General features: G+C 60.7%; 56 protein-coding genes, 1 pseudogene and 2 riboswitches (2 of these 59 cut by a window edge). Of the genes and pseudogenes, 24 read left to right on the top strand and 33 right to left on the bottom strand.

Annotated features, from left to right (window positions below):
* From KF821_03465 to KF821_03445, 5 genes are all read right to left on the bottom strand, one after another.
* Nucleotides 1-512 carry the start of a M23 family metallopeptidase gene (locus KF821_03465; protein ID MBX3004870.1) on the bottom strand. The gene continues 604 nt to the left of window position 1, outside the view, so the window shows 512 of its 1116 coding nt (coding positions 1-512); its start codon is at nt 510-512; its stop codon lies off the left edge, out of view.
* Nucleotides 509-2269, bottom strand: coding sequence for a PD40 domain-containing protein (locus KF821_03460; protein MBX3004869.1), 1761 nt, complete (start codon nt 2267-2269; stop codon nt 509-511). Before KF821_03460 ends, KF821_03465 begins: the two co-directional genes overlap by 4 nt.
* A gap of 37 nt (nt 2270-2306) precedes the next feature.
* Nucleotides 2307-2717 (bottom strand): hypothetical protein, encoded by a 411-nt coding sequence (locus KF821_03455; GenBank protein MBX3004868.1) that lies wholly within the window; start codon nt 2715-2717, stop codon nt 2307-2309.
* 68 nt (nt 2718-2785) lie between these two features.
* Complete coding sequence (locus KF821_03450; GenBank protein MBX3004867.1) at nt 2786-4849, bottom strand: heavy metal translocating P-type ATPase; 2064 nt, start codon at nt 4847-4849, stop codon at nt 2786-2788.
* A 21-nt stretch (nt 4850-4870) separates the two neighbouring features.
* The gene (locus KF821_03445; protein ID MBX3004866.1) at nt 4871-5326 is read right to left on the bottom strand and encodes a hypothetical protein; all 456 of its coding nucleotides are present in this window, start codon (nt 5324-5326) and stop codon (nt 4871-4873) included.
* Nucleotides 5327-5522: 196 nt separating this feature from the next.
* Here KF821_03445 and KF821_03440 point away from each other — a divergent pair, with 196 nt between their 5' ends.
* A complete protein-coding gene (locus KF821_03440; GenBank protein MBX3004865.1) occupies nt 5523-6758 on the top strand; it encodes a cystathionine gamma-synthase in 1236 nt (411 codons plus the stop codon).
* Nucleotides 6703-7053, top strand: coding sequence for a hypothetical protein (locus KF821_03435; protein ID MBX3004864.1), 351 nt, complete (start codon nt 6703-6705; stop codon nt 7051-7053). The genes KF821_03440 and KF821_03435 overlap by 56 nt, the downstream gene beginning before the upstream one ends.
* 284 nt (nt 7054-7337) lie before the next feature.
* On the opposite strand, the gene KF821_03430 is transcribed toward KF821_03435, so the two are convergent.
* The 6 genes from KF821_03430 to KF821_03405 form a co-directional block, all read right to left on the bottom strand.
* Entirely contained in the window at nt 7338-8174 is an 837-nt protein-coding gene (locus KF821_03430; protein MBX3004863.1) for a ParB N-terminal domain-containing protein, read from the bottom strand.
* 116 nt (nt 8175-8290) lie between these two features.
* The gene (locus KF821_03425; protein MBX3004862.1) at nt 8291-9697 is read right to left on the bottom strand and encodes a cystathionine beta-synthase; all 1407 of its coding nucleotides are present in this window, start codon (nt 9695-9697) and stop codon (nt 8291-8293) included.
* A gap of 85 nt (nt 9698-9782) precedes the next feature.
* Complete coding sequence (gene mltG, locus KF821_03420) at nt 9783-10895, bottom strand: endolytic transglycosylase MltG (GenBank protein MBX3004861.1); 1113 nt, start codon at nt 10893-10895, stop codon at nt 9783-9785.
* A gap of 19 nt (nt 10896-10914) precedes the next feature.
* Entirely contained in the window at nt 10915-11337 is a 423-nt protein-coding gene (ruvX, locus tag KF821_03415) for a Holliday junction resolvase RuvX (protein MBX3004860.1), read from the bottom strand.
* Nucleotides 11338-11438: 101 nt separating this feature from the next.
* Nucleotides 11439-11828: a hypothetical protein gene (locus KF821_03410; GenBank protein ID MBX3004859.1), complete on the bottom strand. Its 390-nt coding sequence runs from the start codon at nt 11826-11828 to the stop codon at nt 11439-11441.
* An 86-nt stretch (nt 11829-11914) separates the two neighbouring features.
* Nucleotides 11915-13042, bottom strand: a complete 1128-nt coding sequence (locus tag KF821_03405; GenBank protein ID MBX3004858.1) for an aminotransferase class V-fold PLP-dependent enzyme — start codon at nt 13040-13042, stop codon at nt 11915-11917.
* 95 nt (nt 13043-13137) lie between these two features.
* Here KF821_03405 and KF821_03400 point away from each other — a divergent pair, with 95 nt between their 5' ends.
* On the top strand, nt 13138-15477 hold the full coding sequence (locus KF821_03400) for a transglycosylase domain-containing protein (GenBank protein ID MBX3004857.1): 2340 nt from the start codon (nt 13138-13140) through the stop codon (nt 15475-15477).
* Between the two features lie 307 nt (nt 15478-15784).
* Here KF821_03400 and KF821_03395 read toward each other — a convergent pair whose 3' ends face one another.
* The 3 genes and pseudogenes from KF821_03395 to KF821_03385 all read right to left on the bottom strand — a co-directional run bounded on the left by KF821_03395 (nt 15785) and on the right by KF821_03385 (nt 20304).
* On the bottom strand, nt 15785-17782 hold the full coding sequence (locus KF821_03395) for an ABC transporter ATP-binding protein (protein MBX3004856.1): 1998 nt from the start codon (nt 17780-17782) through the stop codon (nt 15785-15787).
* 26 nt (nt 17783-17808) lie between these two features.
* Nucleotides 17809-19638, bottom strand: a pseudogene (locus tag KF821_03390) (ABC transporter ATP-binding protein).
* 198 nt (nt 19639-19836) lie between these two features.
* Complete coding sequence (locus tag KF821_03385) at nt 19837-20304, bottom strand: MarR family transcriptional regulator (protein ID MBX3004855.1); 468 nt, start codon at nt 20302-20304, stop codon at nt 19837-19839.
* Nucleotides 20305-20431: 127 nt separating this feature from the next.
* On the opposite strand from KF821_03385, the gene KF821_03380 reads away from it, so the two are divergent.
* Nucleotides 20432-20845: an META domain-containing protein gene (locus KF821_03380; protein MBX3004854.1), complete on the top strand. Its 414-nt coding sequence runs from the start codon at nt 20432-20434 to the stop codon at nt 20843-20845.
* Nucleotides 20846-20914: 69 nt separating this feature from the next.
* On the opposite strand, the gene KF821_03375 is transcribed toward KF821_03380, so the two are convergent.
* The 9 genes from KF821_03375 to KF821_03335 form a co-directional block, all read right to left on the bottom strand.
* Nucleotides 20915-21499, bottom strand: coding sequence for a hypothetical protein (locus KF821_03375; GenBank protein MBX3004853.1), 585 nt, complete (start codon nt 21497-21499; stop codon nt 20915-20917).
* A 135-nt stretch (nt 21500-21634) separates the two neighbouring features.
* The gene (locus KF821_03370; GenBank protein ID MBX3004852.1) at nt 21635-22843 is read right to left on the bottom strand and encodes a hypothetical protein; all 1209 of its coding nucleotides are present in this window, start codon (nt 22841-22843) and stop codon (nt 21635-21637) included.
* Nucleotides 22840-23691 carry a serine/threonine protein kinase gene (locus KF821_03365; protein ID MBX3004851.1) on the bottom strand — a complete coding sequence of 284 codons (852 nt, stop codon included), beginning with the start codon at nt 23689-23691 and terminating at the stop codon, nt 22840-22842. The genes KF821_03370 and KF821_03365 overlap by 4 nt, the downstream gene beginning before the upstream one ends.
* On the bottom strand, nt 23669-24361 hold the full coding sequence (locus KF821_03360; GenBank protein ID MBX3004850.1) for a MarR family transcriptional regulator: 693 nt from the start codon (nt 24359-24361) through the stop codon (nt 23669-23671). Before KF821_03360 ends, KF821_03365 begins: the two co-directional genes overlap by 23 nt.
* Nucleotides 24358-25818: an aminomethyl-transferring glycine dehydrogenase subunit GcvPB gene (gene gcvPB, locus KF821_03355; GenBank protein MBX3004849.1), complete on the bottom strand. Its 1461-nt coding sequence runs from the start codon at nt 25816-25818 to the stop codon at nt 24358-24360. Before gcvPB ends, KF821_03360 begins: the two co-directional genes overlap by 4 nt.
* Entirely contained in the window at nt 25811-27118 is a 1308-nt protein-coding gene (gcvPA, locus tag KF821_03350; protein ID MBX3004848.1) for an aminomethyl-transferring glycine dehydrogenase subunit GcvPA, read from the bottom strand. The genes gcvPB and gcvPA overlap by 8 nt, the downstream gene beginning before the upstream one ends.
* A 35-nt stretch (nt 27119-27153) precedes the next feature.
* Nucleotides 27154-27546 carry a glycine cleavage system protein GcvH gene (gcvH, locus tag KF821_03345; protein ID MBX3004847.1) on the bottom strand — a complete coding sequence of 131 codons (393 nt, stop codon included), beginning with the start codon at nt 27544-27546 and terminating at the stop codon, nt 27154-27156.
* 43 nt (nt 27547-27589) lie between these two features.
* Nucleotides 27590-27721, bottom strand: a riboswitch (glycine riboswitch).
* A 9-nt stretch (nt 27722-27730) separates the two neighbouring features.
* Nucleotides 27731-27823, bottom strand: a riboswitch (glycine riboswitch).
* Between the two features lie 82 nt (nt 27824-27905).
* A complete protein-coding gene (locus KF821_03340) occupies nt 27906-28298 on the bottom strand; it encodes a hypothetical protein (protein ID MBX3004846.1) in 393 nt (130 codons plus the stop codon).
* 65 nt (nt 28299-28363) lie between these two features.
* Nucleotides 28364-28681 carry a DUF4870 domain-containing protein gene (locus KF821_03335; GenBank protein MBX3004845.1) on the bottom strand — a complete coding sequence of 106 codons (318 nt, stop codon included), beginning with the start codon at nt 28679-28681 and terminating at the stop codon, nt 28364-28366.
* Between the two features lie 135 nt (nt 28682-28816).
* Between KF821_03335 and fmt the strand changes: the two genes are divergently transcribed.
* The 4 genes from fmt to KF821_03315 all read left to right on the top strand — a co-directional run bounded on the left by fmt (nt 28817) and on the right by KF821_03315 (nt 32673).
* The gene (gene fmt / locus KF821_03330; protein ID MBX3004844.1) at nt 28817-29752 is read left to right on the top strand and encodes a methionyl-tRNA formyltransferase; all 936 of its coding nucleotides are present in this window, start codon (nt 28817-28819) and stop codon (nt 29750-29752) included.
* Between the two features lie 78 nt (nt 29753-29830).
* Entirely contained in the window at nt 29831-30463 is a 633-nt protein-coding gene (locus KF821_03325) for an aquaporin (protein ID MBX3004843.1), read from the top strand.
* A 246-nt stretch (nt 30464-30709) separates the two neighbouring features.
* Nucleotides 30710-31375 (top strand): histidine phosphatase family protein, encoded by a 666-nt coding sequence (locus KF821_03320; GenBank protein ID MBX3004842.1) that lies wholly within the window; start codon nt 30710-30712, stop codon nt 31373-31375.
* A 371-nt stretch (nt 31376-31746) separates the two neighbouring features.
* On the top strand, nt 31747-32673 hold the full coding sequence (locus KF821_03315) for an SPFH domain-containing protein (protein ID MBX3004841.1): 927 nt from the start codon (nt 31747-31749) through the stop codon (nt 32671-32673).
* Nucleotides 32674-33119: 446 nt separating this feature from the next.
* Here the strand turns inward: KF821_03315 and KF821_03310 are convergent, their stop codons facing one another.
* From KF821_03310 to KF821_03295, 4 genes are read right to left on the bottom strand one after another with little or no spacing between them, the layout of a single operon-like run.
* A complete protein-coding gene (locus KF821_03310; GenBank protein MBX3004840.1) occupies nt 33120-33950 on the bottom strand; it encodes an ABC transporter permease in 831 nt (276 codons plus the stop codon).
* On the bottom strand, nt 33947-34696 hold the full coding sequence (locus KF821_03305; protein ID MBX3004839.1) for an NAD(P)H-binding protein: 750 nt from the start codon (nt 34694-34696) through the stop codon (nt 33947-33949). The genes KF821_03310 and KF821_03305 overlap by 4 nt, the downstream gene beginning before the upstream one ends.
* Entirely contained in the window at nt 34677-35474 is a 798-nt protein-coding gene (locus KF821_03300) for an ATP-binding cassette domain-containing protein (GenBank protein MBX3004838.1), read from the bottom strand. Before KF821_03300 ends, KF821_03305 begins: the two co-directional genes overlap by 20 nt.
* A 5-nt stretch (nt 35475-35479) precedes the next feature.
* Nucleotides 35480-35938 (bottom strand): MarR family transcriptional regulator, encoded by a 459-nt coding sequence (locus KF821_03295; protein MBX3004837.1) that lies wholly within the window; start codon nt 35936-35938, stop codon nt 35480-35482.
* A gap of 133 nt (nt 35939-36071) precedes the next feature.
* On the opposite strand from KF821_03295, the gene KF821_03290 reads away from it, so the two are divergent.
* The 4 genes from KF821_03290 to KF821_03275 all read left to right on the top strand — a co-directional run bounded on the left by KF821_03290 (nt 36072) and on the right by KF821_03275 (nt 40273).
* Entirely contained in the window at nt 36072-36749 is a 678-nt protein-coding gene (locus KF821_03290; protein ID MBX3004836.1) for a class I SAM-dependent methyltransferase, read from the top strand.
* 91 nt (nt 36750-36840) lie between these two features.
* A complete protein-coding gene (locus KF821_03285) occupies nt 36841-38823 on the top strand; it encodes an AMP-binding protein (GenBank protein MBX3004835.1) in 1983 nt (660 codons plus the stop codon).
* A gap of 58 nt (nt 38824-38881) precedes the next feature.
* Nucleotides 38882-39397 carry an SET domain-containing protein-lysine N-methyltransferase gene (locus KF821_03280; protein ID MBX3004834.1) on the top strand — a complete coding sequence of 172 codons (516 nt, stop codon included), beginning with the start codon at nt 38882-38884 and terminating at the stop codon, nt 39395-39397.
* A gap of 36 nt (nt 39398-39433) precedes the next feature.
* The gene (locus KF821_03275) at nt 39434-40273 is read left to right on the top strand and encodes an EamA family transporter (GenBank protein ID MBX3004833.1); all 840 of its coding nucleotides are present in this window, start codon (nt 39434-39436) and stop codon (nt 40271-40273) included.
* A 467-nt stretch (nt 40274-40740) separates the two neighbouring features.
* Here KF821_03275 and ung read toward each other — a convergent pair whose 3' ends face one another.
* Nucleotides 40741-41403 (bottom strand): uracil-DNA glycosylase, encoded by a 663-nt coding sequence (gene ung, locus KF821_03270; protein MBX3004832.1) that lies wholly within the window; start codon nt 41401-41403, stop codon nt 40741-40743.
* Nucleotides 41404-41544: 141 nt separating this feature from the next.
* Between ung and KF821_03265 the strand changes: the two genes are divergently transcribed.
* From KF821_03265 to KF821_03245, 5 genes are all read left to right on the top strand, one after another.
* Nucleotides 41545-42081 (top strand): hypothetical protein, encoded by a 537-nt coding sequence (locus KF821_03265; GenBank protein ID MBX3004831.1) that lies wholly within the window; start codon nt 41545-41547, stop codon nt 42079-42081.
* A 123-nt stretch (nt 42082-42204) separates the two neighbouring features.
* Nucleotides 42205-43338 carry an acyl-CoA dehydrogenase family protein gene (locus KF821_03260; protein MBX3004830.1) on the top strand — a complete coding sequence of 378 codons (1134 nt, stop codon included), beginning with the start codon at nt 42205-42207 and terminating at the stop codon, nt 43336-43338.
* Nucleotides 43339-43370: 32 nt separating this feature from the next.
* Entirely contained in the window at nt 43371-43823 is a 453-nt protein-coding gene (locus tag KF821_03255) for a hypothetical protein (protein ID MBX3004829.1), read from the top strand.
* A 688-nt stretch (nt 43824-44511) separates the two neighbouring features.
* Nucleotides 44512-44967, top strand: coding sequence for a hypothetical protein (locus KF821_03250; GenBank protein ID MBX3004828.1), 456 nt, complete (start codon nt 44512-44514; stop codon nt 44965-44967).
* A 140-nt stretch (nt 44968-45107) separates the two neighbouring features.
* On the top strand, nt 45108-45773 hold the full coding sequence (locus KF821_03245; GenBank protein MBX3004827.1) for a DUF4230 domain-containing protein: 666 nt from the start codon (nt 45108-45110) through the stop codon (nt 45771-45773).
* A 228-nt stretch (nt 45774-46001) separates the two neighbouring features.
* Here the strand turns inward: KF821_03245 and KF821_03240 are convergent, their stop codons facing one another.
* The 5 genes from KF821_03240 to KF821_03220 form a co-directional block, all read right to left on the bottom strand.
* Nucleotides 46002-46838: a lipoate--protein ligase family protein gene (locus KF821_03240; GenBank protein ID MBX3004826.1), complete on the bottom strand. Its 837-nt coding sequence runs from the start codon at nt 46836-46838 to the stop codon at nt 46002-46004.
* A gap of 18 nt (nt 46839-46856) precedes the next feature.
* On the bottom strand, nt 46857-47744 hold the full coding sequence (locus tag KF821_03235) for a phosphodiester glycosidase family protein (protein MBX3004825.1): 888 nt from the start codon (nt 47742-47744) through the stop codon (nt 46857-46859).
* Nucleotides 47745-47937: 193 nt separating this feature from the next.
* A complete protein-coding gene (locus tag KF821_03230; protein ID MBX3004824.1) occupies nt 47938-48924 on the bottom strand; it encodes a DUF1385 domain-containing protein in 987 nt (328 codons plus the stop codon).
* Nucleotides 48924-50300: a dipeptidase gene (locus KF821_03225; protein MBX3004823.1), complete on the bottom strand. Its 1377-nt coding sequence runs from the start codon at nt 50298-50300 to the stop codon at nt 48924-48926. The genes KF821_03230 and KF821_03225 overlap by 1 nt, the downstream gene beginning before the upstream one ends.
* Nucleotides 50301-50314: 14 nt before the next feature.
* Nucleotides 50315-51325: a hypothetical protein gene (locus tag KF821_03220; protein ID MBX3004822.1), complete on the bottom strand. Its 1011-nt coding sequence runs from the start codon at nt 51323-51325 to the stop codon at nt 50315-50317.
* A 114-nt stretch (nt 51326-51439) separates the two neighbouring features.
* On the opposite strand from KF821_03220, the gene npdG reads away from it, so the two are divergent.
* From npdG to KF821_03185, 7 genes are all read left to right on the top strand, one after another.
* On the top strand, nt 51440-52096 hold the full coding sequence (gene npdG, locus KF821_03215; protein ID MBX3004821.1) for an NADPH-dependent F420 reductase: 657 nt from the start codon (nt 51440-51442) through the stop codon (nt 52094-52096).
* Nucleotides 52097-52099: 3 nt separating this feature from the next.
* A complete protein-coding gene (gene cofE, locus KF821_03210) occupies nt 52100-52861 on the top strand; it encodes a coenzyme F420-0:L-glutamate ligase (GenBank protein MBX3004820.1) in 762 nt (253 codons plus the stop codon).
* A 55-nt stretch (nt 52862-52916) separates the two neighbouring features.
* The gene (locus KF821_03205; protein ID MBX3004819.1) at nt 52917-53312 is read left to right on the top strand and encodes a PPOX class F420-dependent oxidoreductase; all 396 of its coding nucleotides are present in this window, start codon (nt 52917-52919) and stop codon (nt 53310-53312) included.
* A 2-nt stretch (nt 53313-53314) separates the two neighbouring features.
* A complete protein-coding gene (locus tag KF821_03200; GenBank protein ID MBX3004818.1) occupies nt 53315-53719 on the top strand; it encodes a PPOX class F420-dependent oxidoreductase in 405 nt (134 codons plus the stop codon).
* Nucleotides 53701-54324 carry a nitroreductase family protein gene (locus tag KF821_03195; GenBank protein MBX3004817.1) on the top strand — a complete coding sequence of 208 codons (624 nt, stop codon included), beginning with the start codon at nt 53701-53703 and terminating at the stop codon, nt 54322-54324. Before KF821_03200 ends, KF821_03195 begins: the two co-directional genes overlap by 19 nt.
* Nucleotides 54325-54417: 93 nt before the next feature.
* Complete coding sequence (locus KF821_03190) at nt 54418-55137, top strand: gamma-glutamyl-gamma-aminobutyrate hydrolase family protein (protein ID MBX3004816.1); 720 nt, start codon at nt 54418-54420, stop codon at nt 55135-55137.
* A gap of 6 nt (nt 55138-55143) precedes the next feature.
* On the top strand, nt 55144-55588 hold the 5' portion of the coding sequence (locus KF821_03185; protein ID MBX3004815.1) for a 2-phospho-L-lactate transferase. 488 nt of this gene lie beyond the right edge of the window; only the first 445 of its 933 coding nucleotides appear in the window; the start codon lies at nt 55144-55146; the stop codon falls past the right edge of the window.

Genomic DNA, 55588 nt, shown 5'->3' with positions numbered 1-55588 from the left:
GAATTGTAGGTTTGCCCATAATCGGCCCATACCACCGTGCCGCCGGCCGCGGCGCGCACCGGGGTGCCGGCATCCATGCCTACATCCAGACCGAGGTGTGGCTCGCCTGACTGGCCAGCTTCCTGACGCACGCCATAGCGTTGGCTGGGGCTATACAGCCCCAAATGGGCGCTGGCCACCGGGAACGTGAAATAGAAATGGTCGTACAGGCTTAGCGCCAGCGGGGCTTGGCGCGCTGGGTAGCCTGCCGCTGGCGGAGTGCTGGTGGCCGCCGCATCGGGCGCCAGGGGGAAGGGTGCCAGGGTGGGCGCTGGGTAGCTCGGCCAACTCAGCAGGGCTGGGTCTGCCGTGGGGGGCGGCGGGCTGGCGGTGGGGCTTGGCTGTGGCGTGGCCGTGGGGCTGGCCGGCACGCGGCTGGGGCTGCTGGTGGCGCTGGGTGCGGGCGCAGCCGCGCCGCAGGCGGCCAATGCCAGGCTGGCCAGCAGTGCGCTGCATAGCAGGGCGGGTTTCATGGGCGGGCCGAGAGCTCCTCGGCGCTATATAACTGCTGCATCGCTTCGTTCCAACTGAGGCCGGCGCGTAGCACAAATTGATTGAAACGCAACGCGGGAAAGAAGCTGCGCCAGTTGCTTTGCGAGGGCAAGCGTTCAAACCCGTACTCAGCGGCCAGCGCAGTGAAATCGACCCAATAGCCAGCCGGAATCTCTTGCAGGGGGGCACCGCCTGCTTGGTAGCTGTTTTCTACGCCGCGATAACGGGCGGCAAAATCCCAAGGCAGTTGAGTGAGCGGTTTGCCCAGGCCGCCTTGCGGGTTGGCACTGCGCAGGTAGATGCGCCAATAGGTCTGGCCATCCTGGTCTTCGCGCACTGCCGCCAGCCAGCCCGCGTTGAGCAAGCCGCTGCGCAATTCAAAGGCGCGGCCGGTATACAGCCAGCTTTCGGATTGGCCGGGTGCCAGCGTGCTGGTCAGCGGCGTGAGCGCATTTTCCAGGCTGGAGAGGGCATCCCAGCCGAGCAGTTGGGCGCTGCGCGCCCGCAAGGCTTCGAAGGGGGCCGCCGCGGCGCTGCTCAGTGTGGCGTTGGGGGCATACACATCCAGCAAGGGCGTGGCTTGGTGCTGGCTACGTTGCGTGCTGGCGGCGAGGGTATTGGCCCAGATGGCCTGGGGTTGGGCGGCCGCGGCGGCTTGCAAGGGCTCGGGCAGTGGCTGCGGCCAACTGCCCGCGGCCCAACTGCTGCCATGGAGCTGGCCGGGCAGGGCCTGTGGCGCCAGCGCCAGGCTGCCATCTACGCGGTAGGCGCTGAGGTACTCTTGGCCGTTGAGGGCCAGGCTGGCCAGCACCACATCGCCAGCCGGGCTCCAGCTGGGCGCCTGGCCGCTGCCCAGGTAGCGCGGCGGGCTGAGCAGATCGCTGATATAGATGCCCCAGACGCCAGCCTGATCCTGCTCGGCCCAGGCCAGCAAGCGCCCATCGGGGCTCCAGGCCGGGCTGGCTTGCGCGCCGCGCCCGGGGGCCAGGGCCACAAAGCGCGCCTCACCCTCCTGATCCAAGTGCAGCAGCCATACGTGCGAACCGCCATCACGGTCTGAGATAAAGGCGAGTTGTTGGGCGCCTGGCCGCCAACTGGGCGAGTGGTCACGCGCCGCCGAAAGGCTTACGTATACCGGCTCCAGCGAACCATCCAGTGGGCGAATGGCAACTTCCAGGTTGCCGTTGAGATCGTGGGTGTAGGCCAGCCAGTCGTTGCTTGACCAGCTGGGTTGGCCGTCGTAGGCGGCATCCTGCGTGAGCGCGGTGGTGGTGCCAGTCGCCATTTCCACCATGTACAGGTCCCAGTTGCCGCCACGGTTGGAGGCAAAGGCCAGCCGCGCGCCATCCGGAGAGAGCGCCGGCTCAATATCGTCCCACTCGCCATAGGTGAGGCGGGTGAGGCCCGCGCCGCTCAGTTGGTGGCTGAATAGGTGTGCGTAGCCAAGCTCGCTGAGGCTGAGTACGCGGTGGCCATCCAGCGAGTGATCGCTCAGCAGTGGCTCGGCTGGCTCGGCGGGCGAGGTGGCAGCCGGCGTGGGGCTGGCTGCGGGCGTGGCGGGCAGGGTCTGTGTGGCGCTGGCCGCCGGGCTGGCTTGGGGTACGGCGTACCAGGACTGCAACCAAGGGCCGGCAAAAAGGGCCAGCAAGGAAGCCAGCAGCAGCCCGCCGGCGATAACCAGCCGGATCCAGTAGCCTAGCGTGCGCCGCAGGGAGCGAGGGCGCTTTTCGTCAAGCATAGGGCGAGTTGGGCGTCAAACGCTGTCTCCACGCGGCCTAGGCGATCACAAAATCCACGGCATGCTCGTGGACGATGTGCTTCGCTTTATTGAGCAGCTCGCCGGAGCTGGCTTCGAGCGGGGTCTCGGTTTGTTGTGCTTCGACATCGGCGTAAAAGACGCGCGCCTTCAGCGTATAGCGCCCCGGGGTGCGTTGCTGGCGCAGATGCATCACGAACTCCATGATCGGGTCGATCGCCTCCACCACGCTGACGCTGGCCAGCGGCTGGCCGCTGGCATTCACGATGAGCGCCTCCACATTGGGGCGCCGCTGGAAAGGGGTGATGTCGATGCGCACATGGATGCGCAGCCCATCCGGGCGCGGCTGCGCTTCCAGCTCACGGATACGGACTTCGTTGGGCGGGACGGGGGCTTCGCCCGCTTCAGTAAAAAAGATCTCGTCTGACATAGCGGGTGGATTATAGCGGCTGGTGAGGCTACTTACCCCATGCCTTGCAATCAAAGACTAACTGAATGTTACAGTTTGGCGCGCCGCAGTAACTGGGCATTCAAGGCAACGATGATCGTGCTGACAGACATCAGCACTGCCCCTACGGCAGGGGAGAGCAGTATGCCGCGGCTTGCCAACACACCTGCGGCCAACGGAATGGCGATGATGTTATAGCCAGTGGCCCACAAGAGATTCTGCACCATTTTGGCGTAGCTGGCGCGGCTAAGACGGAAGATCTTGAGCACATCTTGTGGGTCGTTATCTACCAGAATGATGCCAGCGGACTCTACGGCCACATCCGTGCCGCTGCCAATGGCAATGCCCACATCCGCGCGCGCCAGGGCGGGGGCATCATTGACGCCGTCTCCCACCATAGCAACTTTTCGCCCTTGGGCTTGTAGCTCCGCAATCTTCTTTTCCTTATCGGCAGGAAGTACCTCTGCGAAGAATTCGCGAATGCCCAGATCGGCTGCAACCGCTGCGGCCACAGGGGTGCTGTCTCCAGTGAGCATTGCCGCGCGAATGCCGAGTCTTTGCAAGTCTTCAATCACTGCTTTGCTTTGTGGGCGTGTTTCGTCTGCGATGGCAAAAATGGCTACTGGCATAGAATCCGCCAGCAGGTAAATGGCGCTTCGACCCTTGCGTCCAACTCCCTCAGCATATGCAGCCATGTCTGATGGCAAGCGGGTGCCTAGTTGCTCTAACAGCCGCGGGCCGCCAAGCTGAAAGAGGCGCCCACCGGAATGCGCCATTACCCCCAAGCCCTTAAGCGCCTTAAAGTCGGTAACGGGTGTGGGGGCTAGTGAGCGGTTCGCAGCGGCAGTGCGAATGGCGCTGGCCAGGCTGTGTTCCGAGTCTCCTTCAAGGCCAGCTGCGAGTTGCAGGGCTTCCTCTTCACTGTAGGGGCTAACGGCATGGATGGAGATGAGCCCCATTTTGCCTTTGGTAAGCGTGCCCGTCTTGTCAAATACAACGGTGTCCACCAAACGAGCTTCTTCCAGCGCCAAGCGGTCTTTGACTAACAAGCCGTGGGCTGCGGCTTGTGTTGTGCTAATGGCTACTACAAGCGGTACAGCCAAACCCAACGCGTGGGGGCAGGCGATGATGAGCACAGTGACCACACGTTCCAGTACGAACAGATCAAATCCGCGCGCAAGCCCCCAGGCCACAGCTGTAAGCGCTGCTGCGATCAAGGCGAGACTAAACAGCCAGCCTGCCGCGCGGTCTGCCAGAATTTGAGTCTGCGATTTGCTGAGTTGAGCCTGCTGTACCAGGCGCATGATGCCAGCCAGTGCTGTAGCGCCACCCAAGGCAGTGATGCGCATGCGCAAGCTACCTTCACCATTAATGGCGCCAGCAATCACTTTATCCCCTGGGCCTTTGTGCACTGGTTTGGATTCGCCGCTGAGCATGGATTCGTTGATCTGCGAGTTGCCCTCCACCACTTCGCCATCTGCAGGAATACTGGCCCCAGGCCGAACAAGGAGTAAGTCTCCGATGGCAAGCTGGCTAACAGATACAGTTTTAGCTTGCCCATCTGCATCCAGGCGCTCAGCTTGGTCTGGTAGCAACTTGGCGAGTTCGTCTAAGCTGCTGGAGGCTCGGCGCACGCTACGCATCTCTATCCAGTGGCCCAGCAGCATGATGTCAATGAGAGTGGCTAACTCCCAATAGAAGCCCTCTCCAAGCGTGAAAAGGAAGGCTGCGGTGCTGTAGACGAAGGATACCGAAATCGCCAAGCTGATTAGCATCATCATTCCCGGTTTGCGGGTGCGTAGCTCTGGGATGGCCATTTGAAGGAAAGGCAGGCCGCCATAAAAAAAGATGGCTGTGGCGAAGATGGGTGCGATGAAGGTTGAGCCGATGAAGGCTGTTGGCGAGATACCAAGCCAGTGCTGGGTCATCTCGCTATACAGGATTACAGGGATGGTGAGCGCCAGCGAAACAAAGAAGCGCGTGCGGAACATGGCCTCGTGGCCGCTGTGGTGTGCTCCGCTGTGTGTTGAATCTGTGCCTGGCTGTTTGTTGGGCTGTTGGTGGTGTGCAGCCTCAGCATTGTGGTGGTGCTTGTGGTGTGCGTGCTCGTCCATCCCTGTATGTCCTGTAATCTTCTATGGAATAACTGTAATCTTGGCGTACATGCCAGCCGCGTAGTGCCCGGGCAGGTAGCAGCCAAACTCGTATTCACCGGGTTCAGTGAAGGTGTGCTCGATGGTAACGCTAGCCCCGGGTGTGAGCTCGCTCTCTCCTACATGCAGCATGCCACCTGTGTTGCTTTCACCATGGCCGTCATGGCCGTTGGCGTCACCGCCGTGAGCATCCGAATGGCCGTCTTGGGCCTCGGAGCCGTTCTCCATGTGGTGCTCTTCGCCCTCGGCCAGCAGCACAAACTCATGGTTGATCGTGCCGGGGTTGCTGATAACGAAGCGATAGGGGGTGCCCACTTTAAAAACAGTGAGCGGGGACTCGATGGCGAACTCGGTGAGCTCAATGGGCACTACTTGAGCTGCCGTGGGTTGGCTGCCGCAAGCGGTGAGTAACAGAGCCAGAACCAAAAGTGCTGCCATTCTGAACATAAAAACGGACTCCTTACTGATGATACCCTCCCCCTATGGGAGGGGTTATGCCCAATTTACATCGTTTGTTCTGAGCAGTCAATGAAGAGGAGGATGAGAAGAAGCCTTGCATGCTGCTTTGGCCTAATCAACAGGTTAGATCTCAAAGTTCTGTGTGTCCCCCAGTACAATGTAGCCAGGAGACAGCATGCCCGATCAATTTGAAACTCTAGCGATCCACGCCGGCCAGCAGCCTGACCCCAGCACCGGGGCGGTGATGACGCCCATCTACCAAACCAGCACCTTTGTACAAGACGCCGTAGGCGTGCACAAGGGCTATGAGTACTCGCGCAGCGGCAACCCCACGCGCACTGCGCTGCAGGATTGCTTCGCTGCGCTAGAAGGTGCCAAGTATGGCTTGGCCTTTGCCTCCGGCCTGGCCGCCAGCGATACGATCATTCGCCAATTCGCCCCCGGTGACCACATTCTGGTGGGCAGTGATGTATATGGCGGCACCTTCCGCCTGTTTGAGAAGGAATATCGCGACGTTGGCATCGAGTTCAGCTATGTGGATATGGATGATCTGGCGGCGCTGCAAGCCGCCCTGCGCGCCACTACCAAGCTGGTCTGGCTGGAGACGCCCACCAATCCCTACCTGGGGATTGCTGACATTGCCGCCATTGCGGCGCTCTTGAAGCAGCACAGCAGCAAACCACTGTTCGCCGTGGATAACACCTTCGCCTCGCCGTACCTGCAGCAGCCGCTGGCGCTGGGCGCCGACCTTGTGATTCACTCGGCCACCAAATACCTCGGCGGTCACTCCGATGTGGTGCTGGGGCTGGTGGCAGTGAATGATGATGAGCTGCACGCCAAGCTGGCCTTCACCCAAAATGCGGCCGGTGCGGTGCCGGGGCCGATGGATAGCTTCCTAGTGCTGCGTGGCATCAAGACCCTGCCCCTGCGCATGGAGCGCCACGCGCAGAATGCGGCGGCGATCGCCGACTACCTGGCGGCGCACCCCAAAGTGAGCCAGATCTATTACCCGTATCACGCCAGCCACCCGCAGCATGCGTTGGCGCGCCGCCAAATGCGTAATGGCGGTGGCATGCTCTCGTTTGAACTCAAGGGCGGCGCCGATGCGGCCCGTATGGTAGCCGAGAGCACGCGCTTGTTCGCCCTGGCCGAGTCGCTCGGCGGCGTCGAGTCGCTGATCGAGGTACCGGCGGTGATGACGCATCTCTCGGTGGCCAACTCGCCGCTGGCGGTGGACCCGGGCTTGGTGCGCCTCTCGGTGGGCGTGGAACACGTAGACGATTTGATCGCTGATCTGGAGCAGGCGCTGGCCAAAGCCAAAGCGAGGGCGGCCGCGCCACAAGACAGGAGGCAGCATGGCACGCAAAAACAAGCTGGACAAAGACCCGGCCGCAGCGGACGCCGTCTCTGAAGGCATGGGCTATGCGATTGGCGGGCTGGAAACCAACTCGGCCGAATTCACTGACTTCTTGGCCAAGGTGATCAAGGAATTCAAGGAAGATTCGCCCGGCGCCACGTTGCGTGATGCCGCCCGCATCGTAGTGGAACGTGAGGGGCTGGAAGCATTCGCCCCGAGCGTGAGCGAAATTCAGGTGTTCTTGAAGGCCTTCCTGGGCGGCAAGAACACGGAATGGGACGACTTGGTTGCCGAAGATGCCCGCCGCCGCTTGGAAATTGACAAGACGCTCGGCGGTACGCCGGGCTAAACAAAAAAGAGCGTGCTATGCACGCTCTTTTTTGTTTGGTTGTTTGGTTGTTTGGTTGTTTGGTTGTTTGGTTGTTTGGTTGTTTGGTTGTTTGGTTGTTTGGTTGTTTGGTTGTTTGGTTGTTTGGTTGTTTGGTCAAATAACCGGTTTGGGGATTGCTTCGCTAGCACTGCTACGCAGTACAACGCTCGCAAAGACGGCGCGCGGCGCTTGTTATTAACCGACTAATCGACCAAGCGACCAGCCGACGGTTTTGATTATCCAATTAACCGATTAAATAATAATCATTCGTCATAAAGAACCGTCGGCTCGGCATAGTAGCGTACACCTTTGCGCGCCGTGCGCTCATTGACCCATTGCTGCAGTGCGGCGTTCTTTTCCTCGAGCGACTTGTTGGCCGAGAGCTCTTCCAGCGAGTAATTGACGCGCAGGGCACGCGGCGACACCGTGAAGCGCGTGATGCCCGGCGGCAGCAGCACGCCGGCGGCGCACAACTCCAGCACCTCGCTGACTTTGAAGGGTGGGTAGACCACGATGGCGGTCAGGTTGTCGTACTTGCCGTGCAGCTCGCGTACTTGCTGGGCGGTGGTGCGGTCAATCACGGCTTTCTTCGCATACAGCTCAGTGATCTTGTTCAGCGCGCGTGTGCGGCTGGCCAGGTCACCCGGCACGCTGCGCGCTACATAGGCTTGGCCGTCCTGCGTCTGCACCCACACCAGCGTCTTGCTGGGCCAGCGGCTCTGTGGCTTCTTGACGCTGGGGTCAATGTCACGCAGGGTGACATCCGGCAGGTCGCCAATGGCGGCGAGGAACTCTTCGCCATCCCAGTCCCAGAGTACGTGGTTCCAGGTGTGCAGGTCGAGGCCCGGCGAGTCGGCCTCGACGACCTGTACCAACGCATGCGGGATGCCCATATGGTTGAGGGCGCTGGTGCGGTTGGCGCCATCCAGCACCATGTAGCGCCCGCTGCCATCCGGCAGCGGCGTCACCATGGGCGGATTGCGTAGCACGCCGCTGGCGCGCAAGCGCTCCACGAGCGGCTTGCTGCGCTGGTCATCGTGCCATTCGTGCGGCACGAGGTCAGGGGAGGGGACGATACGAAGGGCTGGAAGAGTAGGCATGTTGGATTTATCGATTAATCGATTAGTCAGTTAATCACTTAGTCACTGAGCCCGTTGTTGCCTGTTTACGGTTCACTGCTCCCTGCTCACTTCTGTTAGCTGTCAACTGCAAACTGTCAACCATTAATGAAATCAAGCACATCGATCTTGGTGAGGATGCCGACCACGCGGCCGCCTTCGTTCACCAAGACGGCATTGTTGCGCACGATCTCGTGCATGGCGTCAGGCAGCAGCGTGCTGGCGGGCAGGCTGTTGGGCGCCGGCTGCAGCAGCGTAGCGATGCTGTCCTCGCCGGGGCGGCCGGTCTTGGCTTCCAGCAGGTGGGTCAGCAAGTCGCCCTCGCGCACGATGCCGGTTACTTCGCCGGCGGCATCCACCACGGGGAGTTGCGAGATACCGTATTCTTTCATCTTGCTGACCACATCAGCAATGCGGTCCTCGGCGGAGGCGGAGATGAGCTCGCTCATGCTCTTGCCGCCCAGCACCTCGCGCAGGGTGGCTTCGCTCCACTCAGAGTCCATGAAGCCGTTCTCGCGCATCCACTTGTCGTCGAACAGTTTGGTCAGGTAACGGTTACCCGAGTCAGGCAGGATGACTACGGCTACGCGGTCAGCCGGCAGGCTCTTGAGGTACTTGAGCGCGCCGGCCACCGCCGCGCCAGCTGAGCCGCCGGCAAAGATGCCTTCTTCGCTCACCAGGCGGCGCGTCATCACGAAGCACTCCTTGTCAGTCACGCGGATGATGTCATCCACTACGCTCAGGTCCGTGGTGGTGGGCAGGAAGTCTTCGCCGATGCCTTCCACCTTGTAGGTGATGGCTTCAACGCCGGGCGGAATTTGGCCCTTGTTCTCCCAAATCTCTTTGAGGATCGAGCCCACCGGATCAACGCCCACAATGCGAATATCCGGGTTCTTCTCTTTGAGGTACTTGCCCACACCGCTGATGGTGCCGCCGGTGCCCATGGCGATGATGACATCGGTCACTTTGCCGCCGGTTTGCTCCCAAATCTCAGGGCCGGTGGTGAGGTAGTGGCTGCGCGGGTTTTCCGGGTTGTGGTATTGGTTGGCCAGGATGGTATTGGGGTTCTCGGTGGCCAGGCGCTGGGCTACTTTGTAATACGAGCGAGGATCTTCGGGGGCGACGGCGGTGGGAGTAATCACCACCTTGGCGCCATAGGCGCGTAGGAGTTGAATCTTCTCCTGGCTCATCTTGTCTGGCATCACGAAGATGCACTTGTAGCCGCGCATGCCCGCCACGATGGCCAGGCCCACGCCCGTATTGCCTGAGGTCGCCTCGACGATGGTGCCGCCCGGCTTCAGGCGGCCGCTGGCCTCGGCCTCATCAATGATGTTTTTGCCAATACGATCTTTGACCGAGCCGCCGGGGTTAAAAAACTCCACCTTGGCGTACAAGGGCACGCTATGCCCCTTGGTTACTCGGTTGAGGCGCACCAGTGGCGTGTTGCCAATGGTGCCAATAATGTCATCAAAAACGCGCAGGTCTTGGGATTCGGGCAGGCTCATAAACTAAGTTTATCAGATGGTGTAAACCTGGCCAGAGGGACTGTCGTATGGCATCGATTAATCAATTAATTGATTAATCGATTGCCTAGCGGCAATTATTCGTCAAATGCTCCTCGTACGTCACCGCAAACACATGCGCCCCAGAGCCATCGCACACGGCCTGGAAAAAGTAATACGGTGAAGTAGCCGGGAAGGCCACCGCATGCAAGGCCTCGGCGCTGGGGGCCGCGATCGGGGTGGGCGGCAGGCCGTTGTAGACGTAGGTGTTGTATGGCGAGTTGGTTTGCAGGTCGGCCGCGGTCAGCGGGCTGGGCCACCATTGGCCGCGGCCATCATAGCCCACGGCGTACTGCACGGTAGGGTCGGCTTGCAGCATCATGCCGATATCCAAGCGGTTGTGGAACACGGAGGCGATCAGCGGCATCTCGGAGTTCACCACGGCCTCACGTTCCACGATGGAGGCCAGGATCAGCGCGTCGTAGACGCTCAAGCCTTGTGCCTGGAAGCCGGCCAGCAGCTCTGGCGTGATAGTGCTTGAAAACACATCGCTTTGCAGCAGGGTCAGCAGCAGGGTGGTGGCATCCCCGCCGCGCGGGATTTCGTAGCTGCCGGGCAGCAGGAAGCCTTCCAGCGAGGAGCCAGTCGGCATCTCTGCATACAGGGCCAGCTCATTGGGGGTATTGCTGGCCAGGCGTACAAACTCCTCTGGCGGCACTTGAATGCCCGCGCTGGGCAGGCTGGCGGCGATCTCTTCCAGCCGCCAGCCGGGCAGAATCACCAGGGTCACATGGTGCGGCGTGGGATCGAGCAGAGCGCTGGCCAGCTCTACGCCGCTCATCGTCGCACTAAGTTCAAAGCGGCCAGACTGTAGCTGCGTGTCACGCCCGCTATAGACCAGATAATTGCTGAATAGGCCTGCATCCCGGATCAGGCCGGCGGCTTGCAGGCGCGCAACCAGCGTACCGGTGGGCTCGCCTGCCGTGATGGTGAACTCCTGCGGCGCAGCCGCAGGGTTCACCGGGCGCAGCGCCTCAGCCCGCCAGCCCAGCTCAATGCCCAGCCGCAATGCTTGCAGCGCGCTGAGCTGCGCCGAGGGCGGGCCGAAGTGCTGCTCGGCGCGTGCCACCAGCGTACTGCCGCCAAGGAAGGCCAGGAAAGCCAGTATGGCGATGAGACCGAGAGCGACAATAAAACGCATTGATCTATCCTTCAATCGGTTAATCGATTAATCGATTAATCGATTGGTTTTGATTATCTAAATAGTCCTGCAAAATCACCGCCGCCGCGCTGGCGTCAATATCCTGCGTGCCTGCGCCCATTGCGCGGCGGGCGGTCAGCGCTTCCTGCGTGCTGTAGCTTTCTTCCCACAATTGCACGGGGATGCTGGTGGCGGCACGCAGGGCGCCAGCCAGCCGGGCAGCTTTACGCCCACTGTAGTTGGGCTGGCCATCTTCGCCGAAGGCTTGGCCCACGATGATGCGCTCGGCGCCGTGCTGTGTGGCCAGGGCGGCGATGTGCGCCGCATCGGCATCACGGCTCTCATGTGCCAGCACCTGCAAGGGGCTGGCGAGGGTGCCGCTGGCGTCGCTCAGGGCGATGCCGATCCGCTTGTCACCGGGGTCAACGGCGAGGATTCGCATTAACCTAGTGTACCTATAGTTGAATAGCCCGTGAGCAGTGATCAGGAAACAGTGAACAGGAGAACATGCGTTGGTTTAGTTGCCTGCTCACAGTTCACTACTCACTGTTCACTTGTCCCCATAAACTTTGCCCGTCGCTCCTCCGCCATGATGCGCAAGTAGATACCTTCCATGCTCAGTGCCGATTTGGGTATCGCTATCTTCGGCGGCAGGTCCCACACTTCCTTGCGCGCCTGGCGGGCGTTGGCAAATACCGGCAGGCCAAACTCCTGGGCCAGCAAGCGCACATCCGCCTTGCCCGTCACCAGCGCCAGCGGCACATTCAGCCGCTGGCAGCGGCGGGCGGCCAACTGCAGCACAAGCCGCGGCGCACGCGGTTCGCCGCGCTCCGGCCATAGCAAGATCACGCGGCCCTGCTGCCCGCCGCGGATACGCGCCAGAGTGTTGCGCCAATCGCCATCCGGCGAGAGTTGAATCTGGGAAGTCTTCACCGCACGAGTATAGAGAATTCCCTCGTCAGCCACAAACAAAAAATGCCGTGGGCATCGCCCACGGCATTTGTATAAGCGTTGTTCTTTTACGCGCTTTCCAGAATCTCACGCATGGCGGCCAGCACCAGCGTGACGTATTCCTTGCGGCTGCTGTGGCCCATCAGGCCAATGCGCCAGATCTGGCCCTTCAGCGGGCCGAGGCCTGCGCCGACTTCGATGCCGTAGTCGCTCAGCAGGCGGTTCTTGACCAGGTCATGCACCGCTACCGAGGGTGCCTTCACGGCGGTTACCGTGTGCAGGCGGTTCTCACGCGCCACCAGCATGCTCATATCCAGCGCTTCTACGCCCTTCCACAGGGTCTCGGCGTTCTCTTGGTGGCGGGCAAAGCGATTCTCCAAACCTTCTTCGGCCACGATGCGCAGCGCTTCGCGCATGGCATAGTTAAGTTGAATAGGAGCGGTGTGATGGTAGGTGCGCTCCTTGCCCCAATACTTGTGCACCTCGTCCAAGGAGAGGTACCAGTTGCCTACGCCCACTTTGCGCTCGGCCAGCGCCTTCTCGGCGCGCGGGCCAACCGTCAGCGGAGCCAGACCCGGCGAAGCCGAGAGGCCCTTCTGTGAGCCGCTGAAGGCCACGTCTACATCCCAATTGTCCACTTCAACCGGCACGCCGCCCAACGAGGCAACCGTGTCCAGAATGAACAGTGCACCGGCTTCATGCGCCGCGGCGGCCAGCTCTTTGATGTAGGGCTGCTTGGCGCCACTCGAGGTTTCGCCGTGCACCACCGCCAGGAACTTGTACTTGTGCTGGCTGAGTTGCTTCTTTACCTCATCAACATCCAGCACCTGGCCCCAGGGCACTTCGATTCGGTCCACAATCGCGCCGTAACGGCCGCACATGCTGTAGATGCGCTCGCCGAAGTAGCCGATGATACCGATGAGCACGCGGTCGCCGGGCTCAATCATGTTGCTGAGCGCGGCTTCCATACCGGCACTGCCGGTGCCGGAGACGGGGATAGTGAGGCGGTTCTTGGTTTGGAAGGCGAAGCGCAGGAGCTCCTGCACGTCATCCATGATCTGCAAAAAGGCCGGGTCCAGGTGGCCGATCACCGGCATGGCCATCGCTTGCAGCACCCGCGCCGGCATCTCACTGGGGCCGGGGCCGAGCAGCACGCGCTCAGGAACGTTCAGATCGTGGAATTGTTTGGGGTCCATGCACTCTCCTTATTTTCAAAAAGTTATTGTACACCCTTGCGATTTGGGGCGGCTTTTACGCCAGCCGCCCGCCAAAATATGCGAGAATCGGCGGCGTGTCACAGCCCCCGCTGATATTGCAAGTGTATGAGTTGGTCAAGCGCCGCAAAGCGCGCCGCGCCGCCGCTCGCCGCAACCCGGCGGCGCTGGCACTGAAGGCCGCCGCGGCCCTGTTTGCCGCCGCCAGCGTGCTGGCGGCGCTGCTGGCGCTGGCCGCCTTGCCGGCGTACCGCTGGCTCACACAAGACCTGCCGGATGTAAACGCCGTGCCTGTGCTGATGGACACACAGCGCGGCCTGCTCCTACAGCCCAGCCGCCTGCAAGACCGCAGCGGCAGCCAGACCCTGCTGGAATTGCTGCCCCACCACGCTCCGCGCCAATTCATTGAGCTGGGCCAGGCGCCGCAGGTGGAGCAGGCGCTGATCGCCAGCACCGATCCGCGCTTCTGGCAGCATGCCGGCACGGCCTGGCTAAGCACTAACCCGCAGCCAAGCACCCTGGCCGAACGCCTGGTGAGCGAGGTGCTGCTGGCCGGCGAGCCCGCCGGCTGGCGCAAGGCGTTGCGCGCCCGCATCCTGGCCAGCGAGCTCACCGCGCGCTATGGCCGCCAACAGGTGCTGGCGTGGGCGCTCAACAGCGCCCAATTCGGCCATTGGACTTTTGGGGCGGAGAGTGCTGCTCAGTTTTATTTTGGCATGCCTGCCCGCCAGCTCAGCCTCGCGCAGGCGGCGGCTCTGGCCGCCATGGCCAACGCGCCGCAAGTCGACCCGCTGCAGCAGCCCGCCACGCTGCAACGCCTGACGCAGTTGGTGCTGCTGGCGATGCAGCAGCACGGCATGCTCGATGAGGCCGGCCTGGCCGCGGCGCTCACGCAGCCATTGCAATTCAACGATGCCGCCGCGCCGCTGGCGTTGGATGCTTTCACGCAGTTGGCGCTGGCCCAGGCCGAAGCCACCCTGGGCCACGCAGCGCTGGCGCGTGGCGGCTTGACTCTGATCACCACGCAGGATGGCAGCTTGCAGGCCGCTTTTGCAGGCCAGGGTGAGCTGGCCTTGGCACTGGATGCGGTAAATGGCCGCCTGTTGGCATTGAGCGGCCAGCCCAACCTGCAGGCGCCCGCGGCCAATGGGCTATTGCCGTTCATTTATCTGGATGCTTTTGCCGGCGGCAGCGCCCCGGCGGCGTTGACCTGGAATTTTGACCGTAGCCAACCTGCCGAGTTGCAAGGCCCGCTAAGTATGCGCCAGGCCTTGGCGCAGGGCGTGCCACAGCCCGCTGCTGCCGCGCTGGAGCAGGTGGGCGCCTACCACGCCGCCAACGTGTTGGCCGCCGCCGGCTTGGCGCCCTTTGATGCCGCGCTCTCGCCGCGCCAGGCTGGTGATCTGGCGCTGGGCGCGGCGGCACTCAGCCCGCTGGAGCTGGCGGCCGCCTATGCCAGCCTGGGCGGTGGCCAGCTCAGCGGCCAGCTCATCCAGGGGCGCTTGCAGCCAAGTAGCTTGCTTTTCATCACTGACGAAACCGGGCAGGTGCTTTTAGATTGGAGCCAGCCGCAATCGCGCCCCTTGGCCAGCGCCGAGCTGGCCTTTCTGGTTACCAATAGTCTGAGCGATGTCAGTGTGCGCTCGGCTGCCAGCCGCCAGGCGATGCTGGCCTTGGGCCGCCCGGCGGCCTTGGCGCCCGAAGGCTCCGGCGCCTGGCAACTGGGCTACAGCCCGCAACGTGTCGTGCTTAGCCTGGGAGCGGCGGACTGGGCCGCGTTGTTCAGCGCGGCCCACGCCGGCCTGCCGATCCGCGATTGGCAGGCGCCCGGCGGTGTGCGCTCGATGATGGTGTGCGTGCCTTCCGGCCAACTACCAGACGAGGACTGCCCGCACACGCGGCGCGAATACTTCATCAGTGGCAGTGAGCCGCGTTTTAGCGATAGTTTGTACCAACGCCTGGCAGTCAATTCATTGAATGGCCGCCTGGCCACTGTGTTCACCCCGCCGGAGTTTGTGCAGACGCAAGTGTTTATGGATGTGCCTGCCGCGTGGCGTAGCCAGGCGCAGGCCGCCGGGCTGGCGCTGCCGCCGTCGCAGTTCGATAGTGTGCCGCTCGAACCTGCCAGCCCGGCGCTGGCGATCGAGCAGCCCGAACGGTTTAGTACGCAATCCGGCATGCTGAGTGTGCGCGCCAACCGCGCCGCCGGCTACCCGCAGTGGGATTTGCAGGTGGGGCAGGGCTTGTACCCGCAGCGCTGGCTGCAGTTGGCGGCCGGCCGCGGCACGCCGCCGCGCGCAGAATGGGATACGCAGGGTTTGGACGGGTTGTGGGTGATCCAGCTACAAGTGTGGAATGAAGACGGCGACGTGCAACGCGCCTATACGGTAGTGACTATAGAAGGCGAAGGCGATTAACAGATTAATCGATTAATCTATTAATCGCCTTCGTTTGTTCAACGCTGTTAGCCCGCCATCTCCTCTTGTTTCCTGAACGCGGTATTTTTGTCATTCCGAACCGAGCGAAGCGAGTGTGAGGAATCCGTATTGAGGCGGTTTATGAGTGCTCATATCTGTAGCGAGTCGAATCTCTCCTAGCGGATTCCTCCTCGTATGTAGTCGCTACAAAGTGGTGCTACACTGCTCGTTCGGAATGACATTGAAGGCAAGGACAAAAAATAGCGAGGCATAGCCTCGCTATTTTTATATCTGAAACAGCAACGATCTAACCGCCTGCCATCTCTTCTTGTTTTCTGAATTGGCTCATGTACAGATCGTAGTAGAAGCCCTTCTTCTCAAGCAACTCGGCATGCTTGCCGCGCTCGATGATCTCACCCGCTTTCAGCACCAGGATCACATCCGCATTGCGAATCGTGCTCAGACGGTGGGCAATCACAAAGCTGGTGCGCCCAGCCAGCAGCTTCTCCAGCGCGCTCTGGATCAGGCGCTCGGTGCGCGTGTCCACGCTGCTGGTGGCTTCATCCAAGATCAGGATGCGCGGGTCGGCAAGCGCCGCACGTGCGATCGCCAGCAGTTGGCGTTGGCCTTGGCTCAGGCCAGCGCCGCGCTCACCCAGCACGGTGTTGTACTTCTCCGGCAAGCGTTCGATGAAGCTATCGGCGTGCGCCAGTTTGGCCGCCGCGATGACTTCCTCATCGCTGGCCGCCGGGCGGCCAAAGCGAATATTCTCCATCACCGTGGTGCTGAACAAGAACGTATCCTGCAGCACGATGCCAATTTGCTGGCGCAGCGACTCCTGCGTGACCTCACGCACATCTACGCCGTCAATCTTCACCGACCCACCGGTGACGTCATAGAAGCGCGGGATCAGGTTGATGATGGTGGTCTTGCCCGCGCCGGTGGGGCCAACAATGGCCACGGTCTGGCCCGGGTTGGCATAAAAGTTCACGTTGCGCAACACCGGCTCGCCGGCCTTGTATTCGGCGCTCACATTGTCCAGCTCCACTTTGCCTTCAATGGCGCCCATGGTGCTAGCGCCCGGCTTGTCTTGGATGCTGGGCACTTCATCCAGCAGGCCGAAGATGCGCTCGGCGCCAGCCACTGCGCTCTGGATGTTGCTCCACAGCACCGCAATCTGCTGGATGGGCTGGTTGAAGCGCTGTACATAGCCCAGGAAAGTGATCACCAGACCGATGGAGACTACCGTGCCACCGAGCGAAGACCCGTTGAGCAGCGCCAGGCCGCCAACCACGGTAACGATGGCCAGTGCCAAGTAGCTCAACGCTTCCAGGGCAGGAGCCAGCGCCGAGGTGTACGCTACGGCGCGCACGTTGGCGTCACGGTTGGCGGCGTTGGTGGCGCGGAAGTGCTCGATGTTCTCTTCGGCACGGTTGAAGGCCTGCGACTCGCGTACCGCCGAAATGCTCTCCTGCAGGTTGGCGTTCACCGAGCCCATCTCCAAGCGCGTCTTGCGGAAGGCCTTACGCGCCTGGTCTGAGAACCACAGCGTGACGATGGCCATAAACGGCGCAATCGCCATGCTCAGCAAAGCAAACGGCACGTTCTTGGTGAGCATGTTGTAGGCGATCCACACCAGCAGCAATACACCACTGACCACGTTCACCAGCGCAAAGCTCAGTGCTTGCTGGATGGTGTCGCTGTCGTTGGTGATACGGCTCATCAGGTCGCCCACCTCATTTTCGGCATAGAAGCCAATCGGCAGGGCGTGCATATGGCTGAACAGCTCGGCACGCAGGTCACGCAGCACGTGCTGGCCGGCCCAACTCATTGTGAAGAAGGTGAGACCCGTCAGGAATGAGCCCAGCACGAACAGCACGATCAGCACTGAGATCAACTGCCCCAAGCCCGTGATGCGCTCGGCGTTGGTGGGGTTGCTGGGGTCGGCTGGCGTACTGAAGTTGGCCCACCCAAAGGCGCCTTTGATGATGCGCTGCGTTGTGGTGCTGGCCTCGGTCTCGCCCGCCAGCCAGCAGTTGCTCTGCGAGGCTTGGCTGGCATCGTTCATCATGCCCTCGGGCGCGCCGAAGGTGCTGGCCACGGCCGGGGTCAGGTAACAGTCCACGATCTGGCCGGTGATCTCCGGCGTGGTCACCTGTGCCCAGGTGGCCACCGTAATGAAGGTAGCCGCCAACAGCATGGCGTACCAGAAGGGTTTGAAGTAGCCCGCCAGCCGCCCCAGTGTTTCGCTGGTCTTTTTGGGCTTGAGGGATTCTTGGTCAAGTAATGCGCGTGTATTGAACATAGCGTTCCTGTACTCTGCCGCGGCCCTTAGGCCGCCGCAGCCTCACTGGCCGGGCTGTCACCCACCAATTGCGAGTTGTAGATCTCGGCATAGATTTCGTTGTCTTCCAGCAGCTCGGCGTGCTTGCCGCTGGCCACCACTTTGCCCTTGTCGAGCACTAAGATTTGGTCCGCATTGATGACGGTGCTGATGCGTTGCGCAATCACGAATGAGGTGCGGCCTTCCATCAGCTTGTCGAGCGCGGCTTGGATCTGGCTCTCAGTCTGCAAGTCCACACTGGAGGTCGAATCATCCAGGATGAGGATGCGCGGGTTGAGCAGCAGGGCGCGTGCGATAGCAATGCGTTGCTTCTGGCCGCCACTCAGCGTGGAGCCACGCTCGCCCACCGGGGTCTCGTAGCCTTGGGGGAAGGTCATGATGAAGTCGTGCGCTGCGGCGGCCTTGGCCGCCGCTTCCACTTCGGCCTGGGTGGCCTCGGGCTTGCCGAAGGCGATGTTGTCACGGATGTTGCCAGTGAACAGTGTCGTCTCCTGCAGCACAATGCCGATCTGGGCGCGCAGCGATTCGAGCTGCACATCGCGCAGGTCATGCCCATCCACGGTCACGCGGCCCTCGGTGGGGTCATAGAAGCGCGGGATGAGATTGATGATCGTGGTCTTGCCCGAGCCCGTGGCGCCGAGCAAGGCCACCGTCTGGCCGGGTTGGGCGCTAAAGCTCACGCCATCCAGCACCGGGTCGCCGCCACCGAAGTAACGGAAGCTGACGTTCTCAAAGCTCACTTGGCCCTTGACCTGCGGCAGGGCGATGGCGCCCGGCTTGTCGGTAACGTCAGACTTGGCATCGAGGATCTCGAAGATGCGCCCGGCAGAGGCCATCGCCTGGCCAAACTGGCTGATGATGAAACCAAACTGGGCCAGCGGGATGAAAAGATAGATGAGGTAGAGGCTGAACTCCTGCCACTCGCCCAAACTTAGCGTGCCGGCGATGATCTGCTCGCCGCCCGCTTGCAGCGTAGTGGCCTGGCCCAGGTTCGCTACCAGGAAGATCAGCGGGAACAGGAAGGTGAAGATGCGCGCAATGTAGATCTGTTGGTCCATCAGCGCGTTAACCGCTGTGCCAAACTTCTGCTGCTCGCTCTTCTCACGCGTGAAGGCCTTCACCACCTTGATGCCGGCCAAATTCTCCTGCAGGATGGTGTTGAGCGCCGCCAGCTTCATCTGTACTTTGAAGAACAGCGGTTGCGTGATACTGCCGAAGATAAAGAACAAGGCCAGCGCCACTGGCAGGATCCATAGCGTCACCAAGGCCAGCTTGGCATTGGTGGCGAAGAGAATGATCAGCGTGGCGCTGAGCAGCACGATTGCACTCACCAGTTGCACTAACCCCTGGCCCAGGAACAAGCGCACCTTCTCTACATCATCCGTGGCGCGGATCATCAGCTGGCCGGTCTGGTTCTGGTCGTGATACGAGAATGACAAGCGCTGGATCTTGGCGAACAGCTCATTGCGCATATCAAACGATACGCTCTGTGAATTGCGCTCTGCCCAGTACGATTGCAGGAAGGCGAACACGCCGCGCAGGGCGGCGAAGACGACGATGAAGATGCCCGCCCGCACCAACAGATCGGGCGCGCTGCTTTGGTCCGCGCTGAGCTGGCTTACCAAACTTTCCAGCGTGGTGCCGGGCGCGTAGGTGAGCGCCTCCAGAATGCGCGGCAAGGCCTGCGCCTGGAAAGCGGCCGGGATCTGCTCCAGCCCCTGCAGCACCTGGTTGGCGATCACGCCCTGGGTCACCGCATCGATCATGTTGCGGATCAGGCGCGGCACCGCCAGCTGTGCCAGCGTGGCGATCAGCAGGAACAGGTAGGGCAGGGCGGCCTCAAACTTATAGCGAAAGAGGTAGCGCGCCGCACGCGAGAATACACCTTTAGGGAGGGAGGGGCGTTGCGGGCGGCCTGCGGCCTTAGCCCGCCCCTGGGTTTGAGTTGCTTGCACAGTCAATCCTTTCTTGAACCAATACGAAAACAGCTAACGAAACTGGCCCCCTGGAACATACTATTTGGGCGTGGGCCTGGCGCGTTTGCCTTTAGGGCTGGCCGGGCTGGGCAGCGCTGGCAAATCATCAAACAAGTGATAGAACGCATCCAGTCCTTCATCCACCTTGCGCAGCTCCTGCTCGCTCAAGCCTTCCAGCAGGCTGGCGGTCCATTTCATGGCGCGCTCGTTCTCTTCGGCCAGCACTTGGGCGCCGCGCCGGCTAAGGCTCAGCTCGATGATGCGCCGGTCCTGCTCCGAGCGGCGGCGGTCCAGCCAGCCGCGCTCCACCAGGGTTTGCAGGCTGGCCGACATGCTCGGCAAGCTAACATCCAGCGCCTTGGCCAACGCGCTGGGCGTGGAACCGCCGCGCGAGAGGATACGCAGGATGCGAAAGTGGCTGGGCGCCAGGTTGTGCTCGCTGCGCCGCGCTTCAGCAAATACGGCGCTGATCACGCGCGGCACCAGCTCCCAGAATTTGCGCGCCACAGCTTGGGTGGATGTGCGGATAGCAAGGCCTCCTAATAGTTAGAGCCGCTAAGTATATCGAGCGCGCCGCCAACGTCAAGTGGAACATTTCGCCGGGCTGGGACGTTTAGAGCCGTAGGAGGCAACCATGAAACGAATCCGTTTGTTTGCATTGTTGTTAGCTGCTGCTTGCGTCGCCGCATGCGCGGGCCAAGGCGCGGCCAATGCGTTTACTGAGAGCCATTGGGTGCTGACCAGTCTGAACGGCAGCTCCGAGATCGGCGCCGCCCTGGGCGGCAAAGACATCACGCTCGATTTTACGGAAGGCCAGCGCGTGGCTGGCTCGGCCGGCTGCAACCAATACAATGCAGGCTACACCTTGCAGGGTCAAGCGCTGAGCTTTCACCAGCCGGTCTCCACGTTGATGGCTTGCATGCCAGAAAAAGTGATGGAGAATGAAACGGCCTTCTTGCAGGCGCTGGCGGCGGTGACCGAAGTGCAGCTCTCCGGGGATACGCTGACGCTGACCGGGGGCGGGCACACCCTGGTGTTCAACCGCTAGATTTTTACTTCGGCCAACAAAAAGAGGCGCACATAGTGCGCCTCTTTTTGTTGGCTAGTTTTGCAAAAATTACGGGATTGAGTTGAACAAGCGCTCGCAGGCCGTGTCGGGCTCTTCGATGCTCTTGAATACCTGGCGGTCTTGCAGCAGGCGCAGGTTCACGAAGGCATCGTCCACCATGACGTAGCGTACCAGGCGGCCGTACTGGTCAACATCGGAGACATCGCGCACCAGCACCACTTGCTTGCCCTCGATCAGGGCGCGGTTGGCCTCCAAGGCGCTGGGATTGTTGCCGTCATCCACGCCGATGTAGCGCACATAAAAGCGCTGGTCGCCAATTTGCACGTAGGCTTCGTCGCCACTGGGCACATCCACCACCGTGGCATACACCCGGTCAGTACCCAGCGGCACGCAGGTGGCCTCGGCCGGCAGGCCGGGGAAGCTTTCCGTGGTTGGCACGATCGAAGTCGGCGCGCCACCGCTCAGATCCGGGGCCGTCTCTTCTACCTGGGTCGCTTCCGTGGCAGCCGGCGCCTGCTGGGTCAGCAGGGCAGCTACGGCGGTCTGCACTGCGCTGTCATCCGCGCTCGGGGCAGCGGGGGCGCAGGCGGCCAACAGCAACACCAGCGCCGTCATTCCTAGAATTCGTTTCATAGCACCTCTTTTAATGGCTCTAGTATAGCGGTATCGCTTTGGAGCGAGATTAATCTTTAGGCTGATAGGGGCTTTGTGCTGGTTGCCTAGATAGCTAGCCAGGCCTGTATGTCCAGCATTTGGCGAAGGCGGTTACTAAAGTGTCCCTATCATCTCCAGATACTCTAGTTCTTGTTCCGATTGGGCGAGAAGATTCTCCAAGGCGGTGCACCAATTTTCATGATAAGCGTTTGAGTTGTCTCGCAAAACTACTCCCCTTTGCCTAATCTGTTCATACAAATTATTTGCTGCCTCTAGCTTTGAGATAGCGTAATGAGCAGATGCCTTAGCCCCTTGTAGTGATGCAATTTGTGAGATTTCATTGCATATTATCTTTACTAAATGTTTGTTTGCTTCCCACCTGCCCCATGGTAAAGGTGACTCTGCAAAGCTTGGTTGGGAAAAGGCAGAGGGGGTATAAATCTTCCCTGTTAAACTACGCGGCAATTGGATTAATTCGTCTGGGTAAACGATTGTCCCCCAAAGGGTGTTTGAAAAGAACCTTGCAGGAGCGTCACCTCCCCCTCCGCCACCTTGCTCTGCAGGCAGCCACCGTTCACGCGAGAATTGCCATAGATTTTGGTTATGACCAATTCCAGTTGCAGTAGCCCCGAATGCAAACGACAAAAGACTCATCGGTCCTGCGTATGCGTGAAGCACGGGCTTGCCTGTAGAAGCAAGTATCAGGCCGCTATTAATGCAAATAGAAACAGGCTCCACTTCTGCTGGAACTCGGTCAGCTTGAAATTCAAAACCGAAGTACCAACCATCGCTGTTTAACGCAGTTGCATATGATAGAACTTGCTCGGCCAACTGTGTTGAGGCTGTAGCTGAATGACCTATTAGTATTGTCGCAATAGTGGGTAGCCCGAGGTTGTCTCCCGCTGCTTTAGCCGCTCGAAAAAGTTTAGCATTTAGTTCGACAATGTCTCGTCTTCCACTTTCGTATATTACGGCTGGGGCAAGAACTGCAGTCGCTTGCAATGTTTCGTTCACAGCACTTATTTGACTAGCTAAATCTGATATATCGGCTTCGGACATTTTAGTGAGGCTTGAAATAGCTTGCCTGTGGTTATTGAGTGGATAAGAATTTAAAAGCTCATTGTTGAAATCAGGTATATAAAATTGCTGGTCGACGAGTATATCTGCTCCTAGTTCTCTGTACTGCGGAGCATATCTCGCGGCATTTTCAAAGCTCAAATCGCGCGGACTAATTATGACTCCCACGCCTGCGCCACCTTGCAGCTGTTCGAGTACAAGCTTTTGGCTTCTATCACCAAATTGATGCCACGCTCCTCGTTTCATAGGCCCCCAATAACTTGAACTAAAAGCTTGCTAACTGTTTCGCCCGAAATTGGCCTCCTCGATCGTTCTTTACTCAGCAACTTTGAGACAAGAAGTCTGAGGTTACTTGGCAATTCTTGGAATGCAGGGTTTTCTTGATAGTTGAAAGAGGAGATTGCTGCTTCCATGAGCTCTTCAAAACGCATGCCTGGCATCAGATACGGGTGCGCGCCGGTAAGCGCTTCATACAGTAATAACCCCCCAGCGTATAAATCTGTGCGGTGATCGATGTCGTGTTTTGTGCCTGTAAATTGCTCCGGGGCAAAGTAAGCTGGAGTTCCAATCCTGGCGCCCTGTTCGGTCAAAGTAAGGTCAGGCATGTTAAGATGTCTTGCTAAACCAAAGTCAATTATCGTTGGCTGAAGATCGCTTGAAACACGGATATTGCTAGGCTTGAGATCGCGGTGCACTATGCCTATGGAATATAGGGACGCTAGCCCATCAAAAAGTGGAATAAATAGTCGGAGCACTTCGTTAATGCTGAGCTTTTCTCGAGCCAGGATCTCCGACAAATCGTGCCCAGGTATAAACTGTTCAATCATGTAGTGCTTTTCGCCTTGCGGCCCGCTGCTATATGTGTATTCGATAAGCTGGACTACATGTGGATGGCTCAATCTCTGTAAGGCTAAAATTTCTCTTTTAAGGCGATCAAGTTCGTATTTGGGTGAGATGATTTTTAAACAGTAGTCATTCCCATCTTCTGCTCTAACATGAAAAGCTGCCTTTTGCTCACTTGGTGTTAACGCTTGAACAAAAGTAAACTGGGGGAAATTTGCTATGGCTTCTTCAATTGGAACTATAAATGGCATCTTTCCCCAGATCGTTGGCTACATAAGAAGCAAGTCGATAGTAGTACTGCCAAATTTTTGGTGTCACCCGCTTGGCCTGTTTTAAGAATTCTGTTTCTCCTGTGCCCTTGATGCCAATTAGACCTATCCCCAGTTCAGCAAAACTCTGATGTGACTTGACCCTCTCGGCAAGTTTATGGGGAAGAGCAACATACGATTCAGTTGCAAACAATTGGTTCCGATTAGCTTGCCACACTGCCCTCCTCCAATTTTCAGTTTTTGCCTCAATTGCTCTTACCCTTGGGAGCACATCGAACCAATATCTTTTCATTATAAAAGATCTTTTGCGCTGGTAGACAACTCCCAGACCTACAAGGTTTTCGAGCTCGCGTCCTATTGATGGCTGGGGTAGCCGCAGCTTTCTCGCCATAACATGCATACTTGCCTTTCCATAGAAACGTAAATAGGCAAGTATTGCTGTGCAAGCAGGGGAGATATTCGACAAAGAAATGACTTCAGGTCTATAGGAAACAACGAGCAGATCTGGAACGGCGGTACCAATTGTTAATGCCCCTCCAACCCATTGTGTGTAATTCGTTTTACTGAACATCTTGTCTGCATGCTGAACTAGAGAATCCTCAATCTCCAATTCTGGCCCAGGCCGCCGACTTCTGTAGAAAGTTACGTTCATTTTTGTTCAATGTTACAACATAACACCAACTGCCGTGCCGCCTTGACTTCGTCCATGCGGCCGTACTTGGTGGTGTGTGGCGCCTGCTGCAGCACCTCAGGCGTGCTGTGCGCTTCCTCGGCGATTTTGAGCATCGCCTCGATGAACGCATCCAGCACTTCCTTGCTCTCCGTCTCGGTCGGCTCGATCATCAGCGCCTCACGCACGATGAGCGGGAAGTAGTTTGTGGGTGGGTGGAAGCCAAAGTCCATCAAACGCTTGGCAATATCCAACGCATGAATGTCCGGCGCGTCGGCCCAGCGGCCTTCCAGCACCACTTCGTGCATACATACGCGGTCGTACGGCACTTTGTAGGCGCCCTGCAGCTTGACGCGCAGGTAGTTGGCGTTGAGCACGGCGTGCTCGGCTACCGAGCGCAGACCCTCAGCGCCCTGCATCAGGATGTAGGTAAAGGCGCGCACGTGCATACCAAACTGGCCGTGGAACGCCTTCAGGCGGCCGATGCTCTTGGGCGGCTGGTGCCAGCCATATACCGGCCCCATCTCTTCGCTGCCTTCTTCTTCGATGCCCACAATGGGGCCAGGCAGGAAATCGGCCAGGTGGGCGGCTACGCCCACCGGCCCCGATCCGGGGCCACCGCCGCCGTGCGGCGTGGTGAAGGTTTTGTGCAGGTTGTAGTGCAGCACATCGATGCCCAGGTCGCCTGGGCGGGCAATGCCCAGCAGGGCGTTCATGTTGGCGCCATCCCCATACACCAGGCCGCCAGCAGCGTGCACAGCTTCGATCGCCTCTTGCACGCCTTCTTCGAACAGGCCCAACGTGTTGGGGTTGGTGAGCATGAAGGCGGCCAGCGTGTCGTCGCACTCGGCTTTGAGCGCCTCAAGATCGAGGTTGCCGCGCGCGTCCGAGGGAATCTCGACCACGCGGTAACCCGACATGGCGCTGGTGGCAGGGTTGGTACCGTGCGCCGAGTCGGGGATCAGCACCTTGTTGCGCTGGCTCTGGCCGCGGCTGGCGTGATAGGCCTTGATCATCAGCACACCGGCCAGCTCGCCTTGCGCGCCGGCGGCGGGCTGCAGCGAGACGGCCGCAAAGCTGCCGATCTCCTTCAGCCACTCCTGCAGGTGATACATGATCGCCAGGCTGCCCTGCATCATCTCGGCCGGTTGCAGCGGGTGGGCGTGAATGAAACCGCCCAGGCGGGCTGCTTCCTCGTTGACGATGGGGTTGTACTTCATCGTGCAGGAACCCAGTGGGTAGAAGCCCGTCAGGATGCTGTGATTGAGCTGCGAAAGGCGCGTCAGGTGGCGCAGCGCTTCGAGTTCGCTCAATTCCGGCAGGGGCAGGGTCTCGCGTACCAAGCCGCTGGGCAGATCCGCCAGCGGCACATCCGGCGCCGGCATCTGCACGCCGCTGCGGCCGGGGGCGCCCAAGTCATAGATGAGAGGCTCAGGCATTGGTCACCTCCGCCAGGGTTTCTACAAGGTAGTCAATTTCTTCCTTGCTGTTCAATTCGGTCACTGTCAGCAGCATGCAGTTCTGCATGCCGGGGTATTCGCTGCTCAGGTTGTATCCGCCTACGATGCCCAGGTCCAGCAGGCGCAGGTTGAGCTCTGCGGCGGGCATGGGGCACTCGATCACAAACTCATGGAAGAACGCATCAGTGAACTTGAGGCTGAAGCCTTTGAGCTTGCTGATTTCTGCCGCGGCGTAGTGGGCCTTGTGATAGCAGCTCTCCGCCACCTGGCGCAAGCCGTTCTTGCCGAGCAAGCTCATGTAGGTGGTGGCGGCCAGCATCATCAAGCCTTGATTCGTGCAGATGTTGGAGCTGGCCTTTTCACGCTTGATGTGCTGCTCACGCGTGCTCAGCGTCAGCACGAAGCCGCGTTGGCCGCGGCTATCCACGGTTTCGCCCACCAGGCGGCCAGCGATCTGGCGCACATACTGGTTGCGCGTGGTGAGGATGCCGAGGTACGGCCCGCCAAACGAGAGCGGGATGCCCAGCGGCTGGCCTTCTCCGGTAACGATATCGGCGCCCATCTCGCCCGGCGGTTTGAGCAGGCCGAGCGCGGTGGGGTTCACCGAGACGGCCAGCAATGCGCCTTTGGCGTGGGCAGCCTCAGCCAGCTTGGTGTAGTCATACACGCGGCCGAAGAAATCGGGGTAGGCCACGCACACCAGCCCGGTATGCTCATCGATAAGCTCGATGAGTGCATCCGGCCCGGCGCTGAGATCTAGGTCTTCGCCGATGAACTCCAGGTCGCCACCGTCCTCATAGGTGTGCACCACCTCACGATACTGCGGGTGGATGCCCGGCGAAAGAATGATCTTGTTGCGTGCGCCGCGGTGGATACCGCGGCTCATGTTGACCGCTTCGGCCAGCGCGGTGGCGCCGTCGTAGTGCGAGGCGTTGCTGACTTCCATACCGGTCAGCGCGACGATCAGGCTCTGGTACTCAAAGATAGCCTGCAGCGTGCCCTGTGAGATCTCCGGCTGGTAGGGCGTGTAGGCGGTGTAGTATTCGCCGCGGCGCAAGATGCTGTCCACGCCGGCGGGGATGTAATGGTGATACGCGCCGGCACCCAGGAAGCTGACCAAGTCGTCAGCGCTCTCGTTGGCTTCGGCGATGCCTTTGAGCTCGCCCAGCGCTTCCATTTCGGTGAGCGGGGCAGGCAGGTTAAGTTTGGGGAAACGGAATTTTTGCGGTACCGCCTCAAACAGGTCAGCAATCGTCTTGACGCCGATCGCCTCCAGCATTTGCTGGCGGTCGCGCTCCGTATGCGGAACGAAGGTCACGCCGAACGCTCCTTGCAATAGGCCTCATAGGCCGCCGCATCCATCAGGGCGTCCAACTGGGCCGGATTGGTCAGCTTGATCTTGGCCAGCCAGGCCGCGCCATACGGATCGCTGTTGATCGCCTCAGGCGTCTGCGCCAGCGCAGCATTGACCTCGACGACTTCGCCATCCACCGGCATGTAGATGTCGGCGGCGGCCTTCACGGATTCAATGCCAGCGAAGGTTGCGCCCTGGGCCACAGTGGCCCCGGCTGCCGCACTGAAGTCTACATACACAATGTCCGAGAGCTGGTCTTGGGCATAGTCGCTCACCCCGATCGTCGCTCTGTCGCCCTCCACACGGACCCATTCGTCGTTCTTGGTGTATTTCAAATCTGCAGGGTAGTTCATCGTCATCTCCTCAGTTAACAAAAAAAGCGCACACGAAATAAACGTGTGCGCCTCTGTGCTGGGACCTGAGAGTTTCACTGCGGCGTGGTTTTCGCCGCAATTTGCCCCGTCGGTTTCAGCCAATCAAAACCGCCGTCAGGCGTGTTTGATTGGGTAAATTTCCAGAGGAGTATGCGAGCCGAGGGTCCATTTACCTGAGAGTTTCGCGCGCAGTGGTGTGCTGCGCACTTGCCCCTTCGGTGGCGCCAGATGCAGCGCGGAGAAACCTGGTTTCTCCTGCGACGCAGTGGGTTTCTGCATCGCAACTCTCCCCTAAGCCCGTTTAATTTGGTCGATTCTAAAAGGGGGCTGGCCGAAAGTCAAGCAGCCTCATCCGGATTCAGGGCGGCGAAATAGGCCTTTACGTCTGGGTCGCTATACAGCGTTAGGGAGAGGATGCCAATGACGCCCGTGATGACATTCAGGTAAACAAACGTAATGATCTGGATGATGGCCAGTGTGCGCGCCGGTTTGACGGCTTGCGGCGGGTTGGCCAGTAGCTTGATACCGTAGAGCACCTCGAACAGGCCAAGGATCGCCGGAGCCAGGGTGAGCGGCAGGCACACCAGGCCGAGGAACAGCGTGCCGAGCACTACGCTGACCGACAAGCCACTGCCTACCAGGATATTGATGACTCCACTGACGATGTTCATCACGCCAATGGCATTTACATTACTGGGTTTGACCAGCGGGGGGCTTGCTTTGCGTGCCATAGGCACATTCTAACAAAAAAACGCCCGTGCGCAGCACGGGCGTTTTCTATAGCTTGGCTAGCTGACTAGGCCCAGCCCTGGCTCTTCACGAAGTCCGTGATCACCGGGATGACCACATCCTTGCCATTGTAGGCCTGGATGCCCCAATAAATGGCGATGACCCACATCACCAGGCCGGGCAGGCCACACAGGAACGAGCCCAGGCCATAGCCTAACACGATGCTGAGCACACCCCAGACCAGCGCCTGGGCGTTGTGCTGCTTGATGTAGGGGCGGTCCTTCTTGTCGTTCATCAACATCAGAACCACAGGGACCAGCGGGCTGAACACGTAGGCCAGCAGGGTAAGCAGCTTGTCGTTGTCGGTCGTTGCTTCTTGTGCCATGATAAATCTCCTTATGATTGCTCGTATAGGTTGAGCCGATTGTATGTGCAGCCGAAATGGTGCGCAAGAGCCTTAACGTACTAATTTGAGGTTAGTTACTGTTAGCAGAGGCCAGCATGCTAAAATGCCGCCAGCATGCCACTCCGCATCGTCTTCATGGGTTCGCCCGAATTTGCCCGCCCCAGCCTGCAAGCCCTGGCGGCCTGGCCGGCCGCCCAGCTGGTCGGCGTCGTCACCCAGCCGGATCACCCGGCGGGCCGCGGCCGCCAACTGACGCCGCCGCCGGTCAAGAGCCTGGCCCTGGAGCTGGGCCTGCCGCTGATGCAGCCGGAACGCCTGCGCGCCAAAGAGCCCATGCAGCAGTTGCGCCACTGGGCGCCTGACCTGATCGTAGTGGCCGCTTTCGGCCAGATCCTGCGCCCGGCCGTGCTGGAAATGCCGCCGCATGGTTGCATCAACGTGCACGCCTCGCTGCTGCCGCGCTGGCGCGGCGCTTCGCCCATCGTCGCCGCCATCCTGCATGGCGATGCCGAAGCCGGCGTCACCATCATGAAGATGGATCCGGGGATGGATACCGGCCCCATGCTCAGCAAACGCAGCCTTCCAATCCAACCCGAAGATACTGCCGCCAGCCTGAGCAACAAACTCAGCACCCTCGGCGCCGAGTTGCTGCTGGAAACGCTGCCCGGCTACCTTGAGGGGGCCGTACAGCCGCAGCCACAACCCACAGACGGCATTACCCTGGCCCCGCTGCTCGAGAAGAGCGCAGGCCAGCTTGACCCGCGCAGCGAACCTGCTGAGCTGCTGGCGCGCAAGGTGCGCGCCTTCAACCCCTGGCCTATCGCCAGCCTGCCTTGGAAGGGCGGCCCGCTGCGCATCCTACGCGCCCATGCCGCCGCTGGCGGGCAGGGCGGCAGTGCGGGCCGCCACATCGTGCACGCTGGCCTGCCCGCACTCGTCACGACCGCCGGCCTACTGGTCTTAGAAGAAGTACAGCCCGCCGGCAAGAAGCCGATGAACGGCCGCGACTTTTTGCAGGGCGCGCGTGATTGGGCAACCGCCGAAATGTAGCCTACTTGCAAGTATTCCCGCTCACTGCTTACTGTTCACTACTCACTACATACTACTCACCAAATCGAGGAGAGAGTTATGAAAACAAAAATCTGGTTGGCTGAATTCATTGGCACCGCCGCACTGATCTTTGTCGGCGCGGGGGCTGGCGCACTGGGCATCGGTGGTGTCGTCGGCGTAGCCCTGGCCCACGGCCTCATCCTGATCGGCATGGCCTATGCTTACGGGGCGATTTCAGGCACGCACATCAACCCGGCTGTCACCTTGGCCATCACCCTCTCGGGCAAGCTCAAGTGGCCGCAGGCGCTGCGCTACTGGGCGGCCCAGATGCTGGGCGGGGCCTTCGGTGCCGGCCTGCTGTACATCGTCCTCGGCGGGGCCAGCAGCGGCCTGGGTGCTACCTTGCCCGCCGCCGGCGTGAGCGCGCTGCAGGCCATCGTGGTCGAGGCGGCCCTCACCTTCCTGCTGGCAACGGTGGTGTTGCGCACCGCCGTGCAGAAAGACAGCACGCCGTTTGCCGGGGTAGCCATCGGTGTCACCTTGGCCGCGCTGATCCTGATGGGCGGCCCGCTCACCGGTGCCTCGCTCAACCCGGCGCGCACCTTCGGCCCGGCGCTGTTCACCGGCGGCCTGGCCAGCTTATGGATCTATATCGTCGGCCCCTTCGCCGGCGCGGCGTTGGCCGCCTGGAGCCAACGCTTCCTGAAATAGCGCGTGTAGCCTTACAAAAAGCGGGTGGTGCAGACGCACCATCCGTTTTTTTTGTTGCCGATTGCGCTTGCATTCGTAGCCAAGCCAGATACAATCTGCCGAATTAAAGGTAGCTTTATAACTTGATGGCCATCGGTTTCCCGGCTAGCCTCACAAGTCAAGAGCGAACGTAACTGCGCTGGCGCCCCGTAAGGGGCGGCCGGCGGCTTGCAGTATGTATCGCTCGAGCTACGCACGAGGTGCAACATGTATGAATTTACCCTGCTGCGACACGCCGAGTCGCAAGGCAACCTGGATCACAAGCATCAAGGCCAGGCCGAATTCCCGCTCACCGCGCTGGGCCGCCAGCAAGCCGCCGCCCTGGCAACCCGCTGGCGTAGCGCCGGCCAGCAGTTCACCCGCATCTTTGCCAGCCCGCTGCAGCGCGCCCGCCAAACCGCCGAGATCGTCCAGCAGCAAGTGCCCGCGCCGCTGGAGCTGGAACCATTGCTGGCCGAGCGCCACCTGGGTGAGCTTACTGGCCTGAGCCATGCAGAGGCCAGCCGCCGCGTGCCGCCCCCACCGTTCCTGACGCCGTACCAGGGCTACGGCAATAGCGGCGAAGGGCAGTGGCAACTGTTCCTGCGCGCCGGCCAACTGTTGCAGCAATTGCTCAGCCAGCCCGCTGGCCAGTACCTGGTGGTCTCACACCGCGGCTTCCTGGGCATGCTGATGTACGCCATCTTAGGCATCACACCCCAGGCCAATTTCCAGGGGCCACGCTTTCACTTCCAGAACACGGGTTTTGCTCGGTTCACCTACAACGCCCAGAATCACCAGTGGCGTCTGTTTGCCTTCAACGACCTGGGTCATTTGGGCGATCTGCCGGTGAGCTCCTTGTTGGTGCCATCCCATGCCCACGAAGGGGAATAGTCGACAGTTGACAGTGAACAGTCAAGACCAGCAGACCAGCTACCCAGCAAATCAGATACGTTCTGTCAACTGTCAAACAACAGTTTGCAGTTGACAGTAAACAGTCGACAGTGAACAGTGAACGGTCAACAGTGAACAGTCAAGACCAGCAAACCAGCAAACCAGCAAACCAGATACGCTCTGTCAACTGTCAAACCAGCTACGCTCTGTCAACCGTCAACTGTTAGCTGTCAACTGGTTACTGTCAACTACTCCATTCTTACGAAAATCTATGAATTTTCGTGTACCCTATACTAATCAGCAATTCTGCTGAGTCGCAGCGGCGCCTCCGCTGACCCGCCTTTAGGGCCGTTTACATAAGGAGGAACCCAATGAGCTTCTTGTCTTCGATCGGCACATACGCCTTCTGGTTCGTCGTATTGCTGATCCTTATTCCGGGCACTATTTTTACTGTGCAACAGCAAAGCGCCGTCATCGTCCAGCGCTTCGGTAAGTTTGCCCGCATCTATCGTGCTGGCCTCAACTTCAAACTTCCACTCATCGAAACCATTGCCGGCCGCGTCAACCTGCGCCTGCAGCAACTGGATGTGGAAATTGAAACCAAGACCAAAGACAACGTCTTTGTGCGCATGACGGTGTCTGTGCAGTACCTCATTCGTGAGGACAAGGTCTTCGATGCCTTCTATCGCTTGCAAGACCCGCACACCCAGATCCGCTCCTTCGTTTTCGATGTCGTGCGTGCCAATGTGCCCAAGATGCCCTTGGACGAGGTCTTCGAGAACAAGGAAGACATTGCCAACGCCGTGCGCACCGAGCTCTCCGAGGCCATGGAAGATTTTGGCTATGACATTCGCCAGACCCTGATCACCGACATCGATCCGGATGCCAAGGTGAAGCAGGCGATGAACGAGATCAACACCCAGGAGCGCCTGCGCTTGGCCGCCGCCCAGAAGGCCGAGGCCGAGTACATCCTCACCGTCAAGGCGGCCGAGGGTGAAGCGGAAAGCAAGCGCTTGCAAGGTGTCGGTATCGCCAATCAACGTAAGGAAATTGCCCAGGGCCTCAGTGTGGCCGTGGGTGAGTTCCAAAAGGAGATCCCCAGCGTCTCGCCCCAGACCGTGATGGATCTGTTGATGGTGACCCAGCACTTCGATATGCTCAAGGACATCGGCGCGCACGCCGGCAGCAAGGTGATCATGGTGCCTTACACCCCCAATGCCGTGGGTGATCTGACCGAGCAGATTCGTAATGCCATCTACGTCGGCAACGAAATGAGCGACAACACGCCCAACGAATAGTGCCGCACTGGCAGAATGCAAAGAGCCGCCCAAAAGGGTGGCTCTTTTTTGTATGGTCTATAGTCTGTAGGGGCGCAGCACGCTGCGCCCTTTATAGAACCAAGCCGTCATTACGAGCACAGCGAGGAAACCTTTAGGGCATAGCATACTAAGCCTGTTTGTAATGCCCTAAAGGTTTCCTGCTCACGGCTACGCCGCTCGCTCGGAATGACAGCCTGCTTGGAGCAGTCCCAAAGCCTGTTTGCGCCTGCACTTGGGGATTGCTTCGTTGTTCAGCGGCTGTGCCGCTTCACGGCCTCGCAATGACAGGCTGGGGTAGGGCACAGCATGCTGCGCCCGTCTTGCCTTTTGTCATTCCGACGAGGCGTAGCCGAGGAGGAATCCGTTAAGGCTGGTTTCTCAACCTTCCACTCTGTTGCTCACTGCTTGAGTTTGCTGCACTACCCTTAATTCACAAAGCCCGGGTAGGCGCGGCCGGCGGCCCATACCAGGAAGGCGGAAACCAGCAGCAGCACCGCGAAATCGGTGCCCAAACCAAAATGGCTCTCGCCGCCCTGCAGCATAAAGGTGCGCAGTGCATCGACCACATAGGTGAGCGGATTGAACCGGGAGATGGTCTGCAGCCAGCCGGGCATCATCTCGATCGGGTAGATCGCATTGCTGGCGAAGAACAGTGGCATGGTCATAAACTGGCCAATGCCCATAAAACGCTCGCGCGTCTTAACCTTAATGGCAACGAACAGCGAAAAGGTGGAGAACAGCACCGCCCCGAGCATAACGGTGACGAAAGTGCCCACCAGGCTGAGCAGGTGAAAATCCAACTGCACGCCGAGCACATACGCCAGCGGATAAATGATCAGAATCTGCGAAATGCCGCGCACCCCGGCCGAGAGCCCCTTGCCCAGCACCAGCGCCGCTCGCGGCGCCGGACCTGCCAGAAACTTGTGGATGATGCCCAGGTCGCGCTCCCAAATGATCGAGATGCCATAGAAGATCGAGATGAACAGCATGCTCTGCGCCAGGATGCCCGGTGACATGAATTCCAGATAGCCGATCTCGCCGGTGGGGATGGCGCGTACGCGCGCCATGACCTGTCCGAAGATCAGGATCCACAAAACCGGCTGCGCCGCCCGCGTCAGCAGGTCCGTAGGCTCGTGGCGCAGCTTGCGCATCTCCATCTCGGCAATGTTCAGCGTCTTGCGGATAAAGTACCCGATCCTGGCCAGCAACCCGGGCTGTGCGCTCGGCAGATGATGTGGGGTGGCGATCTCAGTCATTTCATATCCTCGTGTATTCGAAATTCGGGTGCCCAGCCCAGCGCCTGGAGCGCTTTCTGGCTGGATACGGCACCATCGTCTTCGGCAATGTTGTAGATGCCCGCCGCGCCCAGGCTGAGCGCCTTGCGGGCGGCATCCGCCGCGGCATGCACATGCACCGGGCCGCCGCTGGGCGGCGCCGCCACGCCTGTGCCGGGGCCGTAAAAATGCCCATAGCGCAGTACCAGTCCGGTCAACTGCGCCTGCAAGACTTGCTGCTCCAGTTGGCGCACTGCGTCAACGGTGCCTTGCTGGCTGGCGTCCTCGCTGAGCGGGTCGTGCTCCACATGAGGTGTGGCGCCCGGCGCGTAGATGAACGCAATGCTTTGCGCCACCATGCGCATCACGCCAGCCGCCTCGGCCGCCGCGATCAGGTTGCGCGTGCCGCGGATACGCAGCTCGGCGTTGCGTTCCAGCAGGGCCGGGCGTAGCGCCGGCTCGTGAATGCCGCGTAGATCGGTGAGCTGGTGGATCACGGCGTGCGGCGCGGCCTGCTGCAGCGCCGTATCCAGGGCGGCGGCGTCAAACACATCCACCACACAGGGCTCGGCGCCCAGTTGTTGCAGCAGGGCCGCCTTGGCCGGCGTGCGCGTAGCGGCTACCACCTGCCAGCCATCCGCCACCAACAGGCGCACCAGCGGCTGGCCCACCGCGCCGCTGGCCCCGGCCACGAAGACGCGCCGCGGCTCAGCCGACGCGTTGGGCATTGATCCGCGTCCGCGCGGTTTGGATGTAGGTGCCGCCCGCCTCGATGGCGGCCCCGGCGTAATGAGTGAAAACATCATCCAGGGTGGCCGCGCCGCTGTTCACCGCCGCCTTGAGCTCTTCGGGGGTGCCCATCGCCGCCAGTTGCCCCTGATGCATGATGGCGATACGGTGGCACAAGCCATCCGCTTCTTCCATGTAATGCGTGGTCAGCAGGATGGTGGTGTGGAATTCCTCGCGCAGGCGTTGGATGTGTTCCCATACCGAGGCACGCGCGATCGGGTCCAGCCCGACGGTGGGCTCGTCGAGGAACAGCACCTTGGGGCGGTGGATCACCGATTGGGCGATCTCCAGTTTGCGGATCATGCCGCCTGAATAGGTCTTAACCATTTTTCTGGCGGCCGCTTGCAGGTCCATCATCTCCAGCAGCTTGTGAATGCGCTCTTCGCGCACCGCCGCCGGCAGATCAAAGATCTTGGCAAAGATCAGCAGGTTCTCGTAACCGGTCATGTTGCCGTCGGCGGAGAGCAGTTGCGGCACGTAGCCGGTGGCGCCGCGCACCAACGCCGATTGGCTGTGCACATCGTAGCCCGCCACGGTGGCCTGGCCACTGCTGGGCGGCAAGAGGGTGGTGAGCATTTTGATCATCGTGGTCTTGCCCGCCCCGTTCGGACCGAGCAGGCCAAAGATCTCACCTTCTTGCAGCGAGAGCGATACGCCATTTACGGCAGTAAAGTCGCCAAAACGGCGCGTTAACTCATGGGTCTCAATCACGTTCATGCAGATTACTCCTTGGAAGAATCCGGGCGGCGTTCAAAAGCGGCCCGCAGGATTTGCATTGCGGTTTGCAGGCTGGCTTGCTCGGCGGCGGTCAGATGGGCCAGTTGCGCGTCCAAAAATTCGCGCGTGTGCTGGCGCGTGGTTTGAATGCTCTCCTCGCCTGCGGGCGAAAGGCGCAATTGCACGCGGCGGCGGTCTTGCGCATCCGCCTGGCGCGTGGCCAGCCCGCGCTGCACCAGGTGCTCCACCAGCTTGCTCGCCGCCGGCGCCTCTACGCCTACGAATTCGGCTACTTCGTTAAGCGCGCAGCCGGGGTTGCGGTTGATGTAGGCCAGGGCGCGAAACTGGGGCAGGGTCAGATCGGGGTCACGTAGGGCACGGAAATTGCGCCGGATGCTGCGCATCACCATCGGCACGGTGTCGAGCACTTCACTGGCGGCGGTAGGGCGGTGGGCTTTGGTCATTAGTTATATTTGGAAACTATTTGATAATAAATATATCTTAAACGTGGGCGGCATGTCAATCAAGGCATCGGCTAATCCATTAATCCGATTGCCATTGATTGCCGTTTGATTCGAGTCTATTTACAATCTCAGTATGACGGATGATCTTTTGGCCCAGCAATTGGCCTACTACAACGCCCGCGCCCGTGAGTACGACGAATCGGTCAACCATACCGGGCGCTTTGCCGGGCCGAGCGACCCCGCCGTGGCTGCCGAGTGGGCGCGCATCCAGCAGCGCCTGGCGCAACTGCCCGTGGTGGAGCACACCCTGGAGCTGGCTTGCGGCACCGGCCTGTGGACGCGGCCGCTGCTGGCGCTCAGCCAGCACATCACCGCCGTAGACGGCGCGCCCGAGATGCTGGCCACCCACCAGGCTAAGCTGAACTCGCCGCGCGTGCGCTACCAACTGGCCGATCTGTTCGCCTGGCAGCCGCAAACCCAATATGACCTGGTGTTCATCGCCTTCTGGCTCTCGCACGTACCGGCAGACCGCTTGGCCACCTTTTTGCAGCAGGCGGCCGCCGCGGTGCGGCCGGGCGGGCGCATCTTCATTGCCGATGAGCCCGCCGCTGGCAAGCAGCTCTCCGGCCCGCTCGAAAACGAGCACGAGCAAACCCGCACGCTGCACAACGGCGCAACCTATCGCATCGTCAAGCTCTATCACGACGTGCCCGCGCTCCAGCGCCAGCTCGCCGCGCTCGGCTTCAGTGATATGGATGTGTGGCTAGGGGATTATTTCTTTTCACTGACTGCAACTAAAGTAAGCGATTAACTGATTAGTTGATTAGTTGATTAGTCGATTACTCGACCAATCGACTAACCGACCAACCGACCAGCCGACTAATCTACAATACAATATCCCCATGCCCGCAGACTTCGCCACTGGCCCCATCGTCTGGCGGCCAACCCCCGACTATATTAAAAACGCGCGCCTCACCGAATTCATGCGCGCCCACCACATCGCCAGCTTTGATGAGCTGATGCAACGTTCCACTAGCGATGTCGCCTGGTTCACCGATGCCGTGCTCAAGTTCCTGGATATCCAGTTCTACACGCCCTATAGCAACGTCGTTGACCTGAGCCGTGGCATCGCCTGGCCGCAGTGGTGCGTGGGCGGCGAGATGAACATCATCCACAACTGTCTGGATAAATACCAAAGTAGTCCGCACAAAGACCGCCCCGCGCTGGTATGGGAAGGCGAAGACGGCGCCAGCCGCACCCTCACGTATGCGCAGCTTCACGCCCAGGTCAACCAGGCGGCCAATGCCCTGCGTTCGCTGGGCATTGGCAAGGGCGATGCCGTGGGCATCTTCATGCCCTTGGTGCCCGAGATCGCCGTGGCCCTGCTCGCCGTCGCCAAAATCGGCGGCATCATCCTGCCGCTCTTCTCCGGCTACGGCGTGGATGCGGTCGTTAGCCGCTTAGCAGATGGAGACGCCAAAGCGCTCTTCACCGCCGATGGCTTCCCGCGCCGCGGCAAGCCCGTAGAGATGAAATCCATCGCCGATGCCGCCGCGGCGCAGTTGCCCGCCCTGCAGCACATCATCGTGCTTGACCATGCCAAGCTGCCCGTGCCCTTTGTGCGCGGCCGTGACCACTGGTGGCACGAGCTGGTCGATACTCAATCGCCCATCGCCGAAACCGAGCGCACCGCCGCCGAAGATCCGCTGATGATCATTTACACCTCAGGCACCACTGGGCGCCCCAAGGGCGCGCTGCACACGCATTGCGGCTTCCCGGTGAAAGCCGCGCAAGACATGGCCTTCGGTACCGATGTGCGCCCCGGCCACCTTATCTATTGGATGACCGACATGGGCTGGATGATGGGGCCGTGGCTGGTCTTCGGCGCGCTGCTGCTCGGCGCCACCTTCTTCCTCTTCGATGGCGCGCCGGATTACCCGCAGCCGGATCGCACCTGGGCACAGGTCGCCCAGCACAGCATCACCACCCTCGGCATCTCACCCACCTTGGTGCGTGTGCTCATGCCGCTAGGCGACGCGCTGCCCAAAGCGCATGACCTAACCAGCTTGCGCTACTTCGCCTCCACGGGGGAGCCGTGGAACCCCGACCCGTGGCTATGGCTCTTCAACACAGTGGGGCAGGGCAAACGGCCCATCATCAACTACTCCGGCGGCACCGAGATTTCGGGCGGCATCGTCATGGGCAATCCCATCCTGCCGCTCAAGCCCACCGCCTTCGCCGGGCCGTGCCCCGGCATCGCCGCCGATGTGCTCGACGAAAACGGCCACTCCGTCACCGGCCAGGTCGGTGAGCTGGTCATCAAAGCTCCCTGGATCGGTATGACCCGCGGCTTTTGGGGCGACCCGACCCGCTACGAGGACACCTACTGGTCACGCTGGCCGGATACCTGGGTACATGGAGACTGGGCCGCCCGAGACGAAGACGGCCAGTGGTACATCCTCGGCCGCTCGGATGACACCATCAAGGTGGCCGGCAAGCGCCTCGGCCCAGCCGAGGTCGAGTCCGTGCTGGTCGCGCACCCCGCCGTGGTGGAGGCTGCCGCCATCGCCGTGCCGGATGAGCTCAAGGGCAATGTGGTCGTGGCGCTGTGCGTGCTGGCGCCCGGCGCCGCCGGCGGCGAAGCCCTGGCCGCCGAACAGCTGGCCTCTCAGCTACGCAGCCTGCTGGCGGATGCACTCGGTAAGCCGCTGGCGCCGAAGGAGATTCTCTTCGTTTCAGACCTGCCCAAGACGCGCAATGCCAAGGTCATGCGCCGCATGGTGCGCGCTGCCTACCTCGGCCAAGACCCGGGCGATACCTCTTCGCTGGTGAACCCGCAGGCCGTGGAGCACATTCGCAATGCCGTTAAACGATTAGGTGATTAATCGATTTTCGGTTAATCTATCTGCTCATATCTTTACCTATCCTTTTACCGTGGTGACTATGACCAACAAATATATGGAAGTTCGCAAATCGCCGATCCATCGCTATGGTGGCTTTGCGATCACAAAGATTCGCAAGGGCACGCGCATCATCGAATATCAAGGGCAGCGCATTACTCCCGAAGAGGCCGATGAACGCTATGCCAAGGCTGGCCCGCGCAGCATTGTGGTGCTATTCAATGTAGATAAGAAGACCACCATCGATGCCGGTGTGAATGGCAATGACGCCCGTTTTATCAATCACTCGTGTGACCCTAACTGCGAGGCGGTGGATGACAAAGGCCGCATCTTTATCGAGGCCATCCGCACGATTGCGCCCGGCGAAGAACTCTTCTATGACTACAACCTCACCCGCAGCAAAGACGATGCGCCCGACGTAGACAAGATCTATCGCTGCCGCTGCGGCGCCGCCAATTGCCGCGGCAGCATGCTGGAGCCACTCAAGACCAAGAAGCCTGCCGCCAAGAAGCCTGCATCCAAGAAGGCGGCCGGTAAGCAGGGTAAAGCCAGGAAGTAATCTGGCCGTTGCGTTGTTACAAGCCTGCCTGATTTCATGAACATACTCGTTGCTTCGATTGTTTACGCGCTCAGCGCGTCGATTGCCTGGGGCGTGGGCGATTTTGTCAGCGGCCTGACGGCGCGCCGCATCGGCCCCTTGCTGACCCTGATGCTGTCGCTGCCGATCGGCTTCGTCGCCGCGCTCTTGGCCGCGCTGGTCACCGCGGAAGCGTTCACCTCCTGGGCCGACTTGGGCTGGGGCATCCTCGGCGGCCTGGTAGGCACCGTGGGCTATGTCGCCATGCTACGCGGCTTTGCGGTGGGGCGCATGGGCGTAGTCTCGCCGGTGGCGGCAGCCGTCGGCGCGGTGGTGCCCGTGCTGTTCGCTATCCTGAGCCTGGGCGTGCCAGGCCAGCAGCAGTTGCTCGGCTTCGGCGTGGCCTTGCTCAGCATTTGGCTGATCTCCCCGCGCGGCGGCGCGGCGAGTCAAAACTCTGGATTGGGTTTGGCGCTCCTCGCCGGTCTGGGCTTCGGCTTGTTCTTCACCGCCCTCGGGCAGATCAGTGCCGCGGCCACCTTCTGGCCGCTGGCCGCCAGCCGCCTGGTCTCCAGCCTGGCGCTGGCCGCCGTGTGGTTCGCAGGGCGCAGCCAACTGCCCACCCGCAAGCTGCCGGTGGGGCTGCTGATCGGCTCCGGCATCGGTGATGTGCTCGGCAACTTTCTGTTCCTGCGCGCCGTGCAAGCGGGCCGCCTGGATATTGCCGCCGTGCTGGTCTCACTCTACCCCGGCATCACCGTGCTGTTGGCGCGCATCATCGAGAAGGAGCACCTCAGCCGCTTGCAGGTCTTCGGTGTGCTCTTGGCCTTACTGGCCGTGGCGCTGATTACCGTGTAGAAAGCCTTAACCACAAAGACACAAAGAGCACAAAGGTTTTTGCGGTGCAGGGGAGGAGTGCTCAGTCAGTTTGCATTCTTTCATATCATCAACGCGGGGTTCACTGAAGCCCTGTTTGGGCTGCACGAGCCAGACCCTACAGTCTGAGGGGGTTCTTAGGGGGAACTAGCAGTTCCCCCTAAGCGGGGCAAGGGGCGGAGCCCCTTAGGCGAAGGAAAAATTAAAGCTCGCCAAGCTATAGTGCTTTGCGCTGGAATACGTCTTCATCGTATCCAACGCAGGGTTCACTGAAGCCCTGCTTAGGTTGCACGAGCCAGCCGCTACAGTCCGAGGGGGGGTTCTTAGGGGAACTGCTAACACGAAGTGTAGTTCCCCCTAAGCGGGGCAAAGGGGCAGAGCCCCTTAAGAAAGATCAAGATTTAAGCGCAGCGAATACTTCAGTTTTGTTTCTTGTGGTGAGGCATTTTTTACCATTCCACCGGCTCAATCCCATATTGCTGCAAATAGGCATTCGTCTTCGAAAACGGCTTGCTGCCGAAGAAGCCATTGTGCGCCGAGAGCGGCGAAGGGTGCGCTGACTCCAGCACCAGGTGCTTCATACGATCGATGAAGGCGCCTTTGCGGCGCGCATACGCGCCCCACAAGATGAATACGATGTGCTCGCGCTCCTGCGAGAGCAGGCGCAGCGCCGCATCGGTGAACTCCTCCCACCCCTTGCCCTGATGGCTGGCCGCCGCACCGCGGCGCACCGTCAGCGTGGCGTTCAGCAGCAGCACGCCTTGCTGCGCCCAGCGCGCCAGGTCGCCGCTGGCGGGCGGCTGGCTGCCCAGATCGGCCTGCAATTCCTTGTAGATGTTCTGCAGCGAGGGCGGCAGCGGCACGCCATCATTCACCGAGAAGCTCAGGCCGTTGGCCTGGCCAGGGCCGTGATACGGGTCTTGCCCCAGAATCACCACCTTCACCTTGTCAAACGGGCAGGCGTCAAAAGCGTTGAAGATCTTGCCGCCCGGCGGGTAGATGGTGAACTGCTTGTACTCGGCGCGCACAAACTCAGCCAGTTGGGCGAAATAGGGCTTCTCAAATTCCTCGGCCAATTTTTCTTTCCAACTGGTTTCAATGCGTACATCCATGCTGGAAGTATAAAACAGCGTAAATTCATCAAAAAGCAATCGATTTAATGATTAATCGATTGCCTTTGATCATGTGTCCAGTAGCTTGATATAAGCAATCAAACGCTAGCGTTTAAAAGAATCTATGGCATTACTTTCCGCATGCTAAATCTCGAAACCCTCTACGCCGTATTGCAGGGGCTGCCGGTCGAACGCCTGCAACACCTCAAAAACACGCCCTGGCTTTCCCTGTGTCGGCGTATCGAACGCCACCTCAAGGGCAACAAACCGCCGCTCGAAGCCATCCACGCCGCACTGGATGAATGCGGAGAATGGGAACGCCAGCACCTGCGCCAGGCACTGGCGCTGGTCGTGCCCGTGATGCAAATCCCCGGTCTGTCCTATCGTCAGCGTCAGGCGCTGGTGACGCTGCGCTACCTCGGCAGCGCCACGCTCGCCCAACTCAGCCACACCCTCATGGCCGACCGTAGCAACACCCACCGCCGCATGCAAGTGTTGGTGCGCCGCGGCCTTGCCCTCCGGTTCGCCCAGCCCGGCGGCGTGTGCTACATGCCCATCACCCAGCCGCTCCCCAGAGAAGTAAAACGCGGCCTTCAACGCATCCTCACTACGCTCATCCAGGAAGCGACAACATCGACAACAGCGACAACAGCGACAACACCGACACAACCGACCTGACCTACAACACCGACAACACATTGGCACGCTGGCGCGGCTCTGGCTTTCCGATTAATCGATTGCTTTTGATTGCCCGGCATGGAGTTAGAATCTGAGAAAGTCTTTTAAAAAGGAGCCTTCTCAATGAATTTTGAACTCAGCCAGGAGCACAAACAATGGCAGGCCGCCGTGCACGATTTCGTCGCCAGGGAAATCAAGCCCAAGGCGCGTGAAGTGGATGAGCGCAGCGAGTTCAACTGGGAGGCTGCCCGCAAAGGCGCCGCCCTCGGCCTGCTGGGTATGCACATCCCCGAAGCCTATGGCGGCGCCGAGCTGGATACGCTCAGCATCGTGCTGGCCGTTGAGGAGATGGGCTGGGGCTGCGGCAGCACCGCCCTGAGCATCGGCGCCCACAGCGCCCTCGGCTGCGCGCCCGTGGCGCTCTTCGGCTCTGAGGAGCTCAAACAGAAGTACCTGCCCGTGGCCGCCGGCGGCAAAAGCAAGCTGGCCGCCCTGGCGCTCACCGAACCCGGCGCCGGCTCAGACCTGGGCGGCGGCGTGCAAACCCGCGCCGTGCGTGACGGTGATAGCTGGGTCATCAACGGCAACAAGATGTGGTGCACCAACGCCTCCATCGCCGATTTCATTGTCACCCTCGTGCGCACCGGCGAGCGTCACAGCCTTATCCTCGTACCCACCGACACGCCGGGCCTCTCCATCGGCCCCGCCGAAAAGAAGATGGGTCTGCACGGCTCGCCCACGCACGCCGTCAGCTATCAGGATGTGCGCGTGCCCGCCGGCAACCTGCTGGGTGAGGAGGGCAAGGGCCTCGCCTACACCTTCGCCACGCTGGATGGCGGCCGCGTCGGCATCGGTGCGCTCTCCGTCGGCCTGGCGCGTGCGGCGCTCGAGGAAGCCATCAAGTACGCCAAGCAGCGCAAGACCTTCGGCCAACCCATCGCCAACCACCAGGCCATCCAATGGATGCTGGCCGATGCCGAGACGCAGCTCAGCGCGGCGCGCTTGCTGGTCTGGCAGGCCGCCTGGAACAAAGACAACGGCAAGCCCTTCGCCAAGCAGGCCGCCATGGCCAAGCTCTTCGCCACCGAAGTGGCTGAGACGATCTGCCGCAACGCCATCCAAATTCACGGCGGCTACGGCTACAGCTCAGAATTCCCCGTGGAGCTCATCTACCGTGATGCACGCCTAATGACCATCGGCGAGGGCACCAGTGAGATTATGCGCATGGTCATCGCCCGCCACGTCATCGAGGAGTAGAACGTGTGAATAGGGGGCGAAGGTCAATCCGCTTGCCAGAGTATGACTACGCGTCAGCGGGTGGCTATTTTGTGACGATATCTACACACAAGCAGGCCAATCTATTTGGCCGCATCATTGATCAAAAAGTAAGCCTCTCTGCATTCGGAGAGATTGCAAAAAGTTGCTGGCAAGCGATTCCAACACACTTTCCACAGGTGATTATCGATCAGTTCATAGTGATGCCAAATCATATGCATGGCATCCTGTTTATCAAGCCACAGCATGCTGCGCCCCTACGGCAAGATGGATTGCAAGTCACGCCAGGCTCTCTCGGTGCAATTGTGCGCTCATATAAAGCTGCAGTAACTAAGCAAATCAGAGAACTACAAAGTGCTCCTGCGTTGATTGTATGGCAACGTAATTACTATGAACGCGTAATACGAGATGAGGTTGAGCTTGAACAAATGCGATTTTATATCCTACACAACGCTCTCCCGCATTAAGCTGCGACCGCAAACGGAGGGCGCCACTGTGTCATCCTGAGCGGGTGCTGAGTTCACCACCCGAACGCCGAACCCACCCCAGCGAAGGATCCTCGCGGGCATATCTTCTATGCGGCGCGCATTTCAAACCGTGCCAACAGACCTATCATGCACCAGGCCCGCACCCACAAATACCCAATCCTCGTGTCATCCTGAGCGGGTGCTGAGTTCACCACCCGAACGCCGAACCCGCACCAGCGAAGGATTCTCGCGGGCATATCTTCTATGCGGCGCGCATTTCAAACCGCGCCAACAGACCTATCGTGTACCAGGCTCGCACCCACAAATACCCAATCCCCGTGTCATCCTGAGCGGGCACTGAGTTCACCATCCGAACGCCGAACCCGTACCAGCGAAGGATCCTTGGTGGCATATCTTCTATGCGGCGCGCATTTCAAACTGCGCCAACAGACCTATCGTGCGCCAAGCTCGCAGTCACAAATACCCAATCCTCGTGTCATCCTGAGCGGGTGCTGAGTTCACCACCCGAACGCCGAACCCGCACCAGCGAAGGATCCCTACTGGCACATCTTCTACTTGACGCGCATTTCAAAATGCGCCCACAACGCTCTCGCGCATTAAACTCACGCTCACAAACTGCGGCACACATCTCCAATAAATTCGTTAGCGAACTTAACGAGGAGGCCTTATGCAGAAATCAACACTCTCACGCATCGGTGCATTAATCGCTTTGTTTGCCTTGCTGGTCTTGCCCTTGGCCAGTTGCGGTTCGGGTGACATCACTGGCCCCGGCTTGTTCAAGCTGGATGGCGCCGAGTTGCACAAGATTCTGGTCCTGGTCGCCGTCGTGGCCGCCGCCATGGCGGTGTTTTACGTTTCGCGCAACGCCCAGATCGGCTTGGGCGGCCTGGGCCTCGCGGCCCTGGCGGTCGCCGCCCTCATGGTAGTGCAAGACGGCAACGCCGACACCGCCGTGCGCTACGGCACCTGGGTCGCCGCGGGTGGCTTCCTGCTGGTGCTGATCGCCGGCCTGACCACGCCAGAGACCCGGCCTGTACCCGTACGCAAGATGCCCGCCAAGCGTGCCGCGCCTAAGAAGGCAGCGCCCAAGAAAGCGGCGCGTAAAAAGACGACGCGGCGTTAGATAATAGTATCGAGTAACAATCAAAAAGCAATCGATTAATCGATTGCTTTTGATTGTTACTCGATACTTGACCTGTAGCAAAATCACCGCAATTGAAACGCAACGAATTTTTCCCACGCGCATTATATAATCAAGCCACTATGCAAAAACTACGCGCATGGCTCCCTGTGGTCGCTTCGCTGGTGCTGGTTGGAATTGTGGGCTGGGGCATGCTCCAGGTCCTCGGCTTGGTGCGTGATACCGCCGCCGCCAGCCTCAACCCGGTGCAGCAACTGTCTGAGTCGGTCAGCACCCAGGTCGCCAATGTGTTGCATCCCACCCCCACGGTGATCCCCGACCCCGTCACCATCGTGCACGAGGTGCGCAGCATGGCGCGCCTCGAAACCATCCAGTACTCGGTGGAGAAGATCATTAGCGCCGAAACGCGCCAGGGCCTGTTCGGCTTCCTGGTGGGCGACCGTATCCTATTCGTCGCTCACGGCACCGTCATCGCCGGCGTAGACCTGCAGAAGTTGCAGCCCGAAGATATGCGCGTGGAAGGCGGCGTGCTGTATGTCACCCTGCCGCCCGCCGAGATCTTCGTGGCCACGCTGGAGAATGACAAGTCCTACGTCTACGATCGCGAGCAGGGCGTGCTCACCCGTGGCGACCAGAATCTGGAGACGGTAGCGCGCCAGGCCGCCGAAGACGAGATCGAAGCCGCCGCCCTGGCGGACGGCATCCTTGCCCAGGCCCAGGTCAACGCTGAGAATTTCCTATATCGCTTTTTCTTACAGTTGGGTTTTCCAGAAGTGATTTTTGAGTAAAACAAAATCCATTAATCGGTTAATTATTTAATCAGTTGAGATATTTGATTGCTTGTGATTAACTGACTAGGGGATGAGTTACGCCCGTTCCACCCACGCCGCGCTCGCGTACTGCTGCACTTCCCATTCACAATTCTTGTCATTCCGAACCGAGCGCAGCGAGGGAGGAATCCGTTGTGCGCCTGTTTCAAACTATTCTGTTCTGTGTTAATGGCGGATTACTCGCGCTTATGCCCGTTCCATCCACGCCGCGCTCGCATAACGCTGCGCTTCCCATTCGGCGGCGGCCGCCTCTTCCTCAGCGCTAAGCTCGCCTTCCACCAACTCAATATTCAGCTCTTCTGCAAAACCTTGCATGAAGGCTGCCGCCGCCTCGGCATAGCTTGGCACGCGCCCCAGGCCCTCTTCGGCCGTGGCGGCGCGCTGGCGCACGCGGGCGGCACTCTCCTCGCGCTCGGCCTCGCTGGCATACACCAACGCCTCGGTGATGCGCGCAATGTCGCCATACAGCGGCAGGCTGCCGTGCTGCAGCACGCCGCCTTTGCGGCGTGCCTGCGCGCTGCCGATGAGCTTCTTGCCGCCCAGGGTGATCTCGTAATCCGAGGGCACTTCAAAACATACCGGGCCGGCGTCGCCGCTGCCCGCTGGCAGCAGATGCTGTGGCTGCTGCTGCACCGCCAGGCCCAGCACAGCCAGCGAGCGCATCAGCGCGCCCGAAATGCGCCGGTAGCTCTCCAGCACACCGCCCGCCAGGCGCGGCTCGTCGTTGGCGCCGATCACCGAATAGGTCAGCTCATCGATATGCAGGATGGCGCGGCCACCCGTGGGGCGGCGTACCATGCCCCAGCCGTGCGCTGCCAGGCGCGCCGTATCCACATCGGCTAGCGGTTGGCCCAGGCCCAGCGTCAGCGTGCCCGGCGCCCAGTCGTATAGGCGCAGCGTGGGCGGGGCTGCGCCCTTGCGTGCCAACTCCAGGATGGCATCATCCACCGCCATGTTGCGCGTTCCACTGGCGGGTGCATGGCGCAGCAGGCGCCACTGGGCGCGCGGTAGCAAAGAACTCATGTGCGGGATTGTACTGGCCTACGGAAAATAAAAGCCGAGGTGGTTGGCCACCGGGCGTTCACGCCCTGGCACGCCATTGTGGATCGGCGTATTCAGAAATTCGGGCTGGCCATCTTCGCCGCGGATCACCAGAGTGCTGGAGCCACCGCCATCCATGTTCATGGCGTTGTACACGTTCTGCTCCATCATCAGGCCGGCCAGCTCTTTCTCGGTCACGCCCTCGCTATAGCCCGGCATGCGCCCGTCCACCACGATGATGACCATTTCGGTTCCAAACTGGTTCAAGCCGATAGCGGTGCGCGGTTCCGGTTCGCTGGATTTCAATCCATCCACTGGCTCTTGATGCCAAACCAGCAAGCGGAAGCCGGAGATGGCGTTGTAGAGCTTGTTCTCCAACACGTTGATGTCCGCGGCGCCATCCTCGTACAGATACAGGATCGGATGGGCACGCGCAGCTGCGGAGTACACGATGCTGCGCGAAGCAGCATAGCCCAGCGGGGTTACCCGGTCGCCGGGGTCGGGCTCGGAGCCGAATGGGCCCAGATCGAACCAGGGCGTGAAGCCATCGCCGTTGATTGCCAATAGCAAATTATTTTGTTGCAGGAAGCTCGAGGTGGTACGCGCCCCTAGCGGGCGGGCCGCATCCGGGTTGCCTTCGGTGACAAACGAGCGAATGCCATTCATTAGATCGATCTTGACCACATGGAAGACCAGCGGGCGCGGGGTTTGGCGCACCACGCGCATGTACTCAGCGCCAGGGAAGAGCTCGCGTGTCTCATAGTCTGGCTGGCTGCGGCCGATCCCTACAGGATTGAAGCGGCCAAAATCACAGGCCACGCTGGCCAGGGTCAGTGCCAGCAGCACTAACAGGGCGCGGCGCGCCGCGGATGGGGTCTTGGGTTTCATGTGCTCGATTGTATCGAGTAGCCGGCGAACAAGCAGCAATCTCTTAATCAGTTAATCAAAGGAAATCCGCGTGCTGGATCGGGTAGATTGCTTCGTCAGCGTTGCGCACAACGCTGACGAAGCAATTGTGATTAGTATCGATTAGTTTGATTAACGCATCAAAGGATTGTCATTGAACGCAGTGCCTATTGGCTTAGCGTTTGGCTGCTTTCGCAGGCTTAAGCTTCAACGCCTTCGGCTTGGCCGTCTTGCTCGTCTCCAGGCGCAACATTTCATTGAAAGCAGCAATGCCCACTTCGAGCATCTTGGCATCCGGTGGGCGCGTGGTCAGGCGCTGCAGCGCCAGATTCGGCGCCACCAGCACGCGCACCAGCGGGTTGCGCATGTTGGCGGCCGTGAAGCGCAGATATTCGTAGGCCACGCCCGCCAGCACCGGGATCAGCAGCACGCGCAGCAGCAGGCGCAGCAGCAGCGGCAGCGGGCCGATCAGCGTGAACACCAGGATCGAGAGCACGATCACGGTCAGCAAGAACGCGGTGCCACAGCGCGGATGCTCCAGCGGGAATTTGTCCACAGTCTTAGGGGTCAGTTTCAAGCCGGCTTCATACGCATGGATGGTCTTGTGCTCCGCACCGTGATAGCCGAACACGCGGCGGATCTCCTCCATGCGGCCCACGGCCCACAGATAGCCCAGCAAGATCGCCAGGCGTAGCACGCCTTCGAGCAGGTTGCCGGCCAGCGGGCTGAGCGTGAAGTAACGCTCCACCAGGTGGGCCAACCCGGCGGGCAGCACGAAGAACAGGCCGATCGCCATACCAAACGAGGCCAGCATGGTGAGCAGCAGCGGCGTGCCCTCCAGGGTTTCGTCTTCCGTCTCAGCTTGCACATTGGCCGAGAGCCCCAGCACGCGGCTGCCCAGCCCCAACGCATCCCACAACAGCAGCAGGCCACGCAGGAAGGGTACTTTGGCCCAGCGGCTGGTGTAGATCGGGCTGAGCGCTTCGCTGTGCAGCACGATCTTGCCCTTGGGGTCACGCATCGCCACCGCCATGAAGCGCGGCCCGCGCATCATCACGCCTTCGATAACAGCCTGCCCGCCATACAGGGGTTTAGGCCCAGAGCCATTGGCATTCACAGCGTGAATGCCACGCTCAGCCTTCGGTTTGTGAAGGCTGAGCATTAGTCAGCCAGGTTGTAAATAAAGTGGATCAACGAATCGATCTGCTTCTCCCAACTGGGCAAGTGCATCCGTTCGTTGGGCGAGTGCAACTGATCATCCGGCAGGCCGCAGCCCACGTTGATCGACTCGATGCCCAGTTGGCCCTGCAGGTGGCCCACCACCGGCACGCTGCCGCCCTCGCGGCGGAAGATGGGCTTCACGCCCCACACCGTCTCTTGCGCCTTGGCCATGGCTTGCACCGCGGCCGAGTCGCGCTCGGAGATGGAGGGCACCGCGTCGGAGATCAGCTTGAGCTCCCAACTCACGCCGGGGTCGATCGTCTTCTCAATGTACGTGCGCATCAACGCTTCGATCTCGAACGGGTCTTGGTCAGGCACCAGTCGGCAAGAGAACTTGGCCATCGCTTTGGCGGGCAGCACCGTCTTGGGGCCTTCGCCGGTGTAGCCAGAGAGCAGGCCGTTCACATCCAGCGTGGGCTGGGCCGTGGCACGCTCGTAGGCGCTGAAGTCTTTGTCGCCCCACAGGGCCTTGGAGCCAGACTGTTTGAGATAGAACTCATCGTTCTGCGGCAGGCGGCGGAAGTCCTCGCGTTCCTCCACCGAAAGCGTGCGCACCTTGTCGTAGAAGCCCGGCACCGTCACGCGGCCCTGGCTGTCTTGCATGCTGCCCAGCACGCGCGCCAGCTCATTGGCCGGGTTGCGGATCGTGCCGCCAAAGAAGCCGGAATGCAGATCCAGCGCCGGGCCGGTGATGTGCAGCTCAAAATAGGCCATGCCGCGCAGCCCGTAGGTAATGGTGGGCTGGGTGGGGCTGAGCATGCCGGCATCCGGGTTGAGCGCAAAATCAGCCGCGAAGGTGGCGGCATGCTTCTTGATGAATTTATCCATGCTCGGCGAGCCGGTTTCCTCTTCGCCCTCGATCATGAACTTGATGTTGACCGGCAGGCTGCCGGCGTGTAGCGCCGCTTCGATCGCCGCCAGGCTGGAGATCACCTGGCCCTTCATGTCCGAGGTGCCACGGCCGAAGAGCAGCTCGCCTTTTTCAATCGCTTCAAAGGGGGGTGTGTCCCACAGCTCCAGCGGGTCGGCCGGTTGCACATCGTAGTGGCCGTAGACCAGCATGGTCTTGGCGTCCGGCCCAGCGCCCTTCCACTCACCGAAGACCAGCGGATGGCCACCGTTATCGAGCAGTTGAATGTTCTCGATGCCCAGGCTCTTGAGCTTGTTCGCCAGCCATTCCGCACCGCGTTGGATATCGGGCTTGAATTGCGGGTCGGCGGAGACGCTGGGAATGGCCACCAGCTCGGCCAGTTCCTGGCGGAAGCGGGCGCGATGGTCTTTGGCGTATTGAAGGGCGGTGCTGCGCGGATCAGACATGGGGAGAATTCCTCTCAGAGTTGGAATGCTGCAGAGACTGCAGTGAAGGATGTATCGTAGCGGTGCTTCATATGGCGGTGGCCGCCTTCGTATTCTTCGTATTGGTAGGCAATCGCCTGTTGGCGCAACTGGCCGCTGAATTGGCGCGCACCGTAGAGCAAATTATACTCATCGTACCTGCCGCAATCGAGGTACAGCAGGTGCAGCGAGCGCAGCGCCTCAGCATGCTGCGCACCAGCCTGCGCGGCCAGCATGTGCAGCAGGTCGTGCGCCAGCCAGCGCTGCCAGATCTCGGGCCGCCAGGCGCCCGTGTGCAGATCGATCGGTAGGTCGAAGCCCAACGGCGCGTGTGCATTCGGGGCGTAGGCGGCGGCACTGGCCAGCAGGCTGAGTGCACTATACGGCGCCCCTTGGCGCAGCGCCGTAGCCGGGTCAGCCAGCAGCGTTTGCAGCCCGGCCAGCCCCACGTTTTCGTAATAGCGCAGCAGGCCGCCAAACTCGGGGCGATAGGCCAGCTCAAAATCCAGATCGGCGCTGTGTGCCGCCGCCAGGCCAAAGGTGCCCGGCTGGCGCATGGCGAGGCGCAGCGCCCCGTAGCCGCCGGAGCTGTGGCCCACCACGGCGCGGGCGCCGCGGGCGGGCAGGGTGCTATATTTACGGTCGATCACCCCCACCAGTTCCAGCATGGCGTCCTCGTAATCGCCCAGCGCGGCTGAGTTTAGGTATTGCGAGCCACCATAGCGCGTGCTGGCATCTGGCATCACCACCAGGGTGGGGCGCATCGCGCCAGAGGCGATCAGGCGGTCCAGCCGCTGCTGGATGTTCTCCTCCCACAGATCATCATTGAGAAACTTCAGCCCACGGTTGCCGAAGGCCGCCAGCAGGTAGATCACCGGATACTTGCTCTCAGGTGAGTAGCCCGCCGGCAGATACACTGGCACACGCCGCTCTACAGGGTCGTTCAGCGCGTTGTGCTCCAGGGCGATACTGTAGATGTTCTCAATGATGATTTGCGAGCCGGGCATGCAGTTCATTATATGATGTGTCGGCTGATAGAATTCCATCGGTTAATCCCTTAGTCCATTAATCTGCCGATGGATTAACCGATTAGTCGATTAACGGATTTGCAGGAGAATAACTTGTCCAAAAAACTTGCCATCATCGGCGGCACCGGTGCACTGGGCGCCGGCTTGGCCCTGCGCTGGGCGCACGCCGGCTACACCGTCATCGTCGGTTCGCGCACCGCGGAGAAGGCGCAGGCCGCCGCCGCGGAACTGAACGTTGAGCTGGGCCGCGAAAGCATCCAGGGTATGGAGAATGCCGCCGCCGTGGCCGCCGCCGAGCTGGCCATCCTCACCGTGGAGCAAGCTGCCCACGAGGCCGCGCTGGCCAGCGTCAAAGCCGCGCTGCAGGGCAAGATCCTGCTGGATGCCACCGCACGCCTGAGCTTCCCGGCGCTCACTCCACCGCCGGCGCCCGCCGCCGCCCGCCGTGCCCAGGAGCTGCTGGGCGCTGGCGTCATAGTGGCCGCCGCCTTCCAAACCGTGCCCGCCGCGGCGCTACGCAAGAACATCACCGCACCGCTGGATAGTGACGTGCTGGTCTGCGCCGATGACATGGCCGCGGTGGACGCCGCCCTGGAGCTGGTGCAGGCTGCTGGCCTGACCGGCTACTACGCCGGGGCGCTCGATAACGCTATCACCATCGAAGGGCTGACCAGTATATTGGTCAGCATGAACAAGCACTACAAATCACGCCACGGCACCATCAAGGTCGCCGGCATCCCCAAGCCGTAAGACGTGAAGCCGCTCGTCCTCACTCCACTGCAGGGCTTGCCGTTGGTGCAGCCCGGCGATGACCTGGCCTCACTGCTATTGGCTGCCCTATTGCGCCAAGGGCTGACCCTGCAAGATGGCGATGTGATCGTGCTGGCGCAGAAGATCGTATCCAAGGCCGAGGGCCGCTACCGCCACCTGGGCGAGGTCACGCCCTCGGCGCGTGCCCTCGAGCTCGCCGCGCTGACCGAAAAAGACCCGCGCCTCGTGCAGATGATTCTGGACGAGAGCAATGAAGTATTGCGCGCCCGGCCCGGCCTGCTCGTCGTGGAGCACCGCCTCGGCTTCGTCAGCGCCAATGCGGGCATCGATCACTCGAACCTGCCCGGCTCAGACGAAGACGCCTACCTGCTGCTGCCCCAAGACCCGGATGCCAGCGCCAGCCGCCTGCGTAGCGTGCTCGAACAGGCCAGCGCGGCCAAACTGGGCGTGCTCATCATCGATTCGCATGGCCGCGCCTGGCGTGAAGGCACGCTGGGCACCACCATCGGCCTGAGCGGCTTGCCCGGCCTGGTCGATCTGCGCGGCACGCCTGACCTGGCCGGCCGCCCGCTGCGCGTAACGCAGCTGGCCGCCGGCGACGAGCTGGCCGCCGCCGCTTCGCTCGCCATGGGCCAGGCCGCCGAGGGCTGCCCGGCCGTGCATGTGCGCGGGTTCCCCTACGCGTTGCGTGAAGCAACCCTGTCTGAGCTCTTGCGCCCGCGTGGGCGCGACGAATTTCGGTAAGATAGCCTTCTGGCTCATCGTCTGATTCCTATCCACTTGTATCCAAGGAGATGAAGTGAACAACATTCCTGAGAATTTCCAAGATTTGCTCAAAGATGAAACCAAGGCGTTCGCCTTCCTAGGCACGATCATGCCGGATGGTTCGCCCCAGGTGACCCCGGTTTGGTTCAATACCGAGGGTGACTACATCTTGATCAACTCTGCCGAAGGCCGCCGCAAAGACCGCAACATGCGTGCCCGCCGCCAGGTCGCCGTGACCCTGATGAATCCCGCCAACCCCTATCGCTATCTGGAAGTGCGCGGCGAGGTGGTGGATATCACCAGCGAGGGCGGCACGGCGCATATTCACGCCCTCTCGCACAAGTATCACGGTGAGGACTACAAGCTGCCCGAGGGCCAGGTGCGCGTGATCTATAAGATCAAGCCGCTCAAGACCAGCAGCATGGGGTGATCATGCTCAACACACTTCCCGAAGCCTACCGCCACTTGCTGGCCGATGAAACCAAGGCCTTCGCCTGGATCGCTACCGTCGATGCTAACCACGCGCCGCAGCTCACCGCGGTGTGGTTCAACACGGATGGCGAGCACATCCTCTTCGGCACCTCGGACAAGACCGCCAAGTTTCGCAACCTGAGCAGCAATCCTCAGATCGCCGTGGCAATCGTCGCCCCGGAGAATCCGTACCAGTACATCCAGGTGCGCGGCCGGGTTGAGATCACCAAAGAGGGCGCGGCGGAGCATTTGCACGCGTTGTCCCGCAAGTACACCGGGCAGGATTTCAACATTCCTGAAGGTCAGGTGCGCGTGCTGTATAAGCTCAAGCCTGAGCAAGTTACCCTGTGGCCGCCGCAAGCCTAGCGCCACACGATCTGCACGCCTGGCTACGCAGCCGCCGCTCGGCACGCCGCTTCCTGCCGCAGCCGGTAGCCGCTGCGGCCTTACAGCGCATGCTGGAAACGGCGACCTATGCACCCAATGCTCACAACCGCCAGCCCTGGCGGTTTGTGATTCTGGAGAGCAGCCAGAGCCGTGCGGCCCTCGCTGCTGCGATGGGGCAGGAGTTCGCTGCAGCGCTTCAGGCCGAAGGCCTCAGTGCAGCAGAGATTGAGGCACAGTTGGCGCGCTCTGCGGCCCGCCTGCACGAGGCGCCAGCCGCCGTGCTGCTGTGCCTAGATACCAGCGTGCTGGATACGTATGCCGATCCCGCTCGCACCCAGGGCGAGCTGTTCATGGCCATGCAAAGCGTAGCGCTGGCGGGTGGGCAACTGCTGCTGGCCGCCCAGGCCGAAGGCCTCGGCGGCGTGTGGGTGTGCGCGCCGCTGCTGGCGCAGGCCGCCGCACAGCAGGCGCTGGGCCTGCCGCCTAGCTGGCTGGCACAAGCTGTGCTGTACCTGGGCTACCCGGCCAGCGAGCCGCCGCCGCGCCCACGCCAAGCGGTGGATGATGTTACGCGTTGGGTATGACGCCAATCAAAGGCAATCAAGAGCAATCAGTTAATCAAAACAGATTGCTCTTGATTGATGTTGATTGCATTTGATTAGCTTTAGAATATCCCCATGTCCAGCCCACTAATTGGCGTCATCACCCGCAGCGCACGCTCTGATTTTTACCAGATTGATGTAATCCAAACGCCGCGCCCATACAGCGAGGCGCTGGTACGCGCCGGCGCAATCCCTGTGCTGATCCCATTGAACTTGCCGCTCGACAAGCTGCGCGAGCTGCTCGGCCGCTTGGATGGTCTGGTCTTCACCGGTGGCGGCGATATTGAAATTCACCGCTTCAATGGCGAGCCACACGAAAAGCTCTACGACCTTGACGCCGAGCGGGATGAGATCGAGATTCAACTGGTACGCCAAGCCGCTGAGGACAGCAAGCCCTTTTTGGGCATCTGCCGTGGTTTGCAAATCACCAACGTGGCCCTCGGTGGCAGCCTGTACACCCACATCGCTGACCAGTTGCCCGCTGCACTGCAGCACAGCAACTTTCCTGACCACCCCTGGGATTATTTGGCCCACCCGGTGCAGGTGAGCGAGGGTAGCCGCCTGGCCGAAATTTTGGGCGAGCCCATCGTCGAGGTCAATAGCTTGCATCACCAGGGCATCAAAGAGCTGGCGGCTGGCCTCAAAGCCGTGGCCAGCGCGCCGGATGGCCTGGTGGAAGCCATCGAGCTGCCGGAGCATCCCTTTGCGCTCGGCGTGCAGTGGCACCCGGAGTGCCTGCCCGATGATGCGCGCATGCAAAATCTGTTCCGCGCTCTGGTGCAGGCCAGCCGTTAACCGCATATGAAAGTTCTCGCACTGGCCGGTGGGGTGGGCGGCGCCAAACTGGCCGATGGCCTGGCGCAGGTCCTGCCACCCGAAGATCTCACTATCATCGTCAACACCGGCGACGACTTTGAGCATTTTGGGTTGACCATCTGCCCAGACCTCGACACCGTGTGCTACACCCTTGCCGAGCTGGCCAACCCGATCACCGGCTGGGGCCGTATCGACGAGACCCAGCAAGCCTTCAGCAACATTCAAACCCTGGGTGGGCCGAGCTGGTTCCTGCTCGGCGATAAAGACCTGGGCACGCATCTGGAGCGCACGCGCCGTTTACGCGCCGGCGAGGCGCTCAGCGCCATCACCGCAGACTTTTGCGCGGCGTGGGGCATTGCCCAGCGTGTGCTGCCAATGAGCGACCAGCCCGTGCGCACCATGGTGCACACCAACGAGGGTGAGCTGGCTT

The organism is Anaerolineales bacterium (assembly GCA_019637755.1).
Taxonomy (GTDB): Bacteria; Chloroflexota; Anaerolineae; order Anaerolineales; family UBA11579; genus JAMCZK01.
Note: the sequence above shows the minus strand (reverse complement) of the source record. Positions and strands in the feature narration are given on the sequence as shown.

What these genes read in the sequence shown, in the direction of transcription:
- mltG (MBX3004861.1), bottom strand. Translation starts at nt 10,895, where the DNA reads ATGCGTTTTATTGTCGCTCTCGGTCTCATCGCCATACTGGCTTTCCTG.
- KF821_03240 (MBX3004826.1), bottom strand. Translation starts at nt 46,838, where the DNA reads ATGAGTTCTTTGCTACCGCGCGCCCAGTGGCGCCTGCTGCGCCATGCA.
- KF821_03320 (MBX3004842.1), top strand. Translation starts at nt 30,710, where the DNA reads ATGTATGAATTTACCCTGCTGCGACACGCCGAGTCGCAAGGCAACCTG.
- gcvPB (MBX3004849.1), bottom strand. Translation starts at nt 25,818, where the DNA reads ATGCCTGAGCCTCTCATCTATGACTTGGGCGCCCCCGGCCGCAGCGGC.
- KF821_03280 (MBX3004834.1), top strand. Translation starts at nt 38,882, where the DNA reads ATGACCAACAAATATATGGAAGTTCGCAAATCGCCGATCCATCGCTAT.
- KF821_03200 (MBX3004818.1), top strand. Translation starts at nt 53,315, where the DNA reads ATGCTCAACACACTTCCCGAAGCCTACCGCCACTTGCTGGCCGATGAA.
- KF821_03310 (MBX3004840.1), bottom strand. Translation starts at nt 33,950, where the DNA reads ATGACTGAGATCGCCACCCCACATCATCTGCCGAGCGCACAGCCCGGG.
- KF821_03370 (MBX3004852.1), bottom strand. Translation starts at nt 22,843, where the DNA reads ATGAAACGAGGAGCGTGGCATCAATTTGGTGATAGAAGCCAAAAGCTT.
- ruvX (MBX3004860.1), bottom strand. Translation starts at nt 11,337, where the DNA reads ATGCGAATCCTCGCCGTTGACCCCGGTGACAAGCGGATCGGCATCGCC.
- KF821_03315 (MBX3004841.1), top strand. Translation starts at nt 31,747, where the DNA reads ATGAGCTTCTTGTCTTCGATCGGCACATACGCCTTCTGGTTCGTCGTA.
- KF821_03300 (MBX3004838.1), bottom strand. Translation starts at nt 35,474, where the DNA reads ATGAACGTGATTGAGACCCATGAGTTAACGCGCCGTTTTGGCGACTTT.
- KF821_03405 (MBX3004858.1), bottom strand. Translation starts at nt 13,042, where the DNA reads ATGGACCCCAAACAATTCCACGATCTGAACGTTCCTGAGCGCGTGCTG.
- KF821_03455 (MBX3004868.1), bottom strand. Translation starts at nt 2,717, where the DNA reads ATGTCAGACGAGATCTTTTTTACTGAAGCGGGCGAAGCCCCCGTCCCG.
- KF821_03380 (MBX3004854.1), top strand. Translation starts at nt 20,432, where the DNA reads ATGAAACGAATCCGTTTGTTTGCATTGTTGTTAGCTGCTGCTTGCGTC.
- KF821_03305 (MBX3004839.1), bottom strand. Translation starts at nt 34,696, where the DNA reads ATGCCCAACGCGTCGGCTGAGCCGCGGCGCGTCTTCGTGGCCGGGGCC.
- KF821_03430 (MBX3004863.1), bottom strand. Translation starts at nt 8,174, where the DNA reads ATGCCTACTCTTCCAGCCCTTCGTATCGTCCCCTCCCCTGACCTCGTG.
- KF821_03245 (MBX3004827.1), top strand. Translation starts at nt 45,108, where the DNA reads ATGCAAAAACTACGCGCATGGCTCCCTGTGGTCGCTTCGCTGGTGCTG.
- ung (MBX3004832.1), bottom strand. Translation starts at nt 41,403, where the DNA reads ATGGATGTACGCATTGAAACCAGTTGGAAAGAAAAATTGGCCGAGGAA.
- KF821_03225 (MBX3004823.1), bottom strand. Translation starts at nt 50,300, where the DNA reads ATGTCTGATCCGCGCAGCACCGCCCTTCAATACGCCAAAGACCATCGC.
- KF821_03365 (MBX3004851.1), bottom strand. Translation starts at nt 23,691, where the DNA reads ATGCCATTTATAGTTCCAATTGAAGAAGCCATAGCAAATTTCCCCCAG.
- KF821_03440 (MBX3004865.1), top strand. Translation starts at nt 5,523, where the DNA reads ATGCCCGATCAATTTGAAACTCTAGCGATCCACGCCGGCCAGCAGCCT.
- KF821_03220 (MBX3004822.1), bottom strand. Translation starts at nt 51,325, where the DNA reads ATGCCCGGCTCGCAAATCATCATTGAGAACATCTACAGTATCGCCCTG.
- KF821_03230 (MBX3004824.1), bottom strand. Translation starts at nt 48,924, where the DNA reads ATGCTCAGCCTTCACAAACCGAAGGCTGAGCGTGGCATTCACGCTGTG.
- gcvPA (MBX3004848.1), bottom strand. Translation starts at nt 27,118, where the DNA reads ATGCTGGAGGCGATCGGCGTCAAGACGATTGCTGACCTGTTTGAGGCG.
- KF821_03450 (MBX3004867.1), bottom strand. Translation starts at nt 4,849, where the DNA reads ATGGACGAGCACGCACACCACAAGCACCACCACAATGCTGAGGCTGCA.
- KF821_03375 (MBX3004853.1), bottom strand. Translation starts at nt 21,499, where the DNA reads ATGAAACGAATTCTAGGAATGACGGCGCTGGTGTTGCTGTTGGCCGCC.
- KF821_03265 (MBX3004831.1), top strand. Translation starts at nt 41,545, where the DNA reads ATGCTAAATCTCGAAACCCTCTACGCCGTATTGCAGGGGCTGCCGGTC.
- KF821_03190 (MBX3004816.1), top strand. Translation starts at nt 54,418, where the DNA reads ATGTCCAGCCCACTAATTGGCGTCATCACCCGCAGCGCACGCTCTGAT.
- KF821_03395 (MBX3004856.1), bottom strand. Translation starts at nt 17,782, where the DNA reads ATGTTCAATACACGCGCATTACTTGACCAAGAATCCCTCAAGCCCAAA.
- KF821_03335 (MBX3004845.1), bottom strand. Translation starts at nt 28,681, where the DNA reads ATGGCACAAGAAGCAACGACCGACAACGACAAGCTGCTTACCCTGCTG.
- KF821_03290 (MBX3004836.1), top strand. Translation starts at nt 36,072, where the DNA reads ATGACGGATGATCTTTTGGCCCAGCAATTGGCCTACTACAACGCCCGC.
- KF821_03325 (MBX3004843.1), top strand. Translation starts at nt 29,831, where the DNA reads ATGAAAACAAAAATCTGGTTGGCTGAATTCATTGGCACCGCCGCACTG.
- KF821_03445 (MBX3004866.1), bottom strand. Translation starts at nt 5,326, where the DNA reads ATGGCAGCACTTTTGGTTCTGGCTCTGTTACTCACCGCTTGCGGCAGC.
- KF821_03295 (MBX3004837.1), bottom strand. Translation starts at nt 35,938, where the DNA reads ATGACCAAAGCCCACCGCCCTACCGCCGCCAGTGAAGTGCTCGACACC.
- KF821_03235 (MBX3004825.1), bottom strand. Translation starts at nt 47,744, where the DNA reads ATGAAACCCAAGACCCCATCCGCGGCGCGCCGCGCCCTGTTAGTGCTG.
- gcvH (MBX3004847.1), bottom strand. Translation starts at nt 27,546, where the DNA reads ATGAACTACCCTGCAGATTTGAAATACACCAAGAACGACGAATGGGTC.
- KF821_03425 (MBX3004862.1), bottom strand. Translation starts at nt 9,697, where the DNA reads ATGAGCCTGCCCGAATCCCAAGACCTGCGCGTTTTTGATGACATTATT.
- KF821_03340 (MBX3004846.1), bottom strand. Translation starts at nt 28,298, where the DNA reads ATGGCACGCAAAGCAAGCCCCCCGCTGGTCAAACCCAGTAATGTAAAT.
- KF821_03250 (MBX3004828.1), top strand. Translation starts at nt 44,512, where the DNA reads ATGCAGAAATCAACACTCTCACGCATCGGTGCATTAATCGCTTTGTTT.
- fmt (MBX3004844.1), top strand. Translation starts at nt 28,817, where the DNA reads ATGCCACTCCGCATCGTCTTCATGGGTTCGCCCGAATTTGCCCGCCCC.
- KF821_03435 (MBX3004864.1), top strand. Translation starts at nt 6,703, where the DNA reads ATGGCACGCAAAAACAAGCTGGACAAAGACCCGGCCGCAGCGGACGCC.
- KF821_03260 (MBX3004830.1), top strand. Translation starts at nt 42,205, where the DNA reads ATGAATTTTGAACTCAGCCAGGAGCACAAACAATGGCAGGCCGCCGTG.
- KF821_03460 (MBX3004869.1), bottom strand. Translation starts at nt 2,269, where the DNA reads ATGCTTGACGAAAAGCGCCCTCGCTCCCTGCGGCGCACGCTAGGCTAC.
- KF821_03275 (MBX3004833.1), top strand. Translation starts at nt 39,434, where the DNA reads ATGAACATACTCGTTGCTTCGATTGTTTACGCGCTCAGCGCGTCGATT.
- KF821_03285 (MBX3004835.1), top strand. Translation starts at nt 36,841, where the DNA reads ATGCCCGCAGACTTCGCCACTGGCCCCATCGTCTGGCGGCCAACCCCC.
- KF821_03360 (MBX3004850.1), bottom strand. Translation starts at nt 24,361, where the DNA reads ATGAACGTAACTTTCTACAGAAGTCGGCGGCCTGGGCCAGAATTGGAG.